The 55,574-nt window shown below is 73.7% G+C and carries 60 protein-coding genes, 1 tRNA gene and 1 pseudogene (1 of these 62 running past the window's edge); 27 read left to right on the forward strand and 35 right to left on the reverse strand.

The features are described 5' to 3' along the window. The 4 genes from AB0B41_RS13125 to AB0B41_RS13140 form a co-directional block, all read left to right on the forward strand. Positions 1-309, forward strand: a 309-nt coding sequence (locus AB0B41_RS13125) for a KH domain-containing protein (protein ID WP_358202378.1), incomplete at its 5' end; no start/stop codon positions are given. Positions 310-366: 57 nt separating this feature from the next. Continuing rightward, on the forward strand, positions 367-591 hold the full coding sequence (locus AB0B41_RS13130) for a SelB C-terminal domain-containing protein (RefSeq protein WP_358202381.1): 225 nt from the start codon (positions 367-369) through the stop codon (positions 589-591). A gap of 108 nt (positions 592-699) precedes the next feature. After that, on the forward strand, positions 700-1,095 hold the full coding sequence (locus tag AB0B41_RS13135) for an STAS domain-containing protein (RefSeq protein WP_051737928.1): 396 nt from the start codon (positions 700-702) through the stop codon (positions 1,093-1,095). A 277-nt stretch (positions 1,096-1,372) separates the two neighbouring features. After that, a complete protein-coding gene (locus tag AB0B41_RS13140) occupies positions 1,373-1,678 on the forward strand; it encodes a WhiB family transcriptional regulator (RefSeq protein ID WP_037050093.1) in 306 nt (101 codons plus the stop codon). A 338-nt stretch (positions 1,679-2,016) separates the two neighbouring features. On the opposite strand, the gene AB0B41_RS13145 is transcribed toward AB0B41_RS13140, so the two are convergent. Beyond that, complete coding sequence (locus tag AB0B41_RS13145) at positions 2,017-2,706, reverse strand: hypothetical protein (RefSeq protein WP_358202383.1); 690 nt, start codon at positions 2,704-2,706, stop codon at positions 2,017-2,019. Positions 2,707-2,938: 232 nt separating this feature from the next. Further along, complete coding sequence (locus AB0B41_RS13150) at positions 2,939-5,179, reverse strand: SpoIIE family protein phosphatase (RefSeq protein ID WP_358202386.1); 2,241 nt, start codon at positions 5,177-5,179, stop codon at positions 2,939-2,941. Positions 5,180-5,321: 142 nt separating this feature from the next. On the opposite strand from AB0B41_RS13150, the gene AB0B41_RS13155 reads away from it, so the two are divergent. From AB0B41_RS13155 to AB0B41_RS13170, 4 genes are all read left to right on the forward strand, one after another. Further along, positions 5,322-5,735: an STAS domain-containing protein gene (locus AB0B41_RS13155; RefSeq protein WP_358202388.1), complete on the forward strand. Its 414-nt coding sequence runs from the start codon at positions 5,322-5,324 to the stop codon at positions 5,733-5,735. Between the two features lie 108 nt (positions 5,736-5,843). After that, the gene (locus AB0B41_RS13160) at positions 5,844-6,263 is read left to right on the forward strand and encodes an ATP-binding protein (protein WP_358202391.1); all 420 of its coding nucleotides are present in this window, start codon (positions 5,844-5,846) and stop codon (positions 6,261-6,263) included. Further along, complete coding sequence (locus AB0B41_RS13165) at positions 6,260-7,039, forward strand: SigB/SigF/SigG family RNA polymerase sigma factor (RefSeq protein WP_037050089.1); 780 nt, start codon at positions 6,260-6,262, stop codon at positions 7,037-7,039. Before AB0B41_RS13160 ends, AB0B41_RS13165 begins: the two co-directional genes overlap by 4 nt. Before the next feature lie 109 nt (positions 7,040-7,148). Continuing rightward, positions 7,149-8,366, forward strand: a complete 1,218-nt coding sequence (locus AB0B41_RS13170) for an FAD-dependent oxidoreductase (protein ID WP_358202393.1) — start codon at positions 7,149-7,151, stop codon at positions 8,364-8,366. Positions 8,367-8,403: 37 nt separating this feature from the next. Here AB0B41_RS13170 and AB0B41_RS13175 read toward each other — a convergent pair whose 3' ends face one another. Beyond that, on the reverse strand, positions 8,404-8,625 hold the full coding sequence (locus tag AB0B41_RS13175) for a DUF3618 domain-containing protein (RefSeq protein WP_037050206.1): 222 nt from the start codon (positions 8,623-8,625) through the stop codon (positions 8,404-8,406). 133 nt (positions 8,626-8,758) lie between these two features. On the opposite strand from AB0B41_RS13175, the gene bcp reads away from it, so the two are divergent. Together bcp and AB0B41_RS13185 are read left to right on the forward strand one after the other, a co-directional pair. Then, entirely contained in the window at positions 8,759-9,226 is a 468-nt protein-coding gene (gene bcp, locus AB0B41_RS13180; RefSeq protein ID WP_358202396.1) for a thioredoxin-dependent thiol peroxidase, read from the forward strand. Positions 9,227-9,436: 210 nt separating this feature from the next. Further along, a tRNA-Leu gene (locus AB0B41_RS13185) sits at positions 9,437-9,510 on the forward strand. A gap of 45 nt (positions 9,511-9,555) precedes the next feature. Here AB0B41_RS13185 and AB0B41_RS13190 read toward each other — a convergent pair. Further along, positions 9,556-10,233 (reverse strand): TVP38/TMEM64 family protein, encoded by a 678-nt coding sequence (locus AB0B41_RS13190; RefSeq protein ID WP_358202398.1) that lies wholly within the window; start codon positions 10,231-10,233, stop codon positions 9,556-9,558. A 122-nt stretch (positions 10,234-10,355) separates the two neighbouring features. On the opposite strand from AB0B41_RS13190, the gene pcaC reads away from it, so the two are divergent. Continuing rightward, positions 10,356-10,754 carry a 4-carboxymuconolactone decarboxylase gene (gene pcaC, locus AB0B41_RS13195; protein WP_358202400.1) on the forward strand — a complete coding sequence of 133 codons (399 nt, stop codon included), beginning with the start codon at positions 10,356-10,358 and terminating at the stop codon, positions 10,752-10,754. Between the two features lie 57 nt (positions 10,755-10,811). Here the strand turns inward: pcaC and rdgB are convergent, their stop codons facing one another. Genes rdgB through AB0B41_RS13230 form a run of 7 tightly spaced genes read right to left on the reverse strand, consistent with a single transcriptional unit; the run spans position 10,812 to position 15,269 of the window. Further along, positions 10,812-11,402, reverse strand: a complete 591-nt coding sequence (gene rdgB, locus AB0B41_RS13200; protein WP_358202402.1) for an RdgB/HAM1 family non-canonical purine NTP pyrophosphatase — start codon at positions 11,400-11,402, stop codon at positions 10,812-10,814. Beyond that, entirely contained in the window at positions 11,399-12,121 is a 723-nt protein-coding gene (rph, locus tag AB0B41_RS13205) for a ribonuclease PH (protein ID WP_358202405.1), read from the reverse strand. Before rph ends, rdgB begins: the two co-directional genes overlap by 4 nt. A gap of 49 nt (positions 12,122-12,170) precedes the next feature. Next, on the reverse strand, positions 12,171-12,944 hold the full coding sequence (locus AB0B41_RS13210) for an MBL fold metallo-hydrolase (protein ID WP_358202407.1): 774 nt from the start codon (positions 12,942-12,944) through the stop codon (positions 12,171-12,173). A gap of 9 nt (positions 12,945-12,953) precedes the next feature. Continuing rightward, positions 12,954-13,373, reverse strand: coding sequence for a hypothetical protein (locus AB0B41_RS13215; RefSeq protein ID WP_358202410.1), 420 nt, complete (start codon positions 13,371-13,373; stop codon positions 12,954-12,956). Next, positions 13,366-13,731 (reverse strand): hypothetical protein, encoded by a 366-nt coding sequence (locus AB0B41_RS13220; protein WP_358202412.1) that lies wholly within the window; start codon positions 13,729-13,731, stop codon positions 13,366-13,368. The genes AB0B41_RS13215 and AB0B41_RS13220 overlap by 8 nt, the downstream gene beginning before the upstream one ends. Positions 13,732-13,740: 9 nt before the next feature. Beyond that, complete coding sequence (gene murI / locus AB0B41_RS13225) at positions 13,741-14,583, reverse strand: glutamate racemase (RefSeq protein WP_358202414.1); 843 nt, start codon at positions 14,581-14,583, stop codon at positions 13,741-13,743. A gap of 50 nt (positions 14,584-14,633) precedes the next feature. Continuing rightward, positions 14,634-15,269: a rhomboid family intramembrane serine protease gene (locus AB0B41_RS13230; RefSeq protein ID WP_358202416.1), complete on the reverse strand. Its 636-nt coding sequence runs from the start codon at positions 15,267-15,269 to the stop codon at positions 14,634-14,636. Positions 15,270-15,343: 74 nt separating this feature from the next. Between AB0B41_RS13230 and AB0B41_RS13235 the strand changes: the two are divergent. Next, a pseudogene (locus AB0B41_RS13235) lies at positions 15,344-16,681 on the forward strand (DHA2 family efflux MFS transporter permease subunit); the annotation flags it as partial. Positions 16,682-16,687: 6 nt separating this feature from the next. Here the strand turns inward: AB0B41_RS13235 and AB0B41_RS13240 are convergent. From AB0B41_RS13240 to clpS, 8 genes are all read right to left on the reverse strand, one after another. Beyond that, positions 16,688-17,638, reverse strand: a complete 951-nt coding sequence (locus AB0B41_RS13240) for a cysteine synthase (protein ID WP_358202419.1) — start codon at positions 17,636-17,638, stop codon at positions 16,688-16,690. 62 nt (positions 17,639-17,700) lie between these two features. Beyond that, positions 17,701-17,979 carry a MoaD/ThiS family protein gene (locus tag AB0B41_RS13245; protein ID WP_037050058.1) on the reverse strand — a complete coding sequence of 93 codons (279 nt, stop codon included), beginning with the start codon at positions 17,977-17,979 and terminating at the stop codon, positions 17,701-17,703. A 54-nt stretch (positions 17,980-18,033) separates the two neighbouring features. Continuing rightward, complete coding sequence (locus AB0B41_RS13250; RefSeq protein ID WP_037050057.1) at positions 18,034-18,504, reverse strand: M67 family metallopeptidase; 471 nt, start codon at positions 18,502-18,504, stop codon at positions 18,034-18,036. A gap of 51 nt (positions 18,505-18,555) precedes the next feature. Continuing rightward, positions 18,556-19,899, reverse strand: coding sequence for a hypothetical protein (locus AB0B41_RS13255; RefSeq protein WP_358202422.1), 1,344 nt, complete (start codon positions 19,897-19,899; stop codon positions 18,556-18,558). Between the two features lie 9 nt (positions 19,900-19,908). Beyond that, positions 19,909-20,475: a DUF3558 domain-containing protein gene (locus AB0B41_RS13260; RefSeq protein ID WP_358202424.1), complete on the reverse strand. Its 567-nt coding sequence runs from the start codon at positions 20,473-20,475 to the stop codon at positions 19,909-19,911. Further along, on the reverse strand, positions 20,472-20,816 hold the full coding sequence (locus AB0B41_RS13265) for a PE domain-containing protein (protein WP_358202426.1): 345 nt from the start codon (positions 20,814-20,816) through the stop codon (positions 20,472-20,474). Before AB0B41_RS13265 ends, AB0B41_RS13260 begins: the two co-directional genes overlap by 4 nt. A gap of 88 nt (positions 20,817-20,904) precedes the next feature. Next, positions 20,905-21,456, reverse strand: a complete 552-nt coding sequence (locus AB0B41_RS13270) for a DUF2017 domain-containing protein (RefSeq protein WP_358202427.1) — start codon at positions 21,454-21,456, stop codon at positions 20,905-20,907. Beyond that, complete coding sequence (gene clpS, locus AB0B41_RS13275; protein WP_037050048.1) at positions 21,453-21,749, reverse strand: ATP-dependent Clp protease adapter ClpS; 297 nt, start codon at positions 21,747-21,749, stop codon at positions 21,453-21,455. The genes AB0B41_RS13270 and clpS overlap by 4 nt, the downstream gene beginning before the upstream one ends. A gap of 55 nt (positions 21,750-21,804) precedes the next feature. Here clpS and AB0B41_RS13280 point away from each other — a divergent pair, with 55 nt between their 5' ends. The 4 genes from AB0B41_RS13280 (at position 21,805) to AB0B41_RS13295 (ending at position 26,366) form a co-directional block, all read left to right on the forward strand. Beyond that, positions 21,805-23,103 carry a nicotinate phosphoribosyltransferase gene (locus AB0B41_RS13280; protein WP_358202430.1) on the forward strand — a complete coding sequence of 433 codons (1,299 nt, stop codon included), beginning with the start codon at positions 21,805-21,807 and terminating at the stop codon, positions 23,101-23,103. 70 nt (positions 23,104-23,173) lie between these two features. Next, entirely contained in the window at positions 23,174-23,722 is a 549-nt protein-coding gene (locus AB0B41_RS13285) for an isochorismatase family protein (RefSeq protein ID WP_358202432.1), read from the forward strand. 467 nt (positions 23,723-24,189) lie between these two features. After that, a complete protein-coding gene (locus tag AB0B41_RS13290) occupies positions 24,190-24,894 on the forward strand; it encodes a hypothetical protein (protein WP_358202434.1) in 705 nt (234 codons plus the stop codon). Further along, the gene (locus AB0B41_RS13295) at positions 24,891-26,366 is read left to right on the forward strand and encodes a nickel-dependent hydrogenase large subunit (RefSeq protein ID WP_358202436.1); all 1,476 of its coding nucleotides are present in this window, start codon (positions 24,891-24,893) and stop codon (positions 26,364-26,366) included. The genes AB0B41_RS13290 and AB0B41_RS13295 overlap by 4 nt, the downstream gene beginning before the upstream one ends. Positions 26,367-26,390: 24 nt before the next feature. Here AB0B41_RS13295 and AB0B41_RS13300 read toward each other — a convergent pair whose 3' ends face one another. Further along, positions 26,391-27,272 (reverse strand): AraC family transcriptional regulator, encoded by an 882-nt coding sequence (locus tag AB0B41_RS13300; protein ID WP_358202438.1) that lies wholly within the window; start codon positions 27,270-27,272, stop codon positions 26,391-26,393. Positions 27,273-27,385: 113 nt separating this feature from the next. Here AB0B41_RS13300 and AB0B41_RS13305 point away from each other — a divergent pair, with 113 nt between their 5' ends. Further along, a complete protein-coding gene (locus AB0B41_RS13305; protein WP_358202441.1) occupies positions 27,386-28,087 on the forward strand; it encodes a class I SAM-dependent methyltransferase in 702 nt (233 codons plus the stop codon). 1 nt (position 28,088) lies between these two features. Here AB0B41_RS13305 and AB0B41_RS13310 read toward each other — a convergent pair whose 3' ends face one another. After that, complete coding sequence (locus AB0B41_RS13310) at positions 28,089-28,982, reverse strand: thioesterase family protein (RefSeq protein ID WP_358202443.1); 894 nt, start codon at positions 28,980-28,982, stop codon at positions 28,089-28,091. Positions 28,983-29,235: 253 nt separating this feature from the next. On the opposite strand from AB0B41_RS13310, the gene AB0B41_RS13315 reads away from it, so the two are divergent. Beyond that, complete coding sequence (locus tag AB0B41_RS13315) at positions 29,236-31,200, forward strand: ATP-dependent DNA helicase (RefSeq protein WP_358202551.1); 1,965 nt, start codon at positions 29,236-29,238, stop codon at positions 31,198-31,200. A gap of 144 nt (positions 31,201-31,344) precedes the next feature. Here the strand turns inward: AB0B41_RS13315 and AB0B41_RS13320 are convergent, their stop codons facing one another. The 3 genes from AB0B41_RS13320 to ctaD all read right to left on the reverse strand — a co-directional run bounded on the left by AB0B41_RS13320 (position 31,345) and on the right by ctaD (position 35,062). Then, entirely contained in the window at positions 31,345-31,971 is a 627-nt protein-coding gene (locus AB0B41_RS13320; protein ID WP_358202553.1) for a peptidyl-tRNA hydrolase, read from the reverse strand. A 98-nt stretch (positions 31,972-32,069) separates the two neighbouring features. Next, complete coding sequence (gene serB, locus AB0B41_RS13325) at positions 32,070-33,305, reverse strand: phosphoserine phosphatase SerB (protein WP_358202445.1); 1,236 nt, start codon at positions 33,303-33,305, stop codon at positions 32,070-32,072. 2 nt (positions 33,306-33,307) lie between these two features. Next, the gene (gene ctaD / locus AB0B41_RS13330) at positions 33,308-35,062 is read right to left on the reverse strand and encodes a cytochrome c oxidase subunit I (RefSeq protein WP_358202447.1); all 1,755 of its coding nucleotides are present in this window, start codon (positions 35,060-35,062) and stop codon (positions 33,308-33,310) included. A gap of 276 nt (positions 35,063-35,338) precedes the next feature. On the opposite strand from ctaD, the gene AB0B41_RS13335 reads away from it, so the two are divergent. Then, the gene (locus AB0B41_RS13335; RefSeq protein WP_358202448.1) at positions 35,339-36,070 is read left to right on the forward strand and encodes an ABC transporter permease; all 732 of its coding nucleotides are present in this window, start codon (positions 35,339-35,341) and stop codon (positions 36,068-36,070) included. A gap of 169 nt (positions 36,071-36,239) precedes the next feature. On the opposite strand, the gene AB0B41_RS13340 is transcribed toward AB0B41_RS13335, so the two are convergent. Together AB0B41_RS13340 and AB0B41_RS13345 are read right to left on the reverse strand one after the other, a co-directional pair. Next, positions 36,240-37,058, reverse strand: coding sequence for a PIG-L family deacetylase (locus AB0B41_RS13340; RefSeq protein ID WP_358202450.1), 819 nt, complete (start codon positions 37,056-37,058; stop codon positions 36,240-36,242). Positions 37,059-37,078: 20 nt separating this feature from the next. Continuing rightward, positions 37,079-38,920 carry an AAA family ATPase gene (locus AB0B41_RS13345; protein WP_358202452.1) on the reverse strand — a complete coding sequence of 614 codons (1,842 nt, stop codon included), beginning with the start codon at positions 38,918-38,920 and terminating at the stop codon, positions 37,079-37,081. Between the two features lie 158 nt (positions 38,921-39,078). Here AB0B41_RS13345 and AB0B41_RS13350 point away from each other — a divergent pair, with 158 nt between their 5' ends. Continuing rightward, positions 39,079-40,635, forward strand: a complete 1,557-nt coding sequence (locus AB0B41_RS13350) for a benzoate-CoA ligase family protein (RefSeq protein ID WP_358202454.1) — start codon at positions 39,079-39,081, stop codon at positions 40,633-40,635. Positions 40,636-40,694: 59 nt separating this feature from the next. Here AB0B41_RS13350 and AB0B41_RS13355 read toward each other — a convergent pair whose 3' ends face one another. Together AB0B41_RS13355 and AB0B41_RS13360 are read right to left on the reverse strand one after the other, a co-directional pair. Continuing rightward, positions 40,695-41,291 carry a hypothetical protein gene (locus AB0B41_RS13355; RefSeq protein WP_358202456.1) on the reverse strand — a complete coding sequence of 199 codons (597 nt, stop codon included), beginning with the start codon at positions 41,289-41,291 and terminating at the stop codon, positions 40,695-40,697. A 78-nt stretch (positions 41,292-41,369) separates the two neighbouring features. Then, entirely contained in the window at positions 41,370-42,470 is a 1,101-nt protein-coding gene (locus AB0B41_RS13360) for a D-2-hydroxyacid dehydrogenase (RefSeq protein ID WP_358202458.1), read from the reverse strand. A gap of 3 nt (positions 42,471-42,473) precedes the next feature. On the opposite strand from AB0B41_RS13360, the gene AB0B41_RS13365 reads away from it, so the two are divergent. From AB0B41_RS13365 to AB0B41_RS13375, 3 genes are read left to right on the forward strand one after another with little or no spacing between them, the layout of a single operon-like run. Continuing rightward, the gene (locus AB0B41_RS13365; protein WP_358202460.1) at positions 42,474-43,523 is read left to right on the forward strand and encodes an alpha/beta hydrolase; all 1,050 of its coding nucleotides are present in this window, start codon (positions 42,474-42,476) and stop codon (positions 43,521-43,523) included. 57 nt (positions 43,524-43,580) lie between these two features. Next, positions 43,581-44,123 (forward strand): sigma-70 family RNA polymerase sigma factor, encoded by a 543-nt coding sequence (locus AB0B41_RS13370; RefSeq protein WP_358202463.1) that lies wholly within the window; start codon positions 43,581-43,583, stop codon positions 44,121-44,123. Next, on the forward strand, positions 44,120-44,680 hold the full coding sequence (locus AB0B41_RS13375; protein WP_358202465.1) for a VOC family protein: 561 nt from the start codon (positions 44,120-44,122) through the stop codon (positions 44,678-44,680). The genes AB0B41_RS13370 and AB0B41_RS13375 overlap by 4 nt, the downstream gene beginning before the upstream one ends. Position 44,681: 1 nt before the next feature. Here the strand turns inward: AB0B41_RS13375 and AB0B41_RS13380 are convergent, their stop codons facing one another. Both AB0B41_RS13380 and AB0B41_RS13385 read right to left on the reverse strand, forming a co-directional pair. Beyond that, a complete protein-coding gene (locus tag AB0B41_RS13380) occupies positions 44,682-45,851 on the reverse strand; it encodes a macrolide family glycosyltransferase (protein ID WP_358202467.1) in 1,170 nt (389 codons plus the stop codon). 132 nt (positions 45,852-45,983) lie between these two features. Continuing rightward, positions 45,984-46,709, reverse strand: coding sequence for an SDR family oxidoreductase (locus AB0B41_RS13385; protein WP_358202469.1), 726 nt, complete (start codon positions 46,707-46,709; stop codon positions 45,984-45,986). Between the two features lie 101 nt (positions 46,710-46,810). On the opposite strand from AB0B41_RS13385, the gene AB0B41_RS13390 reads away from it, so the two are divergent. Together AB0B41_RS13390 and AB0B41_RS13395 are read left to right on the forward strand one after the other, a co-directional pair. Continuing rightward, a complete protein-coding gene (locus tag AB0B41_RS13390; RefSeq protein WP_358202471.1) occupies positions 46,811-47,740 on the forward strand; it encodes a helix-turn-helix transcriptional regulator in 930 nt (309 codons plus the stop codon). Between the two features lie 22 nt (positions 47,741-47,762). After that, complete coding sequence (locus AB0B41_RS13395) at positions 47,763-48,161, forward strand: DUF6401 family natural product biosynthesis protein (RefSeq protein ID WP_358202473.1); 399 nt, start codon at positions 47,763-47,765, stop codon at positions 48,159-48,161. Here the strand turns inward: AB0B41_RS13395 and eutC are convergent. Genes eutC through eat form a run of 4 tightly spaced genes read right to left on the reverse strand, consistent with a single transcriptional unit; the run spans position 48,158 to position 51,892 of the window. Next, positions 48,158-48,907, reverse strand: coding sequence for an ethanolamine ammonia-lyase subunit EutC (gene eutC / locus AB0B41_RS13400; protein ID WP_358202476.1), 750 nt, complete (start codon positions 48,905-48,907; stop codon positions 48,158-48,160). The genes AB0B41_RS13395 and eutC overlap by 4 nt on opposite strands. After that, entirely contained in the window at positions 48,904-49,089 is a 186-nt protein-coding gene (locus AB0B41_RS13405) for a hypothetical protein (RefSeq protein WP_358202478.1), read from the reverse strand. The genes eutC and AB0B41_RS13405 overlap by 4 nt, the downstream gene beginning before the upstream one ends. Next, on the reverse strand, positions 49,086-50,465 hold the full coding sequence (locus AB0B41_RS13410) for an ethanolamine ammonia-lyase subunit EutB (RefSeq protein ID WP_358202480.1): 1,380 nt from the start codon (positions 50,463-50,465) through the stop codon (positions 49,086-49,088). The genes AB0B41_RS13405 and AB0B41_RS13410 overlap by 4 nt, the downstream gene beginning before the upstream one ends. Next, a complete protein-coding gene (gene eat / locus AB0B41_RS13415) occupies positions 50,462-51,892 on the reverse strand; it encodes an ethanolamine permease (RefSeq protein ID WP_358202483.1) in 1,431 nt (476 codons plus the stop codon). The genes AB0B41_RS13410 and eat overlap by 4 nt, the downstream gene beginning before the upstream one ends. A gap of 166 nt (positions 51,893-52,058) precedes the next feature. Here eat and AB0B41_RS13420 point away from each other — a divergent pair, with 166 nt between their 5' ends. Then, positions 52,059-54,164 (forward strand): copper-translocating P-type ATPase, encoded by a 2,106-nt coding sequence (locus AB0B41_RS13420; protein WP_358202485.1) that lies wholly within the window; start codon positions 52,059-52,061, stop codon positions 54,162-54,164. Between the two features lie 207 nt (positions 54,165-54,371). Then, a complete protein-coding gene (locus tag AB0B41_RS13425; RefSeq protein WP_358202487.1) occupies positions 54,372-54,527 on the forward strand; it encodes a hypothetical protein in 156 nt (51 codons plus the stop codon). 199 nt (positions 54,528-54,726) lie between these two features. Here AB0B41_RS13425 and AB0B41_RS13430 read toward each other — a convergent pair whose 3' ends face one another. After that, positions 54,727-55,574, reverse strand: partial view of a LacI family DNA-binding transcriptional regulator gene (locus AB0B41_RS13430; RefSeq protein ID WP_358202489.1) — the 3' portion only. The gene runs 160 nt beyond the window's last position; only the last 848 of its 1,008 coding nucleotides appear in the window; its start codon lies off the right edge, out of view — the gene reads right to left on this strand; the stop codon is at positions 54,727-54,729.

Consider the following 55,574-nt stretch of genomic DNA (forward strand, 5'->3'; position numbering starts at 1 on the left):
GCCGAGCTGATCCGTGAGGCCGCGCTGGAGGGCGTGCGGGACGAGCTGCCGCACTCCATCGCCGTGGTGGTCGAGGAGATGATCCCCGAGGGTCAGGTCATGAAGATCTACGCCGACCTGTACGTGGAGCGGCCCAGCCAGAAGGCCATCGTGCTCGGCCACAAGGCGAGCCGGCTCAAGGAGGTCGGCACGACCGCCCGCCGGCAGATCGAGGAGCTGCTCGGCACCCGGGTCTATCTGGACCTGCACGTCCGGGTGGCGAAGGACTGGCAGCGGGATCCGAAGCAGCTGCGCAAGCTGGGCTTCTGACGCCGGGGCGACCGGCTCGCGCAGCTCGGACTCGGTACGAAGGAGCTCGCGGCGCTCGTGCGGGCGGGCGAGCTGGTCGAGCTCGCACGCGGCGTGGTACTGCTGCCGGACGCCCCGGACCGGGCGGTCGAGGTGCTGCGGACCATCGGCCCGGTGTTCACGCTCAGCGAGGCGCGGCAGGCGCTCGGGACCAGTCGCCGCGTCGCCGTCCCGCTGCTCGAGCTGCTGGGCCGGACCGGGCACACCCGGCGGCCCGACGACAGCCACCACGAGCTGCGCTGAGCGCCCTCACCGCCGCTCGGGGACCGTTCGCCGCGCCGGCGGAGGCGCGGGCCACAGGGGTCGCGCTCCGAGTGGCAGTGAGGTCCGGCAGCCCTTACCGTTCCGCCAATGCAGCACACGCACGACGCCTCCGGCGCCGCGGTCCGCCGCGGCGAGTCGGACGACCAGATCACCGTCTCCACGCGGCCCGCGGGCGACGGGCAGGTCGTCGTCGAGGTCGGCGGCGAGGTCGACATGCTGACCTCCCCGCAGCTGCGCTCGGTCGTGCTCGGTCAGCTGTCCGACGGCGCCCAGCTCGTCGTGCTGGCGCTCGACGGCGTCACGTTCCTCGGCACCAGCGGTCTCGCGGTGCTGATCGAGGTGCGGGAGGCCGCGCACCAGGCCGGGGTGGAGCTCCGGCTCGCGTGCACCGGTCGCCGCGTGCTGCGCCCGCTCTCGATCGCGGGGCTGGTCCCGATGTTCGACATCCACGACACCGTCGAGCAGGCCCTCGAGGCCACCTGATCCACTCGGGCTCCGCTGTGACGAGAGTCACAATCATGGTGTGTCGGCGTGCGGGCCGGCGCCGATCGCGGGATCCTCTGCGGCCGCTCTGAGCTGCGGCGACACCCGCGGGGTCGGCTCCGGCCGGTCTCCGCCGCGGTCGTCCGTGCCCGGACGACTTCGCTCTCTCCACTGTGTTCCGGCTCATCCGGCGTTTGGCCGAGCAGACCCTGGGGAACGCCGCGGCAGATCGCCCGGCACGTGGTCGGGCCCTCCGACGAGAGCGAAGGTGAGCCGAGTGAGCGACGTGTCCCGCCTCCCTGGGCCCATGGACCACGCCTGGCAGTGGCAGCGCCTGGGCGCGTGCCGCGGCATGGACAGCGCGGTCTTCTTCCACCCGGACGGCGAGCGGAACCCTTCGCGCGCCCGCCGGACGGCCCAGGCGAAGGCGGTGTGTCAGCGCTGTCCCGTGATGGACATGTGCCGGGAGTTCGCGCTCGAGACGCGCGAGCCGTTCGGTGTGTGGGGCGGCCTGGGAGAGTCCGAGCGCCGCGTGCTGCTCGAGCGTCGCGACCAGCAGAAGCGCCTGGTGTCCGCGAGCTGAGCGGCGGCCGAGGCGTCCCTCCCGCGGCGTCGGGGGCCGCGGGAGGACCGACACGGCGAAGGGGCGGTCCCGGGATCATCCGGGACCGCCCCTTCGGCGTGTCGAAGGGTGCCCGGGGGCCTCAGGCGTCGTAGCCCGATCGCCTCGTAGCCCGACCGCCTCGAACACCGAGGCGATGACGTCGCGGTCGCCGACCCAGCCGCTGGCGGCCTCCGGGAAGCGGGTGTCGTCGTTCCTTGCCCTGTCTCGCGCCGGCCGGTCCCGCCGGCGCTCGCTTCGGGAACGGGGTACCTCGGACGACCTTCGGCCAACCCCTTGACGACGTGATTCAGGCCATGCTAAGCGTCGCCGACCACGCTGAGCTCGAGACATCGGTAGCGCAGCAGCGGCAGCCCGTAGACCCGCACCACCCGCTGGACGGCGGCCACGATCGTCGTCCGCTCCGGGTCCGCCGGCGAGGGCAGCGGGGCCACGCAGTACACGCCCGGCTCGGGGTCGAAGCCGACGAGCTCGGAGAGGGCGGCGACCAGGTCGTCCTCGGCGGTGGTGCCGATCCGGCCGGGCAGCCCGAGCCGGTGGACGTGCACGTCCTGCAGCCCGAGCGCCTCGACGGCGGTGGCGACCCCGTCGTCGTCCTCGTCCTCGTCGTCGAAGTCGTCGTCCTCGTAGTCGTCGAGGTCGTCGAGGTCGTCGAGATCGAGGTCGTCGGCGTACCGGACCGCGTCGGGGCCGTCGAACCGGACGTCGGTGCGGTCGAGGGGGACGGGCAGGCTCGCGGCGCCGTCGAGCTGCGCGGGGACCGCCACCAAGCCCGGCGCCGGGACCGCCGACACGGCGGGCGCGTCCGTCCGCGCGAGGAGCAGGTCGACTCGGCCGGCGTCGGCGACCACGCGCGCGAGATCCGACTCCGGCCGCAGAAGCTCCATCGGGCTCACCGCGACGGCCACCAGCCGCCGTCGCGCAGGTGGCACCCGGGACGGCCCGCCGCGGCGCTGCGCGGGCGTGCCGATGCCCTCGATGTCCGGCACCGCCACCATTCTTCGTTCGCCCCCTGCCCGATCGGCGCCGTTGCCGACCGTCTCGCTTCCGGCCTGTCGACCGGTGTCAACGGCATCGTTTCCTGTCCGCGTCCCGCTTTGCCGCCCTGCACGCCGAACGGACGGCACGGGTCCGTGAGCGGGCGCCAGCGGCAGGCAGTCGGTTACTCCGATCGGGTGCAGCGGTCGTCAACACGGGATGAGCGGGAAGGGCCGGCCGACCTCAGCGCTCCAGCCGCACCGCGAGCACGGCGATGTCGTCCCGGACGTGGTGCGGCTCGCAGGCCGCCAGCACCTGGTCGACGACCGCCTCGGCCGGCGAGTCCGCGGGGATCTCCCGCAGGGTGCGTTCGAGCAGGTCGGCGCGCTCGTCGGCGTCCTCGCCCGCGATGTCGGTGAGGCCGTCCGTGTACAGCAGCAGCAGGGCGCCCGCGGGCACCGTCAGCGTGGCCTCCGTCCGACCCTCCTCGCCGACCCGGCCGAGCGTCGGAACGACCCCGATCATCGGTGAGAGGTGCTCGTCGAGCCGGCGCAGCTCGCCCTCGGGGGTGAGCAGCAGCGGGGCGGGGTGCCCGGCGTTGGCGTAGCGCAGCACCCGGTCGCCCGAGGCGTCCGGGGGCTCGAGCCGCGCGTACACCGCGGTGGCCATCGAGGCCATCTCCAGCCCCTGCACCAGCTGGTCGCAGCGGTCGAGCACCGAGCCCGGGCGGCCGCCGTCCCACGCGTAGGAGCGCAGCACACCGCGCAGCTGCCCCATCGCCGCGGCGGCGGACAGGTCGTGCCCGACGACGTCGCCCACCGCGATGCCGACCGCGCCGTCGGGCAGCGGCAGCACGTCGTACCAGTCGCCGCCGACCTGGTTGCCGTCCGTGCCGACCCGGTACCGCGCGGCCAGCTGCAGGCCACCCACCTCGGGGACGGCCGGCAGCAGGCTGTGCTGCAGGGTCGCGGCGGCGGCGTGCTCGCGCTCGTAGAGCCGCGCGTTGTCGACGGTCAGCCCCACCCGCCCGGCGAGGTCGGTGGCCAGGTGCAGGTCCTTCTGGCCGTAGCGGCGACCGTACGGGTGCTGGGTGACCAGCGTGAGTGCACCGAGGACCCGGCCCCGGGCACGCAGCGGCACCACGATCGCCGACCGCATCCGCAGGCGGTCGTAGAGCTCGGCGGCGTCCGGGTCGTCGTAGCGGTCGGCGCCGTGCTCGGGCAGGTCCGACAGCAGCACCGGCTCGCTCGTCGCCAGCACGTGCCCGGTGGTGCCGCCTCGGCCGCCGCGGTGGTCCCGCAGGTCGCCCATCCGCGCGATCCGGTCCTCGTCGGCGCGGTCGCGGGCGGCCACCGCGACCCGGCGCGGGAGCCCGGAGCCCGGGCGGTCCAGCAGGTCCACCGCACAGACGTCCGCGAGCTGCGGCACGACCAGGCGGGCCAGGCCGTGGCACGCGTCCTCGACGCCCAGCGCCTCGGTCATCTGCGTGCTCGCCTCGGCGAGCAGCCGCAGCTGGCTGCGAGCCTCCTCGGCGTCGGCCAGGGCCGCCCGGCGCTCCTGCTCGACGAGCACCCGCTCGGTGACGTCGTTCTGCACGCCGACGAAGTTGACGAGGTCGCCCGCGCCGTCGACCACCGGCGAGATCGACACCTGGTTCCAGAAGGCCGTGCCGTCCTTGCGGTAGTTCAGCAGCACCTCGGTGATCGGCTCCTGCGCGCGCAGCGCCGCGCGGATCCGCTCGATCGACGCCGGGTCGGTGTTGCGGCCCTGCAGGAAACGGCAGTTGTGGCCGACCGCGTCCTCCACCGCGTAGCCGGTGAGCCGCGTGAACGACGGGTTCACCCAGATCAGCGGGTCGTCCGCGCGCCGCGGATCGGTGATGGTGAAGGACATGTCGGTGGCGACGACCGCGCGGTCGCGCAGCACCTCCAGCCGCCGGCGGTCGCCGTGCTCGCTGCCGGAGAGCTGCAGGAACACCACCAGCGCCCGGGACCTCAGCTCCTCGGGGACCGGCAGCCGCTGCCCCGCCTCGCCCAGCCCGCCCGGCCCCAGGACGAAGCCCGTGACCCACAGCAGCCGGCCCTCGGAGGCCTCGCGCTGCTCCTCCGTGGCGGTCGAGCCGCGCCGGGCGGCGTCGTGCACCGCGACCGGCTCGCCGGCGACCGGGATGCCGGCCGCGACCAGCGAGAGCGGCGAGCTCGTCTCGCTCATCCGCTTGCCGCCGAGGTCGGTGAGACCGGCCGCGTCGCCCCACGCGTCGATGTCGACCGGCAGTGAGACGCGGTGGCCGGTCAGCTCCACGGCCGCCGCGTTGGCGTAGACGACCCGCCGCTCGTCCAGGTCGATCATGAGGACGGCCGCGGGCGCGTCGTAGAGCACCTGCGGCAGCTGACCGGCGCCGCCGGGCAGGCCACCCTCCGCGACCCCCTGCGCCACCTCCTGGGCCAGGTCCTCGGCCGGCCCACGCCGGTCGGTCGTCTCCACGCGAAGAGCGTAATGGCGTCCCCGCCCACCCGCGCCCCGGCCGCCTGCGCCCGATGGGTAGGGTTCGCCGGGATCGGTTGAGCCCGCAGCCGTCTCGCGTCCCCGCTTGTCCGCGATCCGCGCGGGCACGCCGTCGCCGGAGGTGAGTGCACTGTCGTCCCCCGCCTCGCGTGGCCCGTCCCGTCCCGGTGGCCTCGACACCAGCCTCACCCGACCCGCGCCGGGCGTGCACGTCCTCGTGGTCGACGGGGAGGTGGACACGCTCACCGCGCCGGCCCTCGGCGAGGCGCTCGGCGCACTGCTCGAGCAGGAGCCGACGGACGCGGTGGCCGCGGTCGACCTCGACGGCGTCGGGTTCCTGGCGTCGAGCGGGCTGGCGGTGCTCATCCGGGCCGCGCACCGGGCGGAGGCGCAGGGCCGCGCGCTGCACCTGCTCGGCGGCTCGCGGGCGGTCACGCGGCCGCTCGAGGTCACCGGTTCCGACCGGCTGTTCACGCTGCTCCCGGGTCTGGACGAGCTCCTCGGCCGGGTCGACGGCGACCGCCCCACCGGTTGAGTACGCCGACCGGATTGATAAGAACGCACCCCGGGTAGCACGATGGGGATCGAGGGCCCGAGCGGGTCCGTGACGAAGGGAAGACGTCGCGTGTCCGAAGTGGATCCCGTGGGTGCCGGAGACGGCCCGGGGACGGTGGAGACGCCGGGATCCGTGGTGGAGGTGCGCACCAGCGCCTCGGCCTCGCTGATCCCGACCATCCGCGCCGTGGCCTCGGACCTCGCCGCCCGCGCGGACTTCGACCTGGACGCCATCTCGGACCTGCGGATGGCCGTCGACGAAGCGTGCGCGACCCTGGTCGACGTCGCCGTGCCGGGGTCCTCGCTCCGGTGCACCTTCGACGTGCGCGAGGAGCTCATCCGCGTCCACGCCGAGGTCGACACCGGCGACGCGGCCACCCCCGTGTCCACGGACACCTTCGGCTGGCGGGTCCTGCAGACCCTGGCCGACGAGGTGGAGCTCGAGGCGAACGGCAGCGGCACCGTGGGCATCCGCCTGCACAAGCGCGCCGACGCAGCCCCCCGGTGAGTGCGGCCGACTCCGAGTACGGTCACCTGACCCCGCTCCTGGCGGAGTACGCCGGGCTCGACGAGGACGACCCCCGCCGCGAGGCGCTGCGCGACCGGCTGGTGACCGGCTTCCTGCCGATCGCGCAGCACATCGCCCGCCGCTTCGCCCACCGCGGCGAGCCGCTCGACGACCTGGTCCAGGTCGCGACGGTCGGGCTCATCAACGCCGTGGACCGGTACTCGCCGGAGAAGGGCACGGACTTCTTCTCCTTCGCCGTGCCCACCATCAGCGGCGAGGTCCGCCGGCACTTCCGCGACCAGGGCTGGTCGATGCGGGTGCCCCGGCGGCTCAAGGACATGCACGTGTCCATCAACGCCGCGGTGTCGGACCTGTCCCAGCGGCTCGGCCGGGCACCCCGGCCGTCGGAGATCGCCGAGCAGCTCGGCGTGCCGGTCGCCGAGGTCCTCGAGGGCCTGGAGGCCTCCGAGGCCTACCGCAGCTCGTCGCTCGACGAGATGCTCTCCTCCGAGCAGGGCAGCGCCACCGTCGGCGAGCTGGTCGGCGCCGCGGACGCGGAGCTGGACCGCGTCGACCACCGGCAGGCCCTGCGGCCCGTGCTCGGGGAGCTGGCCGAGCGCGAGCGCACCATCGTCATGCTGCGGTTCTTCGGCAACATGACCCAGACCCAGATCGCCGAGCAGGTCGGCATCTCGCAGATGCACGTCTCGCGGCTGCTAGCCCAGACCCTCGACCGGCTCCGGTCCCGGCTCGACCCGGACACGCGCACCGGCTGATCACCCGGCGGTGTGGGTCGCGCAACAGACCGCGCGGGCCCCGAGACAGCGGCCGGGCGCGTCGGCCAGGATGGCCGCGTCGCAGTCGCCGGGCACAGGAGCGTGGACGTTGAGCGGTGGGCCGGAGCACGTACTGGTCGTCGGGGCGGGCCTCGGCGGCATCCGGACCGTGGAGCAGCTGCGCCAGGCCGGCTACGAGGGCCGGATCAGCCTCGTCGGCGCGGAGGCACACCCGCCGTACGACCGCCCGCCGCTGTCCAAGCAGCTCCTCGCCGGCGACTGGGAGGCCGAGCGGCTGGCGCTGAAGGAGGAGGCCGCGCTCGAGGACCTCGGCGTCCGCATGTACCTGGGGCTGCGTGCCGTCGCGCTGCGGCCCGGCGAGGTCGAGCTGAGCGACGGTGCGGTGCTCACCGCCGACGCGATCGTGCTCGCCCCCGGCGTCGAGGCACGCCGGCTGCCCGGTCAGCCCGAGGGCGTCCACACCCTGCGGACCCTCGACGACGCCCTGACCCTGCGCGACGAGCTCGACAAGGCGTCGACCCTGCTCGTGGTCGGCGCCGGGTTCATCGGCGCCGAGGTCGCCAGCACCGCGATCGGCAAGGGCGTGCAGGTCACGATGGTCGAGGCCGCACCGGTCCCGCTGGTGCGCGGCCTGGGCGCCGAGGTCGGCGCGCTCGCCGCGCGACTGATCCGCGAGGGCGGTGTGGACCTGCGGACGGGCGTCGCGCTGACCGGCTTCGTCGAGCCGTCCGGTTCCGGCGTGGCGGTCGAGCTGGCCGACGGGTCGCGGATCGGGGCGGACGTCGCGCTCGTCGGGATCGGCGGGCGGCCGGACCTCGGCTGGCTGGCCGACACCGGGCTCGACCTGGCCGACGGCATCCCCTGCGACGCGCAGGGCCGCGTCCTCGGGCTGGCGGGCGTGTGGGCGGTGGGCGACGCCGCCGCCTGGGACTACCCGGCGCACGGCGGCCGGCACCGGCACGAGCACTGGACGTCGACGGCCGACCAGGCCACGATCGTCGCCCGGGCGATCACCGGCACCGAGGCCCCGCCCGCCACGGTCCCCTACTTCTGGTCGGACCAGTTCGGGCTCAAGATCCAGCTGATCGGGCGACCCGACCTCGCCGACGGGATCGTGCCGCTGCACGGCGAGGGGCTCTCCGGCGGAGCGGTGAAGGGCACCGTCGTCGGGTACCTGCGGGGCGACCGGCTGGTCGCGGTGGCCGGCTTCGGCGCGGCCCGCTACATCGCGCGCTACCGCGCGCTGCTGCTCGACGGGGCCGACCGGGCGCAGGCGGTGGAGTTCGCGGCGTCGCTCCGGCGCTGAGGGCGGGGGCCGGCAGGGCCCCCACGCCGTCAGCCGATCAGGAGAACAGCTTCTTGAGCACGGCCAGGGCGAGGACCGCCCCGACGCCGATCAGCGCGTAGCGGATCTTCGGGTCCTCGAGCTTGATCGCGATCTGCTGCTTGCCCGAGTCGACGAAGCGCTTCGGGTTCGCGCGGTCGGTCAGCGCGTCCAGGCTGTCGGCGAGCGCGTCCCGCGTCTTCTCGATCTCGCTCTGGATGCTCTCGGGGTCGCGGGCCACGACACACTCCTCGGTGCTCGTCCGGTTGTGACTCGGGATGACTCTCGATCTGACTCGGCCACACCGTAGACGAGCGGTCGTGCGCAGGCCCGGCGGGCGTCCCGGTGTCGGGGGGAACTGACAGGATCGGGGCATGACGACACGCCTCGCGCCGGGCGACCCCGCCCCGGACTTCACGCTGCCCGACGCCGACGACAAGCCGGTCTCGCTGTCCGACCTGCGTGGCCGCAAGGTCATCGTGTACTTCTACCCGGCCGCGTCCACGCCCGGCTGCACCAAGGAGGCGTGCGACTTCCGGGACAACCTCGCCGAGCTCAACGACGCCGGCGTCGACGTCCTGGGCATCTCCCCGGACAAGCCGGCCAAGCTCGCGAAGTTCCGGGACAAGGAGGGCCTGACCTTCCCGCTGCTGTCCGACCCGGACCGGAAGGTCCTCGGGGAGTGGGGCGCCTTCGGCGAGAAGACGATGTACGGCAAGACGGTCACCGGGGTGATCCGCTCCACCTTCCTCGTCGACGAGGAGGGGAAGATCGAGGCCGCGCTGTACAACGTCCGCGCCACCGGCCACGTCGCCAAGCTCCGCCGGGACCTCAAGATCTGAGCGGTGACCCGCTGCTCACCGGTCCTGCGCACCCTTCAGGCCATGGTCCGCGACTCGGCAGCGGAACATCGCAGAGCGATCGTTCCGCTGCCGGGATGCGGATCCTCGCTCGGTGAGGACCGAGGAGTGACGGTCGGTGTGCGCTCCGTATCCTGTGCCCAACTGTCACGCCATCACGGAGACGTGGGGCGGACGAAAGAACAAGAAGACGCCGGCGTAGCCCAACTGGCAGAGGCGCATGACCTAGGATCATGACAGTGCGGGTTCGAATCCCGCCGCCGGCACCCCATCTGACCAGCGACGACGTAGCGAAGTCCAGGGGCAGAGGCTCAGCGCGCCCCCTGCCGCTCCTCGCCCGGAACGTCCTCCGGAAGGGGCTTGCGCGCCGCCACGACGATCCCCGCGAGCCCGATCAGCCCGCACACCACCGACACCGCGACGAGCGCCGGTGAGGGCCGGCCACTGACGGCGTCGCCCAGCACCACGATCGCGACGGTCCCGGGGATGATCCCCACGACGGTCCCGAGCAGGTACGGCACGAACCGCACCCTCGACAGCCCGCACACGTAGTTGAGCGCGGCGAAGGGCACCAGCGGCACGAGCCGCATCGAGGTCACGGCGAGCGTGCCGTGGTGGTCGAGGCGCCGGCGCACCCAGGTCACCGCCGATCCCCGCACGTACCGCTCGACGAGCGCCCCGCCCGTCGCGCGCACCAGCAGGTAGGCGAGCACGCCGGCCAGCGTGGTCGCGGCCAGGGTGACCATCAACCCGACCACGGAGCCGAACAGCACGCCCGCCGCCAGCGTGAACACCGTCCGCGGCACGGGCGCCACGCACAGCCCCGCCTGCAGGCCCAGGAACAGCAGCGGCGCCCACGGGCCCGCCTCCGCGGTCAGGCGCCGCAGGTCCGAGACGCCCGGCACCCCGTAGACCCGCGCCACCACCAGCACCACCGCGACCAGTGCCACCACGCCGAGCCCTGCCAGCACGGGCCGCCACCACTTCACTCCCGCGACGGTACCGACCGCGCCGCCCCGCCCGTCGTCACACCCGGACGGCCGCCGCGAGCCGCTTCCGATCACCGGAACCCGCCCGGCCCGCCCACCCCCGCCGGGCTACCGTGCGGCCCGTGAGCACCGAGAAGCGCGAGCTGGACCTCGATCCCGCGGGCCTCGCCGTCCGCCGCGAGGTCCTGGGCGCCACGCACGTCGACGCCTCGCTGGAGCGGGCCGACGACGTCACCGGCGAGTTCCAGGAGATGATCACCCGGTACGCCTGGGGCGGGATCTGGACCCGGCCCGGCCTGGACCGGAGGATGCGCAGCGCGATCACGCTGACCGCACTCGTCGCGCACGGGCACCTCGACGAGCTGGAGCTGCACCTGCGTGCCGCCCGCCGCAACGGCCTCACCCGCGAGGAGATCGTCGAGGTGCTGCTGCAGAGCGCGATCTACTGCGGCGTCCCCGCCGCCAACAGCGCCTTCGCCCGCGCCAAGAAGGTCCTTGCCGAGGACGCTCCCACCGACTGAGCCGGACGAACGGCGCTCTCGTTCACCAGATATGAGCGAGAGCGCCGTTCGTCACCCTCAGGAGAGCGCTTCGAGGTGCGGGAGGAGGGCGCGGAAGGCCCGGCCCCGGTGGCTGGCCGCGTCCTTCTCCGCCGGGCTGAGCTCGGCGGAGGTCCGCTCCTCCCCCTCCGGCACGAAGATCGGGTCGTAGCCGAAGCCGTTGGTCCCGCGCGGCGCCCGGACGAGCCGCCCGCGCCACTCCCCGTGCACGACCTCTTCGGGACCGTCCGGCACCACCAGCGCCGCAGCGCAGACGAAGGCGGCGCCGCGGCGCTCGTCGGGGACGTCGGCCAGCTGACCGAGGAGCAGGTTCAGGTTGGCGAGGTCGTCGCCGTGCCGGCCCACCCAGCGCGCGGAGAGGACGCCCGGCATGCCGTTGAGCGCGTCGACGGCGAGCCCGGAGTCGTCGGCGACGGACGGCAGCCCGGTCGCGACGGCGGCGTCGCGTGCCTTGGCCAGGGCGTTCTCGGCGAAGGTCGCGCCGGTCTCCGGCGCCTCGGGGAACTCGGGGACGTCGGCCAGCCCGAGCACCTCGACGCCCGAGCCCTCCGCCAGCCGACGCAGTTCGACGAGCTTCCCGGCGTTGCGCGTGGCGAGCAGGATCTTCACGACTCGAGCGCCTCGGTCTGGATGCGGGTGAGCTGCACGATGCCCGCCAGCGCGGAGTCGAGCATGGCGTCGAGCGTGCTGCGGGTGAAGGTCGCGCCCTCGCCCGTGCCCTGGACCTCGATCAGCGTGCCGGTGTCCGTCGCCACGACGTTGGTGTCGACCTCCGCGCGCGAGTCCTCCTCGTAGGGCAGGTCCAGCCGCACCCGCCCGTCGACGACGCCGACGCTCACCGCGGCCACCTGGCACGAGATCGGCTTGGGGTCGGCCAGCTTGTTGCGCTCGCCCAGCCAGGTCACGGCGTCCACCAGGGCCACGTACGCACCGGTGATGGCCGCGGTGCGGGTGCCCCCGTCGGCCTGCAGGACGTCGCAGTCGAGCGCGATGGTGTTCTCGCCCAGCGCCTTGAGGTCGATGCAGGCGCGCAGGGACCGCCCGATCAGCCGGCTGATCTCGTGCGTGCGGCCGCCGATCCGCCCCTTCACGGACTCGCGGTCCGACCGGGTGTTGGTGGCCGACGGCAGCATCGCGTACTCCGCCGTGAGCCAGCCCAGCCCCGACCCCTTGCGCCAGCGCGGCACACCCTCGGTCACGCTGGCCGCGCACAACACCTTGGTGTCCCCGAACTCGACGAGCACGGAGCCCGCCGGGTGCTTCTGGAAACCGCGGGTGATGCGCACCGGGCGCAGCTCGTCGTCGCTCCTGCCGTCTGCTCGCGTCACCCCGACATCCTAGGAACCCGCGTCGTCCCGGCGTCCCGGGAAGGGGGGCTCAGACCTCGTACTCGCCGTCCGGGCGGACCAGCTCCACCGGCCCGTCGAACGACGCCTTGGCCTCCGCCAGCATCGCGTCCGGATCCGTCCAGACCGGCACGTGCGTGAGCAGCAGCCGCCCGACGCCCGCAGCCGCGGCGTGCTCGCCCGCCTGCCGGCCGGACAGGTGGACGCCCACCGGCATGTCGTCCGTGTGCGGCCAGGACGCCTCGCAGAGCAGGACGTCCGCACCCCGCGCCAGGTCGACGAGCCCGCGGCAGGGCCCGGTGTCGCCGCTGTAGACGAGGCTGCGACCGCCGTGCTCCACGCGCAGCGCGTACGCCTCGCAGAGGTGGTCGACCGCCGCCGCACGCAGCACGGCGCCGCCCACGGTGGCCTCGCAGCCGTCGCCGAGGGCCCCGAAGGCGAAGACGTCCTCGAGGTCGGTCCCGGCCCGCTCGGCCGCCGACGGGGCGTAGGCCGCGCCGAGCCGCTCCGGCGCCTCGACCGGCGCGAACACCGGCAGCCGGTTGCGCGTGGGGTCGAAGGGCGGGGCCGGGTGGTAGCGCCGCCACACGGCGAGGGCCGAGAAGTCCGCGCAGTGGTCCGGGTGCAGGTGGCTGAAGGCCACGGCGTCGAGCGCCCAGGGGTCGAGGACGCGCTGCAGCGCGCCGAACGTGCCGTTGCCGAGGTCGAGGGCCAGCCGGGTGCCCCCCGCTTCCACGAGGTAACCGGACGCCGGCGACCCCGGCCCCGGTCCGCTGCCGGAACAGCCGAGCACGACGACCTTCATGTGGGGAGGCTAACCCTTGGCCGAGGTGCGTCGCAGCCACCACAGCCCGACGAACGGCAGCACCAGCGGGATGAATCCGTAGCCGCGCCCGTAGACCGACCAGACCGTGTCGTCGGGGAAGTCGCCGGTGTCGAACACGGTCAGCGTGCCGACCACCAGCACCCCGACCAGCTCGAACACGACCGCGCCCCAGGCGAGCCTCCGGTACCCCGGGCCCCGCCCGGCCAGGCCGATCGTGGCCAGGATGTAGACGACGCCGGCGAGCCCCGAGAGCAGGTAGGCCACCGGCGCCTCGGAGAACTTCGCCGCGATCTGGACGCCGGCCCGGGCCGTCGCGGACAGGGCGAAGATCGCGTAGACGGCGATGAGGACCCGGCCGGGCCCGCTCGACGTGGCGCGCGGCTGCCGCGCGCCCTCGGGCTCAGGCATTGCCGGCGACCCACAGGTCGTGCAGCCGCCAGACGGCCACCCCGGTCCCGATCGCGCCGACGGCGATCACCGTGCCGCCCCAGCGGGTCGGCTCGGCCGTCGCGAACTGCAGCGCGATGGGCATGACACACACGCTGACCAGCAGGTAGATGAGGAAGGTCGACTGCTCGGGCAGCTGCACGCCGGTGAACACGCGGACCGCGGCGATCACCGCCTGGACGACCAGGATCGCCTCGAACACGCCGACCGCGATCCGGTGCGTGCGGTCCGGCGGGCGGTTGCGGACGGTGGTGAACAGGCCGTACAGCGCGACGGCCGCCGCGACCACGTAGGCCACGACCTCCAGGACGCCGATCACGCTCCGACGCTACCGGAGCGCCTCCGCGGCCTCCGCCGCCACCTGCTGGACCCGGCCGATCTCCGGGCCGAGGAAGCGCCGGCCGAGCCGCCGGAAGGGCTCCGGGTCGCCGGTCGCGAGGAACTCGTGCGGGGCGGGCGGCGGGTCCGTCTCCGCGTCCCGCGCGAGGTCCGACGCCATGAGGGTGCGCACGACGTCCTTGGCCGTCTCGTCCGCACTCGACACCAGCGTGACGTCCGGACCCAGCACGATCTGCAGGACGCCGGTGAGCAGCGGGTAGTGCGTGCACCCGAGCACCACGGTGTCGACGCGGGCCTGCTGCAGCGGCTCCAGGTAGCTCTGCGCGAGCCCGAGGACCTGCCGCCCGCTCGTCATCCCCCGCTCGACGAAGTCGACGAACCGCGGGCAGGCGACGGCGGTGACCTCGACGTCCCGGGCCGCGGCGAAGGCGTCCGTGTAGGCGCCGGAGGCGATGGTGGCCTTCGTGCCGATGACGCCGATCCGGCCGTTGCGGGTCGCCGCGACCGCGCGCCGGACGGCCGGCAGGACGACCTCGACGACGGGCACGGGGTAGCGCTCGCGGGCGTCGGCCAGGCAGGCCGCGGAGGCGGTGTTGCAGGCGATGACCAGCAGCTTCACGCCGCGGTCGACCAGGTCGTCGCCGATGGCGAGCGCGTGCCGGCGGATGTCGGCGATGCGCAGCGGGCCGTACGGGCCGTGGGCGGTGTCGCCCACGTAGACGATCCGCTCGGCGGGGAGCTGGTCGATGACCGCGCGGGCGACGGTGAGGCCGCCGACGCCGGAGTCGAAGATGCCGATGGGGGCGTCGAGTGGGTCGGGGCGATCGGTCACGGGTGTCCTGCGGTGGTCGAGGGCGGGGGGCGGGGGTGCGGCGCCGACCGTCAGACCGGCGCCGGCGTGCGGTCGGCCCGCGCGACGATCCACGCGGCCAGGATCCCGAACAGCGCCCCGAACAGGTGCGCCTGCCACGAGATCCCGGGGTTGCCGGGGAGCACGCCGAACAGCATCCCACCCTCGAGGAACAGCAGGACGACGGCCAGCGCGATCTGCCGCCCCGACCGCGCGAAGAAGCCCCTGGCCAGCAGGAACAGCAGCCAGCCGAAGATGACGCCGGACATGCCGATCGTCGACGCCATGCTCGGCCCGACGAGCCACACGGCCGCCCCGCTGCCGAGCCAGATCAGCGCCGTGACGCCGACCCACTGCCGGATCCCGCCCGCCATGGCGAGCCACCCGAAGACCAGGAACGGCAGGGTGTTGGCCCACAGGTGCGGCCACCCGCCGTGCAGCAGCGGCGCCCAGAGGATGCCCCACGCCCCGTCGGCGTGGCGGGAGATGATCCCCTCGTTGTCGAGGTACTGCCCCGACATCTGGTCGTAGAACTCCACGGCGTAGAGCACCGCTGTGAACAGGAGCATGACCACGGCCGCCCGGAGCGGGTGCGGCGGGACGATGCGCGCGATGCCGCGCGACGACCGCGCGACGGGGAGGGAGCTCGGTACCTGCGGCGCAGCCATGTGGCCGAGAGTACGCGGGATCACCGTCACCCTGCCGTGAACGGGAAACGGACGAGAAGTGTCGGACGGCCCAGGCCGACCTGCAGATCTCGGACGCGGACCGGCAGTGGGTGGTCACCGCCTACACGCTGGCGTTCGGCGGCCTGCTGCTGCTCGGCGGGCGGATCGCGGACTTCTGGGGACGCCGGCGCACGTTCCTCGTCGGGGCGCTCGGGTTCGCACTGGCCTCGGCGCTGGGCGGGCTCGCGCAGAACGCGCTCATGCTCTTCGCCGCGCGCGGTCTGCAGGGCGTCTTCGGCGCGCTGCTGGCGCCGGCCGGGCTCGCGCTGCTCACGGTGCTGTTCAGCGACCCGGGCGAGCGGGCGAAGGCGTTCAGCGTGTTCGGCGCGATCGCGGGCGGCGGGTCCGCGGTCGGGCTCGTCCTGGGCGGGGTGCTCACCGAGTACGCGGACTGGCGCTGGTGCCTGCTGGTCAACGTGCCGATCTCGGTCGTCGCGGTGCTGCTGGCATGGGCGTTCGTGCCGGAGAGCCGGGCGGACGGCGACACCCGGTACGACGTGCCGGGCGCCGTCTCGGTCACCGTCGGGCTCGTCGCGCTGGTCTACGGCTTCACGAGGGCGAGCGAGGACGGGTGGTCCTCGCCATGGGCGCTGGGCAGCTTCGGGGTCGCGCTCGTGCTGCTGGTGGCGTTCGTCGTGATCGAGCACCGGTCGTCGCACCCGCTGGTCCCGCTCGGGCTGCTGGTGCAACGGGACCGCGGCGGCGCCTACCTCTTCTCGACGCTGGTCGGTGCCGGGCTGCTCGGCGCCTTCCTGTTCCTCACGTTCTACTTCCAGGTGGTGCTCGGGTACACGCCGCTGGAGGCGGGCCTCGCGTCGCTGCCGGTCACCGCCGGCGTGGTGGTCGCGGCCGGCATCGCGAGCCAGCTCATGCCGCGGTTCGGGCCGAAGCCGCTGATGGTCACGGGTGGGCTGGTCGCCGCGGCGGGGATGGTGCTGCTCACCCGCATCACCCCGGACAGCGCCTTCGTGTCGCTGCTCCTGCCCGCCCAGCTGGTGCTCGGCCTGGGGCTCGGGCTGTCGTTCGTGCCGCTGGCGAATCTCGCGCTCGTCGGGGTCGGCAACCAGGACGCGGGCGCCGCCAGTGCGGTGCTGAACGCCACGCAGCAGGTCGGCGCCTCGCTCGGCACCGCGCTGCTGAACACCATCGCCACCACGGCGGCGGCCACCTACGTCCGGGACAACCCGATCACCGACCCCACGCAGGTGCTCGACGCGGCGGTGCACAGCTACACGGTCGCGTTCGCCTGGGCGGCCGCGTTCCTGGCCGTCGGGTTGTCGCTGATCCTGGTGCTGGTGAGGGCGACCCGGCGGGACGTCGCCGCGGCGACGCCCGCCGTCCACCTGGGGTGAGGCGGCTCAGGCCCAGAGGTGGCCCTCGATGCCTTCCGCGGCGTCGTCGAGCTCGCCCGAGTAGGCGCCGGTGGAGAGGTACTTCCAGCCGCCGTCGCAGACCACGATCACGATGTCGGCACTCTCGCCGGACCCGGCGGCCTTCTCGGCGACCGCGAGCGCGGCGTGCAGGATCCCGCCGGTCGAGATGCCGGCGAAGATGCCCTCCTTCTCCACCAGCTCGCGGGTGCGGCGCAGGGCGTCGTAGCTGCCGACCGAGTACCGGCCCGTGAGGACCGAGGGGTCGTACAGCTCGGGGACGAAGCCCTCGTCGAGGTTCCGCAGGCCGTAGACCAGCTCGCCGTAGCGCGGCTCGGCGGCGATGATCTGCACGTCGGGCTTCTGCTCACGCAGGTAGCGGCCGGTGCCGACCAGGGTGCCGGTGGTGCCCAGCCCCGCCACGAAGTGCGTGATCGTGGGCAGGTCACGGAGGATCTCCGGGCCGGTGGTCCGGTAGTGCGCGTCGGCGTTCGCCGGGTTCCCGTACTGGTAGAGCATGATCCAGTCCGGGTGCTCGGCGGCGAGCTCCTTGGCCATCGCGACGGCCTGGTTGGAGCCGCCCGCGGCCGGCGAGGAGATGATCTCCGCGCCGTACATGGTGAGCAGCTGCCGCCGCTCCTCCGACGTGTTCTCCGGCATCACGCAGACGAGCCGGTAGCCCTTGAGCTTCGCGGCCATCGCCAGCGAGATGCCCGTGTTCCCCGAGGTCGGCTCGAGAATGGTGCAGCCGGGCGTGAGGAGGCCGTCCGCCTCGGCCTTCTCGATCATGGCCAGCGCGGGCCGGTCCTTGATCGAGCCGGTGGGGTTGCGGTCCTCGAGCTTCGCCCAGAGCCGGACGTTCTCCGCGGGCGACAGCGACGGCAGACCGACCAGGGGGGTGTCCCCCACGGCCTGCAGCAGGGAGTCGTAGCGCGCCATCGCTCCTCCAAGAGCGGGCAGAGGGCGGCAGGGTTCGGGTCCCGCCGCCCGGTGCCGTCAGCTCAGCGCATGCCGCCGGCGACGGCCGGCAGGATGGTGACGGTCGAGGTCTCCTTGACGGGGGCCTCGAGGCCACCGGCGAAGCGGACGTCCTCGTCGTCGACGTAGATGTTGACGAAGCGGTGCAGCTTCCCGTCCGAGATGAGGCGGTCCTTCAGGCCGGCGTGCCGCGACTCGAGGTCGTCGATCACCTCGGCGACGGTGCCCCCCTTGGCCTCGACGGCCTTCTCGCCCCCGGTGTGGGTGCGGAGGATGGTCGGGATGGAGACGGTGACGGCCATGGTTCTTCGGTGCTCCTGCTCGGGTTCGTTCGGTGATGGTGTGGCGAGGACGGGTCAGCCGAGGTCGGGGACGTCGTCCGCGCCGGTGTGCGCGAACATATAAGTCTCCACGACCTCGACTTCTTCCTCGGTCACCACACCGTCGACGATCCGGAACGACCGGAACTCGTGGCCCGTGTGGTTCGTCTCCGCCGAGTCGCGGGTGGAGACCAGGACGTAGTGCGCCTCGGGCTCGGAGGCGTACGAGATGTCGGTGCGCGACGGGTAGGCCTCGGTCGCGGTGTGCGAGTGGTAGATCACCACGGGCACCTCGTCGCGCGAGTCCATCTCGCGGTACAGCCGGAGCAGGTCACCCGAGTCGAACTCGTAGAACGTGGGCGAGCGCGCCGCGTTCAGCATCGGGATGAACCGCTCGGGCCGGTCGGAGCCCTCGGGACCCGCGACGACGCCACAGGCCTCGTCCGGGTGGTCCCGGCGGGCATGGGCGACGATCTCGTCGAGGAGATCCTTCCGGATGACCAGCACGGTGCAAGCGTACGTAACGCGTCCGTCCGGAGCACATCCGCCCGACGAGACTCACATGCCCGATCCGGTACTCCCGGCCTCGCCGCGCAGGACGGCCGGTCCGTACCTCGGGACGTCGGCCAGCCACACGCCCTCGGGATCGTCCTCGACCAGCCAGTCCGGGCGCGGGTGCGGCTCGCCCCGCCGGGTGCCGCCCACTCCGGCCGGCATGTACGGGAGGTGCGACGACGTCGACCGCGCCGCCGAGGCGGGTCGTGCCTGTTCGGCGAGCGGGTCGGCGCCGCGGAACCGCTCCCCCGGTGCGAGCCGCGGGGCCGGCTCGCCGATGCGCGGGGCGGTCGTGCGGGGCGCTGTGGTGGGAAGCGCGGTGGTGGGCGCGGTGGTGGGGCGCGCTGTGGTGCGGCCGCCCTCGATCGGCCTCACGGAGGGCGCGGCCGTGCCCGCGCCGCCGTACCGACCGGACGCACGTGGCGCGGAGGGGCCCAGGACGCCGGGCGGCAGCTCGACCGGAGCCCGGCGCGCGAACGGCCGGTCGCCGGACGGGGGCGGCGGTGTGGCGGGGTCGGCGGAGCGACCCAGCCCTGCGACCGACGTGGGCGCTTGTCCGGCGCCTGCCGGAGCCGACGGCGCTCCTTGTACCGGCGCGGCGCTCGGCATGCCGGCGCGGCCGAACGCGGCGGCGGGACCCGGCGGGGTCGTGGCCGGCGCCACGCCCGGTGTCGTGACGTCCGCAGGACCGCTCGGGACCGGCGCGGGCATCCCGGGCGTCGCCGGCGATACCCCTGTCCCGGGCGGAGCAGTCGCCACTGCGGTGGGCGCGGCGGGGACGCCGGCACCTCCGTCTGGCGGCCAGCCGGGCCCGGTAGCGGGTGCGACGGCGGAGGTGTCGGGCGTCGGAAGTGTGAGCGGGGCGAAGGCCTGGAACGCGGTCGTCAGGTTCGCGTTCGAGTTCTCCTGGTAGCGGTTGGCGACGTGGGCGGCCGACTGTTGCTGCTCGGCGACCTGGTGCGGGTTGCCGGTCATGCGAGGGAATGCCTCGGTGGTCCGCAGGGCGGCGAGCTCCCGGTTCGCGACCGTGTAGTACTCGGCCTGGTCACCCAGCGCCCGCGCAGCCAGCTGGAACATCACGGTGCCGACCCGCCCCGGCTCCCCCAGCTTCCGCAGGTACATCCGCGTGACCTCGGCCGCCTCGCCCTCGTGCGCGTCCGCGTACTCCCGCTCCAGCGCCTCGAGCTCGGCGTTGACGTCCGCGAGGTTCCGCGACACCTCCGCCAGCGCCTGCTCCGCCGCCCGCATCGACCCCGGCCCCGGCCCGGTCGCCACGGGGTCCCGGATCTCCGGCAGCGTCATCCCCTCGAACGCCACCGCCGTCCCGTTGTACGTCTGCCCCGCCACGACTCCCCCTCAGGATCGGTTACGAAGCGCGTCGATGACCTCTACAGCGAGCGCCTCCGCCTTTTCACACAGCGGCGGCGCCGAGGTCGACAGGCTGCTCGCACCTGCACTGAAGGACTGCGTCTCCGCCAGACCAACCCAGAAGCTGCACGTTGGGGCGGTGACTGGATCGACATTGACAGCGGGGTACCCGTCGATCTCCGTCTCCTGAAACGACAGGAACGACCCCTTGATGCTATACGGGAAACGAAGACCAGCCTCGACATTGACCGCAAGGTCAAGCATGAAAGAGTTGTCTACAGCCTTCCACGCGCATCGACCCGCATTCTCGTTCGAGAAATCTCGGGCGGATTGATCAGACACTCCGAGCCTCGTCAGACGATCGCTCGCGAGGACTGCACACGGGTCAACACCTGCGGCGTCGAGTGGGGCGTCAACGGTCGGTACCGGTACGTCCATCTCTTCCGAGGGCGGCACATGAGGCGCAACGTCAGAAGGATTGTCGGCACAAGACGAAAGAAGCGCGAGCGTGGCGAGCAGTGCGAGCGCAGTCGTTAACCGCTTCATCAGAATCATGCGTTGTCAGCGGTGACGTAGCCATCGCGTTGCTTCTCGAGCGCACCAGCCGCCGCTACCAACTGCCCGCGCCAAACAGCCAGGAAGGACCTGCTGACTTCCACCATTCTCGTCGCCTGAGCCGCTGCATTCTCACTTACGGCGTCAAGACCTGGAGCTCGAACTGCACCGATCGTTCTAAGCGCGACTTCGACAAGTGCGACTTGCTCGATCACCCCCTCCAACCTCCCCACCAACCCCTCCACCCTCTCCGGGTCGACCCGGAGCACGGGTGAGTAGCTGAGGGACAGGGCGGAGCGGGGGACGACGGGACCCGAGTCGTCCCACCGAGGAGCGGTCATGCCGGGATGATCTCAGCGATCCGCCCCACGGAGGCCCGTCCGCGACGAACCCGTTGCGATCGTGAACACGATCGGGGAGCGCACTCCCCTACAGCACCTGCATCCGCGCCTGGACCAGCGAGTCCTGCACGAAGGTGAGCCAGTGGTACACCCCGAGGTGTGGGGCGCGGGGGTCGTCCTCCGGGAACTCCTCGGGCGTCTCCTCCGAGACGTCCAGGGCCGTCCCCAGTGCGAGCCGGACGTCGTTGAGCGCCGTCAACCACTCGTCGGCCTGTTCCACCGTCAGTTCCACGCGGCCGCCGCGCGAAGGCAGCGCGGTGAGCACGGACTCCGCGGCGTGCTTCTTCGCCTGGATGAGGTCGGGTTCGTGCAGGGAGCGCAGGCCGGCGGCGAGGTCGGCGTCCTCCGAGGTGAAGTCCGGCAGCAGGCGGGCAAGGACCCGGTCGTCCGGCCGGGAGGTCGGTCCGGTCCGCATGCCGGTCAGCTCGGCGAGCTCGTCCTGCGGGGTGTCGGCGGTGCGCCCGTCGAGCATCTGGGTCACCTCGGTGACCAGCCCGCGCAGGACCGTCGACTCCTGCTCCTCGAGGGTCGCGACGAACCGGGCCCGCGCCCCGCGCCCCGCGCGCTTCCAGCCGTTCACGTGCGCTGCATGGTGGCCCAGAGGCCGGCCGCGTGCAGCTTGGCGACGTCGCCCTCGATCTTGTCCTTGTCCCCGGCGGAGACGGCCGCCTTGCCCTTGTGGTGCACGTCGAGCATCAGCGCCGTGGCCTTCGGCTCGGGGTAGCCGAAGATCTTCTGCAGCACGTAGGTGACGTACGACATGAGGTTGACCGGGTCGTTCCAGACGACGGCCTGCCACGGGGTGGCTCCCGCGACGTCCTCGTCCAGGGCAGGGTCCACCTGGGTGGTGGGCGAGCTCAGCGGCGCGGACATGTGTCCATGGTGTCACGCACACGCGCTCCCGTAGAACGCCGCATAGGCTCTCCGCATGAGCGGCCCCTCGGGTTCGAGCGCCAGCACCGCGCTCCTCACCGACATGTACGAGCTGACGATGGTCGCCGCGGCCCTTGCCGACGGCACCGCCGAGCGGCAGTGCGTGTTCGAGCTGTTCGCCCGGCGCCTGCCGGACGGCCGCCGCTACGGCGTCGTCGCGGGGACCGGCCGGGTGCTCGACGCGCTGCGCGACTTCCGCTTCGGCGACGCCGAGCTCGCCTCGCTGCAGGGCGCGCTCGACGAGCGCACCCTGAAGTGGCTGGCGGACTACCGCTTCGCCGGCGACGTCGACGGCTACCCCGAGGGCGAGCTCTACTTCCCCGGCTCCCCCATCCTCACCGTCAGCGGGACCTTCGCCGACGCCGTCGTCCTCGAGACGCTCCTCCTGTCGATCCTCAACCACGACAGCGCGATCGCCTCCGCCGCCTCCCGCATGGTCACGGCGGCGGGCAACCGGCCGTTGATCGAGATGGGGTCGCGGCGCACCCACGAGGAGGCCGCCGTCGCCTCCGCCCGCGCGGCCTACCTGGCCGGGTTCGGCGCCACGTCGAACCTCGAGGCCGGGCGCCGGTACGGCGTCCCGACCGCCGGCACCGCCGCGCACGCCTGGGTCCTCCTGCACGACGACGAGGCGGCGGCCTTCCGCAGCCAGGTCGAGACCCTGGGCGTGAACACGACCCTGCTGGTCGACACCTACGACATCCGGCAGGGCATCGAGCGCGCGATCGAGGCCGCCGGCCCCGAGCTCGGCGCGGTCCGGATCGACTCCGGCGACCTGGGCGTCCTCACCCGGCAGGCCCGCGAGCAGCTCGACGCCCTGGGCGCGACCGGGACGAAGATCGTCCTGTCCGGCGACCTGGACGAGTACGCGATCGCCTCGCTGCGGGCCGAGCCGGTGGACTCCTACGGCGTCGGCACGAGCCTGGTGACCGGGTCCGGCGCCCCGACGGCCGGGATGGTCTACAAGCTCGTCGAGGTCGACGGCCGGCCGGTCGCCAAGCGTTCCAGCAGCAAGGAGTCCCGCGGCGGGCGGAAGTCAGCGCTGCGCCGGTACAAACCGACGGGCACGGCGGTCGAGGAGGTCGTGCACCCCGTCACCGTGCGGCCCGAGCACGGCCCGCACGACCGCGTCCTGCCGATCGCGATGGTCCGCGAGGGCGAGCCCGTCGCCGACCTGCCGAACCTCGAGGAGGGGCGCGAGCGGCTGCGGGCGGCCCTCGTCTCCGTGCCCTGGGAGGGCCTCAAGCTCTCCCGCGGCGAACCCGCCATCCCGACCGTCTTCCCGGAGCACTGAGCGTCGGGGAGCACCGAGAAGAGCCCTGGGAAAGAGCACGAGAAAGAGCACGAGAAAGAGCACTGACAGCATGCGCGCGCTGATCGTCGTCGACGTCCAGAACGACTTCTGCGAGGGCGGCTCGCTGGCCGTCACCGGCGGGGCGGCCACCGCGGCCGCGATCTCCGAGTACGTCCGGCAGGCCGACTACGACCACGTCGTCGCCACCCGGGACATGCACGTCGCGCCGGGTGGCCACTTCAGCGACACCCCGGACTTCATCGACACCTGGCCGGTGCACTGCGTCGCCGGGACGCCGGGATCGAGCTTCCACCCCGCGCTCGACGTCGCCCGGATCGAGGCCGTGTTCGACAAGGGCCACCACGCCGCGGCCTACTCCGGGTTCGAGGGCTGCGAGCCCGGCCGGCTCTCCCTGGTGGAGTGGCTGCGGGCGCACGACGTCGACTCGATCGACATCGCCGGGATCGCCACCGACCACTGCGTGAAGGCCACCGCGCTCGACGCCCGCCGCGCCGGTCTGGACACCGGCGTCCTGCTGGAGCTGTGCGCCGGCGTGCTGCCCGCGACCACCCGGCTGGCGCTGGTGGAGATGCGGGAGGCGGGAGTGGTGATCGCCTAGACCGCGGCGCCAGGCCGTCGACGGCGGATCCGCTTGTCCCGTGGCACCGTTCGCCGAGCAGCCGTACGCAGAAGTGCGTATCGGCCCGTTCCGGATCAACCGGGCGCGCGTAGCATTTCGCCCCGCTGTTCGTCCAGCTGACCGGCTCCGGCCGGAAGGACCGTCCTCCACGGGTTCACCGTCGTCCGCGGCGGGAGGTGGGTACAGCCGATGCGCTCGACCCTCGACATCGCCGTCGTAGGAGGCCGGGCGGCCCGGTCCCACCCGGAGTGACCGCAGGCCGCCCGCCGCACCCGGTCCGAGTTTCCGGACACGCGGTGCCGAGTCACCGTCCACGCGCGCGCTCGCGCACGTCACACGGCAGACCCACACCTCCGGATCGCGGCCCACCCCCCGGCCGGACCGGCCCACTGCCCGGACAGCACCGCTGACGAGCCACACGGTGCGCTGGGTGAGAGGTGATGGCCATGTCCGGACCGACCTTGTTGTGGATGGGCTGTGCGGGGTGTTCCGGCGAGACACAGGCGATTCTCGGAGTGGACGGTCAGGTCTCGGACCTCGTCGACCTGATCGACGTCGACGGCCTCCGTCTCCTCTGGCATCCCTCCCTGGCCGAGGAGGAACTGTCCCCGGTCTACCGGGACGTGACCTCGGGGCGGCGACCGTTGACGCTGCTCTGCGTCGAAGGATCGATCTCCCTCGCCGACGACGGGATGTTCGACATCGCGGACGGGCGGGGGAAGTTCCACGTCGTCCGGTCGCTCTGCGAGCACGCCGACTACGTCCTCGCGATGGGAGCCTGTGCCGCCTTCGGGGGCTGGCAGGCCCAGCCTCCGAACCCCAGTGGGGCGGTCGGGCTGCAGTTCACCCTCGACACCGCCGGCGGGCTGCTGCCGCCCGGGTGGCGATCGCGCGCGGGGATGCCGGTGATCGCCCTCCCCGGGTGTCCGGTACCGCCGGACACGCAGGTCGAGGCGATCCGGTGGGTGTTGAGCGGCGCCCCCGGGGGCCTCGGACGACACGGCGCGGCACCGATGGCGCGCCCCTGCCTGCCGAGCACCGAGTACCGGGGTTGCGGCACCCCACGTCGGATCGGGATGCGCTGCACGGGGTGCACCGGCCCGAGGTTCCCGAACTTCGGGGACAGGCCGCTGGTGCGGTGGACGTCGTGACCCGCGACCGTCGTCACGAGGAGGTCCCGCGCAGCGAGGGCGACCTCCGCATCTCCTGGGACGAGGAGGACGGCCGGATCAGCGCGGTGTGGTGCCAGGGGACGATGTACCGGGGCTACGAGATGATCCTGATCGGACGTCCTCCCGAGGACGCCCTGGCGACGACGGCCCGGCTCTGCGGGATCTGTTCCACCAGCCACGTCGTCGCGGCGACCGACGCGCTCGAGCGCGCCTGGAACATCACCCCGCCCGCCCAGGCGGTCCGGCTGCGCAACCTCTTCCTCGCCGCCGAATCGATGATGTCCGACGCCCGGCAGGGAGCCCTGTTCTTCGGCCCCGGGCTCTGCCACCCCGCCTACGCCGGCCATCCCCTGTACGAGGAGGTCGTCGCAGCCTTCGCACCCCCCTTCGTCGGCTGGCTGCCCCGCCAGGTGCGGGTCTTCTCGAAACGCATCCTCGGTGTCATCACCGCGTTCACGCGGCAATGGCCACACTCCGTCCCGTTCCGGCCCGGCGGTGCGACGTGCCCGGTCGGGACCGACGAGGTCCGACTCGCGCGGGAAGCGGTCCACGACTTCTCGGACTGGTACGCGGAGACCGTCCTCGGCGGCGACCTCCGTCGCTGGCGGGAGGTGAGCACCGCGGAGCAGTTCGACGAGTGGGTCGGGCGACGTCCCCACAGCGTCATCGGCCTCTACTCCCGGTACGCCACGGATGCCGTCGGGCTGCAGCGGGTCGGCCACGGGAGCGGGAACCTCCTGAGCGGCGGGCTCTACCGCGATCCGAACCTGCCCGGACGGCCCCTCGTTCCCGGCGGGGTCCTGCTCGACGGCCACCGTGCCGAGTTGGACCCCACGCTCGTCCGGGAGCACACCCGCTTCTCGTGGTTCGCCGACGAGGGCTCGCGCCATCCGTCCCAGGTCGTCGTGCGGCCCGACCGCAGCCGGCCGGAGTCGTACAGCTGGGCCACCGCGCCGCGGTACGGCCACGACGACGCGGTCATGCAGCTGGGACCCCTTCCCGAGATGGTGCTCGCCGCCGACCCCCTCGTCGTCGACCTCGTCGGCAGGTACGGCACGAGCGCCTACGTCCGCCAGCTCGTCCGGTGGACGCGGTCGGCGCCCCACCTCGTCCTCGTCGGCGACTGGCTCGACGAGCTGGAGGGCTCGCTCGGCGAGCCCACGCTCGACGTCCCCCGGGTGGCCGACCTCGACCCGGACGCCGAGGGGTTCGGCCACACGAACGCGACCCGCGGGACCCTCATGCACTGGGTGTCCCTGCGCGCGGGCCGGATCAGCACCTACCAGGTGATCACGCCGACCACCTGGAACGCGAGCCCGCGGGACTCGCACGCCGTTCCCGGGCACTTCGAACAGAGCCTGATCGGGCTTCCCGCCGACGACGCCGGCCGCGGGGTACGGGCGTTGGTCCTCGGGAGCCACGATCCCTGCCTCGTCTGCACGACCCAGTAGCGCGGGACGCTCGATCGTCGCTCGTCACGGCGTCCCGCGGCGCCAGGCCGTCGGGGTGACCCGGTGGGCGCCGCGGAAGCGGCGGACGAAGTAGCCCGCGTCCCGGTAGCCGATCCGCCGGGCGATGTCGGCGACGGTGAGGTCGGTGTCGGCCAGCAGCCGGCGCGCCTCCCGCATGCGCCGCTCGGTGATCCACTGCTGCACCGTGCGGCCGGTCGCCCGCCCGACGACCGTGGTCAGGTGCCCCGGCGTCAGCCCGACGGCGGCGGCGACGTCCCGCAGCGAGATGGCCTCGTGGTACCGGGTCTCGACGATCTCGAGCACCTCCGCGACGAGGGGATCGACGTCGAGCTCGTCCGGGAGGTCGATGCCGAGCCGGCCGAGCCGGACCAGTAGCAGGGTGAGGTGGGCGCGGGCGGCGTCGGCGTACCCGTCGCGGCGGCCGCGCAGCTCCGCGTCGAGATCGGTGAGGTGGGCGAGCCAGGCCGGGCGGTCCTCGACCGGGATCCGCAGTCGCTGCACGCCGCCGCGGTGGTCGCCGACGAACGGGGCGAGCAAGGGGTGCCCGCGCCAGGAGACGAGCGGCGCGGCGGCGGCCGGGTCGACGGCGTCGGGCGGGAAGGCGACGGACCACATCTCGACGTCGGGCTCGGGCTGCGAGGGCGCCACGACGACGCCGGGCGCCATCACGAAGGCGTCGCCCTCGGTGAGCGTCCAGTCCCGCCCGTCCACCCGGCGGGAATGGGTCCCGCGGGCGACGTAGACGAGCATGAGGAAGTCGTGGGCGTGCATCTCCAGCATCCGCGCCCCGGCGCCGATCCCGGTCCAGTGGTGCACCGAGACCGCGGGCAGGCCGGCCGTCCGCACGTAGTCGAGGAGCGGGACGCCCTGCGCCGTCCGCCGCACACCCTCACCCGAAGAACGTCCCCCTGCAGCCACACTTCGTCCCTTGTCCGCAGTTCACGCGGCATGGACGCTAGCAGGGAACCACCGAACTTCGTACGACCCGGGAGTGCACCGTGCCGACCGCCGAGACGCGGGACTACCTGCCCGCGATGATCAACCCCGCCTTCCTGCCCTTCTACGACCGCTTCGGCAAGCTCGCCGGGATCGGCGACTCCTACTGGCAGCTGGTGGCGCAGGCCGCGATCGAGCCCGGCGCGACCGTGCTGGAGATCGGCTGCGGCACCGGGAACGTGCTCGTGCTGGCGAAGCGCGCGGTGCCCGGGGCGACGGTCATCGGGACCGACCCCGACGGCGGCGCGCTCGCCCTCGCCCGGCGCAAGGCCGAGCGGGCGGGCCTGACCCTGCAGCTCGACGAGGCCTACGCCCAGTCGCTCCCGTACGCCGACGGGACCGTCGACCGGGTGCTGTCCTCGCTGATGCTCCACCACCTGCCCGAGGACGAGAAGGTGGGCGCGTTGCGCGAGGTCCGGCGGGTGCTCGCGCCGGGCGGGAGCCTGCACCTCATGGACCTGGACCACGACCCGCGGGAGTCCGGGGGCGCGTTCGCCGTGGTGAACGGGCTGCACGGGCTCCTGCTCCGGCTGCGCGGCGGACACGGGGCCGGGCACGGTCACAACCAGGGTCACGGCCACGGGCACGGCCACGGCCCGTCGGTGCTCGACCTGCTCGCGCAGGCCGGCTTCACCGACGCGACGGCGGTGAGCCAGGGGCGCACCCGGCTCGGCAGCCTGACCTTCTACCGGGCGAGCGCGTAGCTCAGCCGCGCATGCGGAACGGCTCGAACGCGGCGCGCAGGTCCACGTCCCGGCCGTCGGCGTCGACGGCCCGGACGGCGCCGGCGGCGTCGGCCAGCCCGACGCAGCGGTGCCCGTCGAAGAGCCCGCAGGCATAGCGGACCTCGTGGTCGCCGAGCTCCAGGACGCCGACTCGCAGCTGGTAGATGCCGGGGTAGTGCACCTGGTCGCGGTACTCGACGCGCAGCGAGCTCGGGGACAGCCCGTCGAGCGGCCCGCCGAGCGGGTAGCCGAGGACGTCGGTGTGCAGCTCGGCGAGGCCGTCGAGGTACCAGCCGGCGAGGGCCACGTTGTTGACGTGCCGGTTGGTGTCGAGGTCGCCGAAGCGGGTCCGGACGTCGTAGCGGAACGGGTAGTTCTCGCGGACGAGGCGCGACGCGTCGAACTCGCGGCGCCCGGTCGGGGCGGCCTCGGGCAGCACGAGGCCGGCGAGGGCGGTGCGCATCTCCGCGGGCAGCGGCGCGGGCCGGCCGCCCTCCACCCACACGCTGGTGGACTCACCGGTGGCGACCAGCTCCTCGCCGGTGAAGACGCCGTAGCCGTAGCTGAAGGACGAGCCGCCGACCCGGTTCACGGCCATGCCGACCCGGTAGTCGTCGGCGATGCGCAGCGGGGCGAGCACCTCGACGTGGATCGAGGCGAGGAGCTGCCCCGTGCCGGACGGGCGGTTGCCGAAGGTGCGCTCGGGGAATGCGCGGTGCTCGGTGGTCACCCGGGCGTCCTCGAACCAGCGGACGAGCGCCTCCCGCCCGACGCGGCGGCTGGGGTCGAGATCGCTGTAGCGCGGCGTCACCTCCAGCACCATGGGGTACCGGTCGGCCTCGGGTCGGATCTGCGTGGACGTCACCCGGCTCATGATGCCCACCTCCCCCCGCGTGAGCTGCCGTGACGGGACGACGTCACGTGTGACCATCCCGACCTCGCCCGCGGTTCCCCGCGCCCGACCGGGCCGGTTGGCGGGTCCTGTCGGTGCCGGCGGCTATCGTCGGGCGGTGCCCCTCGCCTCCGCCTCCCCGCCCGTCCGGTCCCAGGACCTGCCGGGCGTGGCCGAGCTGCTCGAGGTGGCCGTCACGGCCGTCGGCGGCACCCGCCGCGAGGGACAGGACGCGATGGCCCAGGCCGTGCGGAAGGCGCTGTCGAGCGGAGAGCACCTCGCCGTGCAGGCCGGCACCGGCACGGGCAAGTCGCTGGCCTACCTGGTGCCCGCGATCCGGCACGCGATGGCCCGCGACACCACCGTGGTGATCTCCACGGCCACGATCGCGCTGCAGCGGCAGCTGGTCGACCGGGATCTCCCGCGCCTGAGCAAGGCGCTCGAGGCCGCGCTCGGCCGCGAGCCCACCTTCGCGATCCTCAAGGGCCGGCGGAACTACCTGTGCCTCAACAAGCTCCACGGCGACGAGGACATGGCCGATCCCGCCGAGGAGCAGCTGTTCGACGCCTTCGCGATCTCCGCCATGGGGCGCAACGTCAAGCGGCTGCACGACTGGGCGTCGGACACCGAGACCGGGGACCGGGACGAGCTGGTCCCCGGTGTGCCGGACAACGCCTGGCGCCAGGTCTCGGTCACCGCGCGGGAGTGCCTCGGCGTCTCGCGTTGCCCCGTCGGCGAGGACTGCTTCGCGGAGAAGGCGCGGGCGGAGGCCGGGCGAGCGGACGTCGTCGTCACCAACCACGCCCTGCTCGCGATCGACGCGATGGGCGAGGCCCAGGTCCTCCCGGAGCACGACGTCGTGGTGGTCGACGAGGCCCACGAGCTGGTCGACCGGGTCACCGGCGCCGCCACCGGGGAGCTCACCGCCGGCACGGTCGCGGCGGCGGCGCGGCGCTGCGGCAAGCTCGTCGACCAGGCACTGGCGGACCGGCTCGCCGAGGCGGGTGAGGGCCTGGGCATGGTGCTCGAGGACCTGCCCACCGGGCGCTGGGAGGCGATCCCGCAGGCCGCCACCGGCGCGCTCACGGTGATCCGGGACGCGGCCGGCATGTGCCGGCAGGCGCTGGGCGGCGAGCGCCGCGAGGACCCCGAGGGCGCCACCGGGCGCAAGCTCGCGCTCGCACTGCTCGACGAGGTGTCCGAGTCCGTCGTGCGGGTGCTGAAGGCCTTCGAGGAGCCGGACCCCGCCAAGCGGTACGACGTCGTGTGGCTGGCCGAGCAGGGCCCGGACGGCGCCCGGCACAAGGTGCTGCGGGTGGCGCCGCTGTCCGTCGGCGGGCTGCTGCGGGAGCGGCTGTTCGGGCAGCGCACCACCGTGCTGACCAGCGCGACCCTGGCCCTGGGCGGCTCGTTCGACGCGCTGGCCCGGCAGTGGGGGCTGCCGCCGGAGAAGATCGTCTCGGCCCGCCCCGAGGGCGGGGTGGAGTCGGCGGGCGGGGACTCGGCGGACCCCGTCCGGGACCCGGACGCGCCGCGGTGGAAGGGCCTCGACGTCGGCTCGCCGTTCGCGCACGCGCGCAGCGGGATCCTCTACGTCGCCAAGCACCTGCCGCCCCCGGGACGGGACGGGCTGGCGCCGGAGTACCTCGACGAGATCGCCGGGCTGGTGGAGGCCGCCGGCGGGCGCACCCTCGGGCTGTTCTCCTCGATGCGGGCCGCGAGGCAGGCCACCGAGGCGTTGCGCGGGCGGCTGTCGGTCCCGCTGCTCTGCCAGGGGGACGACTCCACGATGTTGCTGGTCAAGCGGTTCGCCGAGGACACCGAGACGTGCCTGTTCGGCACGCTGTCGTTGTGGCAGGGCGTCGACGTCCCGGGTCCCTCGCTGAGCTGCGTGATCATCGACCGGATCCCCTTCCCGCGCCCGGACGACCCGCTGGTCGCCGCCCGGCAGAAGGCGGCGGACTCCCGGGGCGGCAACGGCTTCCTCACGGTCTCCGCCACCCACGCCGCGCTGCTGCTCGCGCAGGGCGCCGGCCGGCTGCTGCGGGGCACCGACGACCGCGGGGTGGTCGCGATCCTGGACCCGAGGATCGCGACCGCCCGCTACGGCGGCTTCCTCCGCGCGTCGCTCCCGCCCTTCTGGCAGACCACCGACGCCGAGAAGGTCCGCGCCGCCCTCACCCGCCTCCGGGACGCCTAGACCTCCCGCTCGCGCACCCGCTCGACCCGCCCGACGAGCAGCACGTACGCCGCGATCCCGACGAGCGTGACCAGGGTCATGTACAGGCGGAGCGGATCTCGGCCGGGTTGGGCTACCGGGTGTCCGGCTGAGCCGGCCGGGGCATCAGTCGGCGGCGGCGCAGGTGATGGTGCCGGGGTCGACCTCGGTGAAGCCCGCGTCCCGGACGCACACCACGTCCTCGCGGGCCAGCAGGGCCTCCCACAGCGCCGGATCACGGCGCACGGCGAAGCGCGGAGCCTCCGACCACCCGCGCACCGCGGCGAGGATCATCGACGCGTGCCCGACCTGGGCCGCGGCCTTGCCGACCGTCATGTCCACGGCCGGGTTGACCACGATCAGTGGGGTGCCCTCGGGGACCGGCCCCGGCTCGTCCGGCGGCAGGTCCGTGCCGCCGATCTGCAGCCGCGACACGGTCTTGGGGACGTCGTCGACCGGACCGGGAAGCAGGGCCCGGGCCTCGGCGCCCCCGACCTCGACCGTCACGCCGGGCAGCTCCTGCACCGCCGCCCAGTGCGCGCCGCGGGCCCGCCGCGCGATCTTGCGGATCCGGCCGTCGACCCAGGCCCGGAGCGGCTCGTGCCACTCCCCCTGCGCCCGCGGGTCCACGCACACGGCGAGCGCGGCCTGTGCCGCCGCCTCGAGCAGCGCGGTCCGCGAGGGCAGCTCGCGCTCGATCCGCAGGATCACGGGCATCGCCCGGACCACGCCGTCGGCCTCCGGCGGGATCACCGCGGGCGCCCCGGAGTAGCGCGCCCCGAGCGGTGCGAGCACCGGCGTGCGGGGCTCGTCGGCGGCCGCGGGCTCCGCGGGCTGCTCCGGCTGGGCGCTCACGCGATCGGCACCCGCCGCAGCACGCCCTCGGCCGCGTCGGCGCGCTCCACCTCGTCCCGCGTGATGCCCAGGACGAACAGCACGACGTCGAGATAGGGCTGCGACAGTGCCGTGTCGGCGATCTCCCGCAGGGCGGGCTTGGCGTTGAACGCGATACCCAGCCCGGCGGCGGAGAGCATGTCGATGTCGTTGGCCCCGTCGCCCACCGCGACGGTCTGCTCGACCGGGATCTCGTGCTCGGCCGCGAAGCGCCGCAACGCCTCCGCCTTGCCCGGTCGGTCGACGATCTCGCCGAGCACCCGCCCGGTGAGCCGGCCGTCCTCGATCTCCAGCGTGTTGGCCGCACAGAAGTCGAGGCCGAGCTCGGCGACCAGACCCTCGATGACCTGCGTGAACCCGCCGGAGACGACGCCGGTGCGGAACCCGAGCCGCTTCAACGTGCGGATCGTGGTGCGGGCGCCGGGCATGAGCTCCAGCTCGGCGGCCACCTCGTCGATGACCGACTCCGGCAGCCCCTTCAGCGTGGCGACCCGCGCACGCAGGGACTGCGCGAAGTCGAGCTCGCCGCGCATCGCCGCCTCGGTGACGCGCCGGACCTCGTCCTCGGCGCCGGCCCGGGCGGCCAGCATCTCGATGACCTCGCCCTGCACGAGCGTGGAGTCGACGTCGAACACGATGAGCCGCTTGCTGCGCCGGGCCAGCCCGACGCGCTCCACGGCGACGTCGACCCCGGCCTCCCGGGCGACCTCGACGAGCTTGGTGCGCAACGTACCGTGTGGCTGCTCGGGATCGTCGGGGTTCGGCGAGACCTCCAGCTCCAGCCCCGTGACCGGGTAGTCGGCGACGCGGCGGATCGAGTCGATGTTCGCCCCGACGTCCGCGAGGGCCTGTGCGACCATGCCGAACGCGCGCGCCGTGATCGGCCGGCCGAGCACGACGACGGCGTGCGTGGACCGCCGCCGCTCCAGGCCGTTCGTGCCGAGCGAGGTGTGCACCTGCATCCCGATGCTGTGCATGGCGGCCTCGACGGCCTCCTGCAGCTCCTCGGGATCGTGCGCGACGGCGACGAGGGCGCCCAGGGTGAGCCGGCCGCGGATCACGACCTGCTCGACGTCCAGCAGCTCGACCGCGTGCCGGGTGAGCACGGTGAACAGCACCGAGCTGACGCCGGGACGGTCGGGCCCGGTCACCGTCACGAGGACGGTCGACCGGGCCTGATCGTTCTGGGGCACTACTACCGGGAGCGCGGGTCGTCGTCGGGCTGGTTCTCCCGGCCCACGACCTGCGTGATGTGCTCGGACGGCGCGGCGTGCCCGCCGACGTGCGCCTCGGCGCGGGCCCGCTCCACCAGGTGCGGGTAGTGCAGCTCGAACGCCGGGCGCTCGGAGCGGATCCGGGGCAGCTCCGTGAAGTTGTGCCGCGGCGGCGGGCAGCTGGTGGCCCACTCGAGCGAGTTGCCGTGGCCCCACGGGTCGTCGACCGTGACCACGCGGCCGTAGCGGTAGCTGCGGAACACGTTCCAGATGAACGGCAGCGTGGACGCCCCGAGGACGAACGCGCCGATCGAGGAGACCATGTTCAGCGCGGTGAAGCCGTCCGTGTCCAGGTAGTCGACGTACCGGCGCGGCATGCCCTCGTTGCCCAGCCAGTGCTGCACGAGGAACGTCATGTGGAAGCCGAGGAACGTGGTCCAGAAGTGGAACTTGCCGAGCGTCTCGTCGAGCATCCGGCCGGTCATCTTCGGGAACCAGAAGTAGATGCCCGCGTAGGTCGCGAACACGATCGTCCCGAAGAGCACGTAGTGGAAGTGCGCCACCACGAAGTACGTGTCGGACACGTGGAAGTCGATCGGCGGGGAGGCCAGCAGCACGCCGGTGAGGCCGCCGAAGAGGAACGTCGCGAGGAAGCCGACGGAGAACAGCATCGGCGTCTCGAACGTGAGCTTGCCCTTCCACATCGTGCCGATCCAGTTGACGAACTTGATGCCCGTCGGGATCGCGATGAGGAACGTCGTGAAGGAGAAGAAGGCCAGCAGCACCGCGCCGGTGGCGTACATGTGGTGCGCCCACACGGCGACGGACAGGGCCGCGATCGCGATGGTCGCGTAGACCAGCGTCTTGTAGCCGAAGATCGGCTTGCGGCTGAACACCGGGAAGATCTCGGACACGATGCCGAAGAACGGCAGCGCGACGATGTAGACCTCGGGGTGGCCGAAGAACCAGAAGAGGTGCTGCCAGAGGATCACGCCGCCGTTGGCCGGGTCGAACACGTGGGCGCCGAGGTGGCGGTCCGCCGCGAGGCCGAACAGGGCCGCGGTGAGCACCGGGAACGCGATCAGGATCAGCAGCGACGTGATGAAGATGTTCCAGGTGAAGATCGGCATCCGGAACATCGTCATGCCCGGGGCCCGCATGCAGACGATCGTGGTCACGAAGTTGACGCCACCGAGGATCGTGCCCAGACCGGAGACGGCGAGGCCCATGATCCAGAGGTCGGCACCGGCGCCCGGCGAGCGGATCGCGTCGGACAGCGGGGTGTAGGCGAACCAGCCGAAGTCCGCCGCGCCGCCCGGGGTGAGGAAGCCCGAGAGCACCGTGAGGCCGCCGAAGAGGAACAGCCAGTAGGAGAAGGCGTTCAGCCGCGGGAACGCCACGTCGGGCGCGCCGATCTGCAGCGGCACGATGTAGTTCGCGAAGCCGAAGAGGATCGGCGTGGCGTAGAGCAGCAGCATGATCGTGCCGTGCATGGTGAACAGCTGGTTGTACTGCTCGCTCGACAGGATCTGCTGCTCGGGACGCGCGAGCTCCGCGCGGATCAGCAGCGCCATCGCCCCGCCGACCATGAAGAAGGCGAACGACGTGACCATGTACAGGATCGAGATGTCCTTGGGGTCCGTCGTCCGGAGCATCTTCAGGAACGTGGAACCCTTACCCGTCCGACGCGCCGGGTACGGGCGCGTCGTGATCGGCTTGGGCGCGACGGCTGTCACTGTGCCTCCTGCACTGGACCTCGCTGAACCTCGCTGGCTCAAGGTGGTGGGCCAGGTCCGGACTCTATCTCCCGCCAACCGGACCGCACGCCCTCGGGCTGTGCCGAGGGGAGCGGGCACGGTTCGCACGGGCATTGTGCTCTACGGAGGGTAGAACGACCAACCGCGGGGGGCCAGGCAGGGGCTCGGGCCTCCCCCGTCGGTGGGGCACGGGCCCGTCGTGGACGGTGAGGCCGCGGCGTGCCGCCCGCCGACCCGTCCGGCGACAATCCGCCCGTGACCTTGAACGCCGGGCCCGGCCTCGCCGCGGCCGCCGCGCTCGCGGTGCTGCTCGCCGCGGCGATCGCCCTCCTCGCGAGGCTGGGGACGGCGCGGGCCGCCGTGCTGGCGTCGGCGCGGGCGGTCGTGCAGCTCGGCGCGGTGTCGCTGCTGATCGGCGTGGTGGTGCGGTCGCTGGGCACCAGCGCGCTGTTCGTGCTGCTCATGGTCGCGGTGGCGGCCCTCACCTCCGCGCGCCGCCTCACCCGGCACCCGAGCGGCTGGTGGGTGGCGCTGCCGATCGTGGCAGGCCCGTTGCCCGTCGTCACGCTGCTGGTGGCGGGCGGTGTCGTGCCGGCGACCGGGATCGCCGTGATCCCGACGGCCGGCATCCTCATCGGCGGCGCGATGACGGCGACCTCGTTGGCGGGCAGGCGGATGCGCGACGAACTGGTCGCGCGCCGTGGCGAGGTGGAGGCTGCCCTGTCCCTGGGCTTCCTCCCCCGCGACGCGAACGTGGAGATCGCCCGGCCGAGTGCCGCCCAGGCGCTGGTGCCCGCGCTCGACCAGACCCGGACCGTCGGGCTCGTCACGCTGCCGGGCGCCTACGTCGGCATGCTCCTCGGCGGCGCCTCCCCGATCGAGGCCGGCGCGGTGCAACTGCTGGTGCTGGTGCTGCTCCTGGCCGTCGAGACGGTGGCGGTGGCCCTCACCGTCGAGCTGGTCTGCCGGGGCCTCGTGCGGACGTAGCCACGCCGCACTCCTCGCACCCGGCGGCGCCACTCTCGCCCGATGGCTCACACCCGGCGGGGCGTCCCAGAGGTCGTCGACGGGGTGTGCGAGGACCGCCCGGGTGTGCGGAGCCGAAGCTGGTGCGTCCGCGCGAGCCTGCCCGCCCCGCGCGCGTGTCCCGGCGTGGTCAGGGCCGCATCGGGAGGAAGAGGTCCGTGAAGACCTCCGGCGCGGCGGCGGGGCTGGGCGGGTCGGTGACGATGTAGAACTCCGTGCCGAAGCCCATCGCGAAGATCGGGTCCGGCATGGCGAGCATGAAGTGCTCGGGCCCCATCTGGCTGGCGTGCACCCGCATCGAGGCGCGCTTCTGCTCCGCGAAGTCCACGGCCTCGACCCGGTGGGTGATCTCGGCCTCGGGCTTGCCGAAGGTGGGCGGCGCGATCGTCTCGTCCGGGGTGTCCCAGCCCTCGGGGATCTCGCCGGAGGCCTGCAGCCCGCGCATGCCCCGCAGCAGCCAGTCCCGGTTGATCGTGTTCTGCGCGACGACCGGCACCCCGGCCAGCTCCGCCGCCCGCTTCCCCACCCGGTGGACCTGGATGTGGTCGGGGTGGCCGTAGCCGCCGTTGTCGTCGTAGGTGGTGAGGACGTCCGGCTCCTCCTCCTCGAGGATCACCGCCAGCCGCCGCGCCGCGTGGTCGACGCCCGCCTGCCAGAAGCAGTACGGGGCGTCGTTGGTCGGGTCGCCCATCATCCCCGAGTCGACGTAGCCCAGGAACTCCACGCGCGCGGCGCCGAGGACCTTGGCCGACTCGAAGCACTCCGCGGAGCGCCGCACCGACAGCTGCTCGCCGTCGGCCAGCACGCCGGGAACGGGTTCGCCCAGCTCACCGCGGGTCGCGAAGACCAGCACCACGCGGTGCCCGGCCTTGGCGGCCTTGGCGAGGGTGCCCGCGGTGGTGATCGACTCGTCGTCGGGATGGGCCTGGAAACTGACGATGGTCCCCACGCGGGCGACCCTACCTGCGATCAGCAGAGGACCGCCGTGAGCGCCGGGGCGATGTCGGCCAGCCGTCGCACCGCCTGGTAGCTGCCGCCGCCCTTCGCCGCGAGGGCGCGGGCGGCCTTCTCGGCGTCCTCGTCCGGCAGTGGGCACAGCACGTGCAGCCGGTCGATGCCGCCGAGGGCGGTGAGGGGGTCGTCGCCCGACGTGTGCAGGCAGTCCGACAGCAGCACGACCATCCGCTCGTCGGCCACCGTGCCCGCCAGCTGCACCGACGCCTCGCGCAGCGCCGCCGCCACGTCCGTGGTGCCGTGCCCGCGCAGCGCGACCAGCTCGCCGATCAGCTCGTCCGGCGGCCGGCGCACGCCCTGCCGCTGCAGGGTGCGCACCTGCGAGCCGAAGGCCAGCACGCCCGGCTCGAGCTTGCCCGAGCCCGACTCCGACGCCAGCACGACGCCCGCCGCGGACACTGCGGCCAGCGCCACGGCCAGCCCCTGCATCGACCCCGAGATGTCGACGACGAGCGACACCGCGCGCCGGTGCGCCGTCCACCCCCGGGTGACGATCTCGTCCGGCCGCGGCCGCCGGCTCGCCGTCGGCTGCCAGTTGTCGAGCGTGCGGTCCAGGTCGAGGTCACCCTCGCCGCCCTTGGCCGGGGCGATCTTCCGGGTGCCCCGCGCCTTGGCCGGCCCGACCTTGCCGAGCTGGATGAACACCCGGCCGGCGAGCTTGCGGGCCTGGGCGCGCAGCGTCGCGTCCGTGGCCACCGCGAGGTCGGCGAGCAGCGCCGCGGCCTGCTCGGGGTTCTCGGCGAGCGCCGAGTCGAACGCCGCCTCGTCGAGCTGCCCGACCTCCGGCGAGATCTCCTCGAAACGCTCGTGCCGGGAGCCGAGCTCGCCGCGGCCCATCGTGCGCTGGCCCCGGCTGTTCTGCGGCTTGTCCCGCCCGGACTGGCCCCCCGATCCCGGAGGAGGGGGGCCGTCAGCTTTTCCCGGGTCGGACTCCTCGCGGTCGCTCGGCTCGGGGGCGTCCTCGGGCCAGAACCGCTCCAGGAGCTCGTCGATCACCGACTCCGGGGTGCGGTCCAGCCCGTCGGCGACCTTGATCCGGCCGGAGAGGGCGGCGTGCGCCGCGTCGCGGGCGGTCTCGCGGGCGGGCTTGTCCTCGCCGCGCAGCTGCGCGAGCCCGGTGAGCACGTGCGCGAGGTCGATCGCCCCGCGCACCGACGAGCCCATCCGCAGGTCGCGGTGCTCGCGGGTGGCCCGGGTGAGCCCGACGGCGAGCTCGTTGACCCAGCCCTCGACCCCGCTCACCGAGGTCGTGATCGCCCGCTCGGCCTCCTCGGACTGGTAGCCGAGCACCACCCGGCACATCCGGTCGGCGATGGCCTGGCTGACCCGGGCCGTCCCGATCGCGTCGAACGGGTTCATCGCCGCGATCAGCCGGAACCCGCGCCCGGCGGTCACCGTCCCGAGCCGGGGCACCGCGATCTCGCCCTCGGTGAGAACGGTGATCAGGACGTTGAGCGTCTCCTCCGGGACCCGGTTGAGCTCCTCGAGGTAGAGCAGCCCGCCCTCGCGCATCGCGGTGAGCAGGGGGCCGTCGACGAAGCTCGCCGGCAGGTAGCCCTCGTTGAGCACCTGGGCCGGGTCGAACGCCCCGATCAGGCGGGCCGGCGTGAGCTCGGCGTTGCCCTCGACGAAGACCATGTGCTGCCCGGCCTCGCGCGCGATCAGGCGCAGCAGGGTGGACTTGCCCGTGCCGGGCGGTCCTTCGAGCACGACGTGCCGGCCGGTCGCCAGGGCGACGGTGAGCACCTCCCGCTCTCGGCGGAGTCCGACGACGGGCGTCGGCGGGGCAGTCGTCACGCGTACCTCCTACGGGGGGCGGGCACCGGCGCCCGGGCCCCGACTCATTGGTAGCAAATCGCCGCGGCGCACGGGAGAGGTGATCTTCTACGCGTCGTTGACGGTGCGTGATCCCACTGTAGAGTTCGACCACCCGAACAGGCACAGGAGCCCGGTTCATGAGCGAACTCTTCAATGCTGCGGAGTACCTGACCGAAAGCCGGGTGTCGGCGGGCGACGGCGCCCGCACCGCGGTCCACCACCCGCGGGGCACCCTCACGTACGCGGAGCTCGCCGCGGAGGTCCGCCGGGTGGCCGGCGGGCTCGCGGGGATCGGCGTCCGCCCCGAGGAGCGGGTCGTGCTCTGCATGGCGGACGACGTCGAGCTGTTCACCGGCATCCTCGCCACGATGTACCTCGGCGCGGTCGCCGTGCCGTGCTCCACGATGCTCACCGGCGCCGAGCTGGGCACCCTCGTCGTCGACTCCCGCGCCCGGGTGCTGATCGGCAGCCACCAGTTCACCGAGGCCGTGCACAGCGCGGCGGCCGGCGCACCGGACCTGCGACAGCTCGTCCTCGCCGGCGCCGACCCGGTCGCGCCCGCCCCCGGTGTCACCGCCCTGACGTGGGAGCAGATGCTCGCCGCGGGCGCGCCGCTCGAGGCCGCGTACCCCACCTGGGACGAGTCGCCCGCCCTGTGGCTCTACACCTCCGGCACCACCGGCAAGCCCAAGGGCGCGATGCACCGGCACGCCGACATCCGGTACGTCGCCGAGACCTACGGGCAGCAGGTCCTCGGCATCCGGCCGGACGACGTGTGCCTGTCCGTCGCGAAGCTCTTCTTCGCGTACGGCATCGGCAACTCGATGTTCTTCCCGCTGTCGGTCGGCGCCTCCGCGGTGCTGCAGCCCGCCCGTCCGACACCCGACCTCATCGCGGGCGACGCGCGGGAGTACGGCGCGACCCTCCTGTTCGGCGTACCGAGCTTCTGGGGCCCGCTGCTGGCCAGCGACCTGCCCGACGACGCCCTCGCCGGCGTCCGGCAGGGCGTGTCGGCCGGCGAGACCCTGCCCGCCCGCATGTTCACCGGCATCCGGGACCGCTTCGGCGTCGAGATCCTCGACGGCATCGGCTCCACCGAGGCGCTGCACATCTTCATCTCCAACCGGCCCGGCGCCGTCGTGCCCGGCAGCTCGGGCTTCCCCGTGCCCGGCTACGACATCGAGCTGCGCCGCACGGACGGTTCGGTGATCTCCGGGACCGGCGAGTCCGGCATGCTGTGGATCTCCGGCGACTCGATCTGCACCGGCTACTGGTGCCGCACCGCGGTGAACCGGCAGGTGTTCCAGGGCGAGTGGATGCGGACCGGGGACCAGTACGTGCGCAACGACGACGGCAGCCTCACCTGCCTCGGCCGCACGGACGACGTGCTCAAGGTCGGCGGGATCTGGGTCGCGCCGGCCGAGGTGGAGTCGCGGCTGCTGGAGCACCCGGCGCTGGCCGAGGCGGTCGTCGTCGGGATCCCGGACGCCGACGGCCTGGACAAGCCCGTCGCCTACGTCGTGCCGCGGGCGGGTGCGGTGGTCGACCCGGACGAGGTGGTGGCCTTCTGCAAGGCGGGCCTGGCCTCGTTCAAGCGGCCGCGCTCGGTGGTCGTGGTCGAGGAGCTGCCGAAGACCGCGACCGGGAAGGTCCAGCGCTACCGCCTGCGGCAGAACCACCCCGTCACCGCCTAGCGCACACCGCATCGGCGTCCCGCACGGAAGCCGGAGCCCGGGTGCGGGCGTCGATCGAGTCAGGCCTTGCGGCGCACGGCGACGGCGAGCAGCACGCACCCGACGCCGAGCAGCACGCCGTGCGCGATCCGCAGCGCCGGCGGCAGGAAGAACTGCGGCAGGAACAGCACCATCGCCAGCGCGAACGGCAGGGCCACGGCCCGCCCGCGCACCGCGACCAGCACCGCGGCCACCGCGAACAGGAGCAGCCCGGCCCCGAACACGGTGAGCTGCACGGGTCCGTTGCGCACCGCGTCGGCGGCCGCGGCCAGGGCCTCGCCGGAGCTGCGCAGGCCGAGCGCGTGCAGGGCGAACGCCTCCGCGCCGTAGTAGGGCAGGACGAGACCGGCTCCGAACCACCACACCGCCGCGGCGGCCCGCGACAACGGCCGGATACCGAGGCCGACCAGCACGAACCCCGCGACGGCGGCCAGGTGCGCCGCGAGCCAGGCGGGCGAGGCGAAGGCGCCGGCCATCCCGTCGACCGTGGCGTCGCCCCAGGGCCGGAGGGCCGGGTAGGCGACGAAGAGCGCACCCGCGGCGACCAGGCCGACGCCCCTGACGGTGCTGCGCGTGGACGTGGGGCGGGCCGTGGGAACGGCGAGCGTCGCGGACATCAGGCCTCCTTCGTGAGCGGTGCTCACAGAATGGAGCGCCAGCCGCGAAGCGTCAAGAGCACTGCTCTCAGTTCGTGCTCAGTAGAACTCGACGGTGTCGACGACGTTGCGCAGCGGGCGGCCGTCGAGCAGCCGGGAGGCGTTGTCCGCGAACAGCTCCGCGATCCGCCGGTCCTCCTGCCGGTCGAGGGTGGCGGTGTGCGGGCTGATCAGCACGTTCTCCAGGTCCCACAGCTGGCTGGCGGGGTCGAGCGGCTCCACTGCCACCACGTCGAGCGCCGCGAACCCGATCCGACCGTCGCGCAGGGCCTCGACCAGGGCGGGCTCGTCGATCACGGACCCGCGCCCGACGTTGACCAGCGTGCAGCCCGGTCGGACCGCTTCCAGCACCGCGGGGCCGATCATGCGCTCGGTCGCGGCCGTCGCGGGCAGCGTCACGACGATCCCGTCGACCCGGCCGACGACGGCGGCGAGGTCGTCGGGGTGCACCACCTCGTCGACGCCCTCCGGCGGCGGGCCCGGCCGGCGCGCGGTCCCGATCACGCGGCAGCCGAAGGCGCGCAACCGACGCACCACCTCGCGACCGATCCCGCCGAGGCCCACCACCAGGACCGTCCGGTCGGCGAGCTGCCCCATGAACCATCGCGGGCCCCACTCGTGCGCGCGTTGCCGGGCCTGCAGCCGCGGCAGGGTCTTGGCCCCCGCGAGCAGGCCGAACACGGCGAACTCCGCGAGCGGGCCGCCGTGCACGCCCGCCGTCGTCGTGAAGACGACCCGGTCCAGCTGCGCCGCGCTCAGCCCCGCGGCGCGGACCGTGGCCCCTCCCCCGGCGGCCATGGTCTGCACCCAGCGCAGCCGCGGGTTGGCCGCCACGGTCCGGGCGAGGGCGGCGGCATCGTGCTCGCCGGGGATGCCGTAGAGCGCGTCGGCGGAGTCGAGCAGCTCCTCGAACCGCTGCTGCTGCGCGCGGGTGCGCCGCCAGTCCGGGTCGCCGGTGTGGTCGGAGGGCCAGCGCACGGGCGGCAGCAGCCCGTGCTCCCGGACCAGGGTCAGACGGGGTTCCCGCTCCTCGACGAGCCGGCAGAGGTCCTCGTCGAGCGGGGTGGCCAGGACGACGCGCACGTCCCCGACCCTGCCGGACGGCGGATTGACCACGCGCCACCGGCCCCCGACGATCACGCCATGACGCTGCTGCCCGGAGTGCGGTCCGCCACCGTCGACACCGACCGCCTCCGCATGCACCTGCTGGAGTCGGGCCCCGAGAGCGGCGAGCCGCTCGTCCTGCTCCACGGCAACCTCTCGACCGCCCGCTTCTACGAGCACCTGATGCCCGCGCTGGGCGAGCGGTACCGGGTGATCGCGCCGGACATGCGCGGCTTCGGCGACACCGAGCCGAAGGCGCTCGACGCCACCCGCGGCCTCGGCGACTGGGCGGACGACACCGCCTCGCTGCTGCGCGCCCTCGGGATCGACCGCCCGCCGCACCTCGTCGGCTGGTCCACGGCCGGCGCCGCGATCGCCGCGTACGCGCAGGACCGGCCCGTCGCCTCGCTGACCTTCCTCGACCCGGTGTCGCCCTACGGCTACGGCGGCGTCCGCGCCGACGGCGCACCGGTCTCCCCGGACTTCGCCGGCTCCGGCGGGGGCGCGGCCAACCCCGAGGTCGTCGCGCGGCTCGCGGCGCAGGACGCCTCGGACGAGAGCGCCTTCTCCATCCGCACCGTCATGCGGGCGCTGTACTGGTCGCCGACCTACCGGCTGCCTGCGGACCGCGAGGACGTCCTGGTCGCGGAGGTGCTCAAGACCCTCGTCGGCGACGACGGCTACCCCGGCGACACCGCGACCTCGCCGCACTGGCCGGGCATCGCGCCCGGCACCCGCGGCATCCTCAACGCGTTGTCGCCCAGGTACTGCCGGTGGACGAACCTCGTGGACCTCGACCCGAAGCCGCCGGTGCTGTGGACCCACGGGAGCGCGGACCTGGTCGTGGCCGACGCGTCCCCGCTCGACTTCGGCGTGCTCGGCGCGAGCGGCGTGGTCCCCGGCTGGCCCGGCGAGGAGGGCTTCCCCGCGCAGCCGATGGTGACCCAGATCCGCGAGGTGCTCGACGCGTACGCCGCCGCCGGCGGGCGGGTGACGGTCGAGATCTTCGAGGGCAGCGGGCACGGCCCGCACGTCGACGCCGCGGACCGCTGGACCGAGGTCCTCCTCGCGTTCCTCGCGGATGTCTGAGTACGACGATCGGGTGAACGACCGTCGGAGCGCCGCCGCGCCGTCCGATGGAGGGGTGTGAGCGGACCGCAGGGCCCCACGAGCGGGGTCGAGCCCGAGCCGGGGCTCGACCTGCTCGCCCTGTACGACTCCGCGCTGCCCGAGATCTACGGCTACCTGCTGGCCCGCTGCGGCCGGCGGTCGCTCGCCGAGGACCTCACGGCGGACGTGTTCCTGGCCGCCGTCGCGGCGTGCCGGTCCGGGACGCCGCGGGTCAGCACGGCATGGCTGGTCGGGATCGCCCGGCACAAGCTCGTCGACCACTGGCGGTCGCTGGAGATCCGGGACCGCGCGCTGCGGGTGCTGGAGGCCCCGGAGGCCGAGGACCCGTGGGAGGCGGAGCTCGACGCCCTGCTCGCCCGCGAGGTCCTCGACGCGCAGGCGCCGCAGCACCGGGCCGCGCTGACCCTGCGCTACCTCGACGGGCTCTCCGTGCCGGAGGTCGCCGAGGTGCTGGGCCGGACGGTGCACGCCACCGAGGCCCTGCTCGTCCGGGCGCGGAGCGCGTTCCGGCGCAGCTACGCCGCTCACACCGACATGACGGGAGGAGGCCCGGCATGAGCGACCCGCTGGACGTCCTCCGCGAGCCGATCCGGCCCGAGCGCCCCGATCCGGGGTTCGCCGCGCGGCTGCGCGAGCGCCTCGAACGACTGGTGCTCGGACCCGAGAGCGAGGAGAGCCGCGTGAGCCTGACCGACGAGTCCGCGACCACCGCCGCGGCGGCACTGCCGCTGCACACCCTGACCCCGTACCTGGCCGTACCCGACGCCGAGGCCGCCCTCGACTTCTACGTCGACGTGTTCGGCGCGGTCCGCCGCGGCGAGCCGATCGTGATGCCGGACGGGCGGATCGGGCACGCCGAGATGGCACTCGGCGACTCGGTCGTGATGCTCGCCGGGGAGTTCCCCGAACTGGGGCTGCGGGCCCCCGCACCGGGCGCGGTGTCGGTGTCGCTGCGGCTCGAGGTCGCCGATCCCGACGCCGTGGTGGCGCGGGCGGTCGCGCGGGGCGCCCACCTGGAGCGGCCGGTCACGGATTCGCCCTACGGGCGCGGCGGCGTCGTCGTCGACCCCGCCGGGCACCGCTGGATGATCTCCCGCGAGCCCGGCGGCTCCTGACTCACCCGGGCAGCAGCGCCTCCACCAGGTCGGCCGCGGCCCGCGCGCCGCCCTCCGCCCGGACCTCGGCGCGCAGGGCGGCACAGCGGGCCGCCACCTCCGGCGATCCGGTGAGCTCGAGCAACGCCTGCCGCAACCGCTCCGGCGTCACCTCCTCCCGCGGGACGTGCCGGCCGACCCCGAGCGCCTCGAGCAGTGCCGCGTTGCCGAACTGGTCGACCGCCTGCGGCACCGCGATCACCGGGACGCCCTGGTACAGCGCCTCCGAACAGCCGCCGGAGCCGGCGTGCGTCACGAAGGCGCGGGCGTGCCCGAGCGCCGCGAACTGCGGCACCCACCGGTGGACCTCGACGTTCACCGGCAGCGGCCCGATCTCCGCGGCCGACACGTGCGCTCCCGCGGCGATCACCACGCGCCACCCGAGCGGCGCGAACGCCTCGACGCACGCCCGGTAGAAGTCCGGCTGACGGGTGTAGTTCGACCCCAGCGACACCAGCACCATCGGCTCCGTGCCCGACGAGCCGGCCTGCCACTCCTCGTGCCGCCGGTCCAGCGCCGGCCCGACGAACGTGTACACGCGCTCGTCGACCCGGTCGGCGTTCGGCTGCATGGCCCGCGGGATCTCCACGAGGCAGCGCGGCGGCCGGCCGGCGAACTCGTCCGGTGTGAGCGCGATGCCGAGCCCGTCGAGCCACGCCTGGAAACGCCGCTGGTAGGCGGCGTGCTCGGGGGTGTCGCGGAAGGCCAGCGCCTCGGCCATGTCCTCCTCGAACCCCTCCCACGCCACCATCGACGGCGAGAGCTGGACCAGCGGCAGGCACCACCGCGCGGCGAGGGCGCGGCCGGGGTAGCCGCCGATGTCGTAGAGCACGAGGTCGGGCGGGTCGTCGGCGAGCGCCTTCTCGACCTGGGGGTACACGTGCTCGGCCTCGTCGAGGAAGATCGACATACCGGCGACGGGGTCCTCCGGCCACGACTCGCCCCGCGACTCGTCCGGCACCACCGAGTCGACGACGAGCGGGACCGCGCCCGCCGCCGCGACGGTCGCGGCGAAGAAGCCGGGGATCACCCAGGAGACGCGGTGGCCGCGTTCGGCCAGCTCGGCGACGACGCCCAGGTGCGGGTTGGTGTGGCCGTGCGCGCCGACGCCGGCCATGAGGATGTGCGACAAGGGGACTCCAGGAGCTCTGCGGGGTGCGACGGACATGCGGACGACCCCGCGCGGGAGGCGGGGTCGTCGCGGCCTCACTCAGCCGTAGAGCTGCTGGATCACGGCGCGAAGGCTAGTGGTGACGGCGCAGCATCACCACGGGATTACCCCGCCGCGGTCGCGGTAGGTGCCCGTCGGCCCGTCGGGCCCGACCTGCGCGAGCTCCACGATCGCGTCCGTCCCCTCGGTCACGGTCTGGGGGCCGCTGTGCCCGTTGAGGTCCGTGGCGGTGTAGCCGGGATCGGCGGCGTTGACCCGGAACCGCGGCAGCGCCCTGGCGTACTGCGTCGTGATCATGTTCAGCGCGGACTTCGACGACGGGTAGGTCAGCGACAGGATCTGCGACTCGATCCGGGACGGGTCCGCGGTGATCGTCAGGGAGCCCAGCCCGCTGGACACCATCACGATCCGCGGCGCCGCCGAGCGCTCCAGCAGCGGCACGAAGGCGCGGGTCACCCGGACCGGCCCGAAGACGTTGGTCTCGAAGACCTCCCGCATCGCGTCGGCGCCGGTCTCCCGCGGCTCGACACGGGGGCCGGTGATGCCGGCGTTGTTGACCAGGACGTCGAGCCGGCCGTGCCGCTGCTCGACCTCCTTCGCGGCGGCCTCCACGGACTCGTCGGAGGTGACGTCGATCGGCAGCACCTCGACCGAGCCCTCCGGCTCGGCTCCCTGCAGTTCGTCCACCGTCGCGGCGCCGCGCCCGGCGTCCCGCGACCCCAGCAGCACCGTCCAGCCCAGCGCGGCGAGGCGGCGGACCGTCTCGCGGCCCAGCCCCTTGTTGGCCCCGGTCACCAGGGCGATCGTGTTCTCGCTCATGACCCCACCGTGCGCCGGGGTCCCGGGGGCGACCAGGTCCGGCGGATCGTGGGACCCGCGGTACCAGGCTGGGCCCGCCGCCGCCCGGCATGCTGGAGGACGTGGACCGGACGGAACTGGGCAGGACCCTGCGGACGTGGCGGGAGCGGCTGCGCCCCGCCGACCTGGGCCTGCCCGCGGGCACCCGCCGCCGTACCCCCGGCCTGCGCCGCGAGGAGGTCGCGCAGGTCGCCGGGATCTCCGTCGACTACCTGACGCGACTCGAGCAGGGCCGCGGCCCCCACCCGTCCGACGCCGTGCTGGGGGCGCTGGGCCGGGCGCTGCGGCTGAGCACGGACGAACGGGACCACCTGTTCACGCTCGGCGGGGTGCGGCCGCCGGCACCGGGCACGATCTCGGCCGAGCCGCGGCCCAGCCTGCTGCGGCTGATGGACCGGCTGACCGATCTGCCGGTGCTGCTGTTCAACGCCCGGACGGACGTGCTGGCCTGGAACGCGATGGCCGCCGCCCTGCTCGGCGACCTGTCGGCGGTGCCACCCGCGGAGCGCAACATGGCCTGGCTGGCCTTCCTCGGGCCCGGCAGCCGGGTCGTGACGGACGACGCCGCCGAGCGCGACCGCCTCGACCGCGCGCTCGTCTCGGACCTGCGCAGCTCCTCGGCCCGCTATCCGGACGACCCGGGCCTCCACCGGCTGATCGCGACCCTGGAGAAGGGCAGCGAGCGCTTCGCCCGCATGTGGGCCGAGCGGACGGTGCGCGTGCGCCACGGCGACCGCAAGCGCATCCGGCACCCGCAGGTCGGCGAGCTGACGCTGGACTGCGACACCCTGCACGACGCCTTCGACGACCAGATGCTGCTCGTCTACTCGGCCGCGCCGGGCACGCCGGAGGCCGAGGCGCTCGCCCTCCTGCGGGTCCTCGGGATCGAGCCACACGGCGAGGTGAACGGCGTGGCGGACGGTCGGCCGGACCGGGCTCCCGACCGGCGCGCCACGCCGACCGATCGGCTCACGGATCACCCGATCCGGTGAAATCGCTGGCTACGATTTGCGCGTGAGCCTGCTGCGGGATCTGCGCGCCGCCGTCGTCGAGTGGAAAGCCCACCGCCTCCTCCGCCGCCTGATGGAGACGGTCGGCCGGCCGGGACTCCGGGCGGTCGCGGCCGAGCCGGCCCTCGCGGCCGTCGTCGACCAGCACGCGGCGGCGGTGCGGGACATCGTGCGGGACGGCATGCGCCGCTCCGGCGGGGGCTCCGTCGCCACCCTGACCCCGACCCACACCACCGCCGGCGGTGCCGTGCGGCTGGCCGCCTACGCCCGCTCCCTGCTCGACGAGCAGCGCCGCAGCGGGGCCACGATCGCGTTGCCGCAGAACGGGATCTGGCGCCCGACGGACTGGGCGACGCTGCGCCTGATCGCCGTGTGCCAGCTGGCCTCGCGCGGCGCCGTCTAGGTCTCCCGGGCCTCCAGCGCCGGGTCGACCTTGAGCCGCACCCCGGACAGGCGCAGCCGCCGCGACTCCGTGAGCAGCATCGCGAGGGTGGTCGCGGCGGCCTCGTAGCCGGTGCCGTGCGGCGGGCGGATGTTGGACAGGCAGTTGCGCTCGGAGTCCCGGCGGCCGCGCCGGGGGTCGTAGGTCAGGTACGCGCCCAGCGAGTCCGTCGAGCTCATCCCCGGCCGCTCCCCCACCAGCACGACCACCGCCTTCGCCCCGAGGGCCGCGCCGATCTCGTCGCCCAGCGCCACGCGCGCCTGGGTGGCGACGACGACCGGGGCGATCCGCCAGCCGTCCAGCCGGGCCAGGACCTCGCGCAGCAGCGGCGCGGCGTGCCGATGCACGGCGAGCGGGGAGAGCCCGTCGGCGACCACGAAGGCCACGTCGTACTCCCCCGGCGCGAGGTCGTCGGCGCCGGCGAGCCGTCGGCCCAGGTCGGGACGCTGGAGGTACTCGGCACGGTCGTGCGCGGCGCTCGTCGCGGTGTGGACCTCGAGGCCCAGCCCGCCGAGCTCGTCGACGACCGCGTCGACGTCGAGGGGCGCGTGCACGGCGTCCCGGGCGGCCGCGTGCGCGGCCCGCAGCGGCAGCAGCTCGGCGGTCGGCAGGGCGTCGCCGGCGCGACCCAGCGCCACGCGGGCACGGGTGGCCGCGCGCAGCCGGGCGAACGGGTCGACCGGCCCGTCCGTCGCGGGGACCGTCACAGCAGGGCTTCCAGCTCGTCCTCACCCTTCGGTGAGTCCGGACCCGCCCCGTCGGCCTCCTCCTCGGCCAGCAGCGCGTCGATGTCGTCGAGCACCCCGCCGCCGGGGGTCCGCGGGCCGACCGGACGCGAGCCCGTCGCCTCCGCCGCCCGGCGCCGCCACGCGGCGGCCCGGTCCGTCACCGCACACCCGCCGTGAGCGCCCGCAGCGCGGACGAGTCCGCGCCCAGCTCCCTGATCCGCCCGTCTCCGGTCATGAGCTCCATCCGTTCCAGCCAGGCCGCGAACTCGGGCGCCGGGGCGAGCCCCAGCACCTGCCGTGCGTACAGCGCATCATGGAAGGACAGCGACTGGTAGTGCAGCATCACGTCGTCGCCGCCGGGCACGCAGATCACGAACGAGCAGCCCGCCACCCCGAGCAGCGTGAGCAGGGTGTCGGTGTCGTCCGCGTCGGCCTCGGCGTGGTTGGTGTAGCAGACGTCGACGCCCATCGGGACGCCGAGCACCGTGCCGCAGAAGTGGTCCTCCAGCCCGGCGCGGGTGATCTGCTTGCCGTCGTACAGGTACTCCGGGCCGATGAACCCGACGACCGTGTTGACCAGCAGCGGGTCGAACGCCCGGGCCACCCCGTAGGCCCGCGCCTCGAGGGTCTGCTGGTCCACGCCGTGGTGCGCGTCGGCGGACAGCGCGGCGCCCTGGCCGGTCTCGAAGTACATGCAGTTCGTGCCGACGGTGCCGCGGTTCAGCGCGAGCGCCGCCTCGTGCGCCTCGCGGAGCAGGTCGAGCGTCACGCCGAAGCCCTCGTTGGCCGCCTGCGTGCCGTCGATCGACTGGAACACCAGGTCGACCGGCGCGCCCCGCTGCATGATCTCCAGCGACGTGGTGACGTGCGCGAGCACGCAACTCTGCGTCGGGATGTCGTAGCGGGCCCGGACCTCGTCGAGCAGGTGCAGCAGGTCGGTGGTGCGCTGCGGCGAGTCGGTGGCGAGGTTGATCCCGATGACGGCGTCGCCGCAGCCGAGCAGCAGACCGTCCACGATGGACGCCGTGACGCCCACCGGGTCGTCGGTCGGGTCGTTGGGCTGCAGGCGCGTCGCCATCGTGCCGGGCAGCCCGACGGTGGAGCGGAACGCCGTCACCACCGGGGTGCGGCGGGCCACCGCGATCAGGTCCTGGACCCGCATGAGCTTGCTGGTGGCCGCCACCATCTCGGGGGTGAGGCCGTCCCGGAGCGCCGTCGTGTCGGTGCCGGGATCGAGCAGGTGGTCGCGGAGCTCCCCGACCGTCATCGCCGCCAGCGGGGCGAACGCCACGGCGTCGTGGCCGTCGACGATCAGCCGGGTGACCTCGTCCGTCTCGTAGGGGACGACCTGTTCCTCCAGGATCGTCGCCAGCGGCAGGTCGGCGAGGATCTCCTGGGCGGCGACCCGCTCCTGCTCCGAGGCCGCCGCGATCCCGGCCAGGACGTCGCCCGACCGCTCCGGCGTGGCCGCCGCGAGCAGGGCCTTGAGGTCCCCGAACTCGTAGGTGTGTCCGCCGAGGGTCGTCCGACGTCTCATTCGAGGTCCCTCTCGGCCGCGGCCAGGGCGGCGAACTCCTCGTCCGGCGCGCTCGCCACCAGGTGGTGCCGACTGTAGAAGCCGAAGTAGGCCATGAACAACGCGAACGCGCCGAGCGTGCAGAGGGCGGCCACGCTGTCGACGAGGAAGGTCGCGATCACGGCGATCACCGCGATGACCAGCGCGAACCCGGTGGTCCAGACGCCGCCCGGGGTGCGGTACGGGCGCGGCATGTCCGGCTCGCGGCGGCGCAGCACGATGTGGCTGACCATCATCAGCACGTAGCTGAGCGCGGCGCCGAACACCGCCATGTTCAGCAGCGTCGCGCCCTGTCCGGTCAGGGAGAGCAGGAAGCCGACGATCCCGGGCACGATCAGCGCGAGCGTCGGGGCCTTGCGCCCGTTGGTGACCGACAGGACCCGCGGCAGGTAGCCCGCGCGGGACAGGGCGAAGGTCTGCCGGGAGTAGGCGTAGATGATCGAGAAGAAGCTCGCGACCAGGCCGGCGAGGCCGATGTAGTTGACGGCGGTCGCGGCCGCGCCGTCGCCGAGTGCCTCGACGAGCGGGTTGCCGGACCCCGACAGCGCGCTCGCGCCCAGCGCCCCGGTGGAGAGCACGAGCACCAGGGCCCCCGTCACGACGAGCACGACCATGCTCGCGACGATGCCCTTCGGCACGTTCCTCTCCGGCTCGGCGGCCTCCTCGGCGGCGAGCGGAACCCCCTCGACGGCGAGGAAGAACCAGATCGCGAAGGGCACGGCCGCCCAGATGCCGAGCGGGCCGAACGGCAGGAAGGGCGATGCGCCGGCGGCGTCCGACGGCGGGATGTCGGTCAGGTTGGCCGCGTCGAACAGCGGGATCGCCGCGACGGCGAAGACGACGAGCCCGACGACGGCGATCGCCGTGATCACGAACATGACCTTCAGCGCCTCGCCGATACCGGAGAGGTGGATCGCGATGAAGATCAGGTACGCCGCCAGGTAGACCCACCAGCCGTCGGTGATCCCGAAGAGGTTCAACGACTCCGTGTAGGCGCCGATGAACGTCGCGATCGCCGCGGGCGCGATGGCGTACTCGATGAGGATCGCCGTGCCCGTCGCGAAGCCACCCCAGGGGCCGAGGGCGCGGCGGGCGAAGGTGTAGCCGCCGCCCGCCGCCGGCAGCGCGCTCGACAGCTCCGCCATGCCGAGCACCATCGCGACGTACATGGCCGCGATGACGACCCCGGCGATCAGCAGCCCGCCGAACCCGCCCTCGGCCAGCCCGAAGTTCCAGCCCGAGTAGTCGCCGGAGATCACGTAGCCGACGCCGAGGCCCGCCAGCAGCACCCAGCCCGCGGCACCCTTCCGCAGCTGGCGCCGGGCGAGGTACTCGCTACCGGTCGGGATGTCGCTCCCCGTGCCCTCGCCCGTGGGGGTGGTGCTCACGTGGCCTCCCGCGTCGCTCTGGTACGGCACCGGTCCGGTACCGCCCGAACGGTACGAACGCGTGATTGCCGGCGGCTCACGACGACGTTTCCAGCCTCGTCAGGAATACCCGTGGGGGGTATGGTCGTTCGTGCGGGCACGAACGCGGACCGACCAGGAGGCGGGGATGGACCACCAGGAGCACGGTGTCGCGACGCCCGGGAAGACGTCGCACGACGAGCACGCCGGGCACGCGACCCACGAGGAGCACGGCGGTCAGGAGGCGCACGCAGGTCACGGGGCCCATGCCGAGCACGGGGGGCACGGCGCCCACGGGGGGCACGGGGACCACGCCGCCCAGTTCCGCGACCGGTTCTGGTGGAACCTCGCGCTGGCCGCCCCTGTGGTGGCGTTCAGCCCGATGTTCGCCGACCTGCTGGGCTACGAGCTGCCCGGCTGGACGTGGTGGATCTCGCCGCTGCTCGGCACCGTCGTCTTCCTCTGGGGCGGCGCGCCCTTCCTGACCGGCGCGTGGTCGGAGATCAAGGCCCGGCAGCCCGGGATGATGCTGCTCATCGGCCTGGCGATCACGGTCGCGTTCGTCGCGAGCGCGCTCACCACCGCCGGCCTGCTGATGCTCGACTTCTGGTGGGAGCTCGCGCTCCTGGTCGTGATCATGCTGCTCGGGCACTGGCTGGAGATGCGCGCGCTCGGGCAGGCGTCCGGCGCCCTCGACGCACTCGCCGCCCTGCTACCGGACTCCGCGGAGCGCGTCACGGACGCCGGCGTGGAGGAGGTCCCGCTCGACGCCCTGGTCGCGGGCGACACCGTCCTCGTCCGGTCGGGCGGGCGGGTACCCGCCGACGGCGTGGTCGTCGACGGCGAGGCCGCGGTCGACGAGTCGATGATCACCGGTGAGTCCCGGACCGTCACGCGGCGGGTGGGCGACCGCGTCGTCGCCGGGACGGTGGCCACGGACTCGGCGGTCCGCGTGCGCGTCGACAAGGTCGGCGAGGACACGGCGATGGCGGGGATCCGCCGGCTCGTCGAGCAGGCGCAGACCTCGCGGTCCCGCGCCCAGGCGCTGGCCGATCGGGCCGCGGCGCTGCTGTTCTGGTTCGCGTCGGGCGTCGCGGTGGTGACGTTCGTGGTGTGGGTCCTGCTCGGCGACGTCTCGGCCGCGGTCGAGCGCACCGTCACCGTCCTGGTGATCTCCTGCCCGCACGCGCTGGGCCTGGCGATCCCGCTGGTCATCGCGATCTCGACGGCGCGGGCGGCGCGTACCGGCATCCTCGTCAAGGACCGGCTGGCGCTGGAGCGGATGCGCAAGGTCGACGCCGTGCTGTTCGACAAGACCGGCACACTGACCACCGGGCGGCCCGCCGTCGTCGGGACGGTGGGGGCGGCGGAGACCCTGCCGCTGGCCGCCGCCGTCGAGGCCGACAGCGAACACCCGCTGGCGAAGGCGATCGTGGCGGCCGCGCGGGAGACCGTCCCCGCGGCTCCGCGGGCGACCGGCTTCCGCTCGCTCACCGGACGGGGCGTCCGGGCCCAGGTCGACGGCGCGGAGGTCGCGGTCGGCGGTCCCGGGCTGCTCCGCGAGACGGGGACCTCGGACGTCCCGTCGGAGGTGACGGACAGGGCCGAGGAGTGGGCGGCCGCGGGCAGCACCGTGCTGTACGTGCTGCGCGACGGTGCCGTGGTGGGCGCCCTCGCCCTGGCCGACGCCGTCCGCACCGAGTCCAAGGCCGCCGTCCGCGCCCTGCACGACCGCGGCGTCCGTGCGGTGATGATCACGGGCGACGCCCGCCCGGTGGCGGAGGCCGTGGGCGCCGAGGTGGGGGTCGACGAGGTGTTCGCCGAGGTCCTGCCCGAGGACAAGGACGCGGCGGTCGCACGGCTGCAGGAGCGCGGCCACACGGTCGCGATGGTCGGCGACGGCGTCAACGACGCCCCCGCCCTGGCCCGCGCGGACGTCGGCATCGCGATCGGCGCCGGCACGGACGTCGCCATCGAGTCCGCCGGCGTGGTCCTCGCCTCCGACGACCCGCGTGCGGTGCTGTCGGTGATCGAGCTGTCCCGCGCCGGCTACCGCAAGATGCTGCAGAACCTGGCCTGGGCCACGGGCTACAACCTGATCAGCGTCCCGCTGGCCGCGGGCGTGCTGGCCGGGGTCGGGTTCGTGCTGCCGCCGGCGGTCGGGGCGATCCTGATGAGCCTCTCGACGATCGTCGTCGCGGCCAACGCCCAGCTCCTCCGCCGGGTCGACCTCCGCCCCGACCACCTGGCCTGACCCACCCGTTGCGCACCATCGAAGATCGCCGCTCCTGGAACGGAGACCGCGGTGATCGCGGACTCCGCTCCACGACCGGCGATCACGGCAGCCATCCGGCGACGCGATCATGGGTCTGTCCTTCGGCCCGATGGCCGCCTTCCTGCCCGAGCTGTTCGCCACCCGCACCCGCATTCCGGCGCGTCGATCGCCCACAGCCTCGGCGGCGTGCTGGGAGGTGCGGTCCCGCCGCGGGTGGCGACCTCGCTGAAGAGCGGTTTCGGCGGCATCGCGATCGGGCTCTACCTCTCGTCGATGCCGGTGATCAGCCTGCTCTGCGTGCTGGCGCCGGCCGAGACCCGCGACCGGGACCTCACCGGCTGATCGTCCGCTGCCCGCGGCCCCGGGGATCGGCGGCGCGGCGAACTCCAGCTCGAACCCGAGCTGCTCGCCCTCCGGCGCGTTGGGCGCGCGGTAGTGCCCCTTCACCCAGCCCAGCGCACGCGGGTGGCCGTGCACGAACATCGCGGCCCTCCCTTCGCGGCCCGTACCCAGTGCAGCACGCCCCACCGACAGAAACCGCTCAGGAGCGCGGCGGCCCGCTCGTCCCGCGCACGACCAGCCGGGTGGGCAGATCGACGTCCGGGACCTCGTCCAGCCCCCCGGCCAGCGCGTCGAGCAGCAGCGCCGCGGCCCGTTCGCCCTGCTCACGGGCCGATTGCGCAATGGTGGTGAGGTCGGCGAACTCGGCCACCGCCTGGTCGTCGAACCCGACGACGGACATCTGGCCGGGCACGTCGAGCCCGGCCCGCCGCAGCGTCCGCAGGGCGCCGAGGGCCATCTCGTCGGACATCGCGAGCAGGGCGGTGGGCAGCCGGGGTCCGCTGAGCAGCCGCTCGACCGCCCGGGCGCCCGCGACGGCGTCGTGCCCGGCCGGGATCACCCACTCCGGCCGCAGCGGCAGCCCGGCCTCCGCGAGGGCCGCGGTGAACCCGGCGCGCCGGGCGTCCGTGGTGTCCCGGCCGACCGTGTCGTCGGGGTCGAACGACAGCAGCCCGATCTCCGTGTGCCCCAGCCCGACCAGGTGCCGCACCGCGGTCGCGGCGCCCGCGCGGTCGTCGATCCCCACCCGCGGCCTCCCCGGGAACGTCCCGCCGACGACGGCGATCGGCACCGCGAGCCGCTCCAGCACCTCCCGCTCCGCCCGGGTGAACGACGACGCCACGACGATCAGCCCGGCGACGGCCCAGCGCTCCAGCGTGGCGAAGACGTGCGCGCGACCCTCGGGATCGCCGACGTTGTGCAGCAGCAGCTGGTACCCACCGGAGCGCAGCACCTTCTCCACCCCGCCCACGGCCTCGGCGAAGAACCAGGCCGACGGGAAGCGGGCGAGCGCCGCGACCGCGGGTGGTGCGGCCCGGCGGACCGGGC

Source organism: Pseudonocardia sp. NPDC049154 (assembly GCF_040648315.1).
Taxonomy (GTDB): Bacteria; Actinomycetota; Actinomycetes; order Mycobacteriales; family Pseudonocardiaceae; genus Pseudonocardia.

Coding starts and splice junctions, on each gene's coding strand:
- AB0B41_RS13135 (WP_051737928.1), top strand. CDS start 700: ATGCAGCACACGCACGACGCCTCCGGCGCCGCGGTCCGCCGCGGCGAG.
- bcp (WP_358202396.1), top strand. CDS start 8,759: ATGACGACACGCCTCGCGCCGGGCGACCCCGCCCCGGACTTCACGCTG.
- AB0B41_RS13210 (WP_358202407.1), bottom strand. CDS start 12,944: ATGAAGGTCGTCGTGCTCGGCTGTTCCGGCAGCGGACCGGGGCCGGGG.
- AB0B41_RS13215 (WP_358202410.1), bottom strand. CDS start 13,373: ATGCCTGAGCCCGAGGGCGCGCGGCAGCCGCGCGCCACGTCGAGCGGG.
- AB0B41_RS13230 (WP_358202416.1), bottom strand. CDS start 15,269: ATGGCTGCGCCGCAGGTACCGAGCTCCCTCCCCGTCGCGCGGTCGTCG.
- AB0B41_RS13240 (WP_358202419.1), bottom strand. CDS start 17,638: ATGGCGCGCTACGACTCCCTGCTGCAGGCCGTGGGGGACACCCCCCTG.
- AB0B41_RS13245 (WP_037050058.1), bottom strand. CDS start 17,979: ATGGCCGTCACCGTCTCCATCCCGACCATCCTCCGCACCCACACCGGG.
- AB0B41_RS13260 (WP_358202424.1), bottom strand. CDS start 20,475: ATGATTCTGATGAAGCGGTTAACGACTGCGCTCGCACTGCTCGCCACG.
- AB0B41_RS13265 (WP_358202426.1), bottom strand. CDS start 20,816: ATGACCGCTCCTCGGTGGGACGACTCGGGTCCCGTCGTCCCCCGCTCC.
- clpS (WP_037050048.1), bottom strand. CDS start 21,749: ATGTCCGCGCCGCTGAGCTCGCCCACCACCCAGGTGGACCCTGCCCTG.
- AB0B41_RS13280 (WP_358202430.1), top strand. CDS start 21,805: ATGAGCGGCCCCTCGGGTTCGAGCGCCAGCACCGCGCTCCTCACCGAC.
- AB0B41_RS13285 (WP_358202432.1), top strand. CDS start 23,174: ATGCGCGCGCTGATCGTCGTCGACGTCCAGAACGACTTCTGCGAGGGC.
- AB0B41_RS13290 (WP_358202434.1), top strand. CDS start 24,190: ATGTCCGGACCGACCTTGTTGTGGATGGGCTGTGCGGGGTGTTCCGGC.
- AB0B41_RS13310 (WP_358202443.1), bottom strand. CDS start 28,982: ATGAGCCGGGTGACGTCCACGCAGATCCGACCCGAGGCCGACCGGTAC.
- AB0B41_RS13315 (WP_358202551.1), top strand. CDS start 29,236: ATGGCCCAGGCCGTGCGGAAGGCGCTGTCGAGCGGAGAGCACCTCGCC.
- AB0B41_RS13350 (WP_358202454.1), top strand. CDS start 39,079: ATGAGCGAACTCTTCAATGCTGCGGAGTACCTGACCGAAAGCCGGGTG.
- AB0B41_RS13355 (WP_358202456.1), bottom strand. CDS start 41,291: ATGTCCGCGACGCTCGCCGTTCCCACGGCCCGCCCCACGTCCACGCGC.
- AB0B41_RS13365 (WP_358202460.1), top strand. CDS start 42,474: ATGACGCTGCTGCCCGGAGTGCGGTCCGCCACCGTCGACACCGACCGC.
- AB0B41_RS13375 (WP_358202465.1), top strand. CDS start 44,120: ATGAGCGACCCGCTGGACGTCCTCCGCGAGCCGATCCGGCCCGAGCGC.
- AB0B41_RS13385 (WP_358202469.1), bottom strand. CDS start 46,709: ATGAGCGAGAACACGATCGCCCTGGTGACCGGGGCCAACAAGGGGCTG.
- AB0B41_RS13410 (WP_358202480.1), bottom strand. CDS start 50,465: ATGAGACGTCGGACGACCCTCGGCGGACACACCTACGAGTTCGGGGAC.
- AB0B41_RS13420 (WP_358202485.1), top strand. CDS start 52,059: ATGGACCACCAGGAGCACGGTGTCGCGACGCCCGGGAAGACGTCGCAC.